This window comes from Thermomonospora catenispora, assembly GCF_006363815.1.
Classification (GTDB): domain Bacteria; phylum Actinomycetota; class Actinomycetes; order Streptosporangiales; family Streptosporangiaceae; genus Thermomonospora; species Thermomonospora catenispora.
In genome coordinates this window covers 1-57,223 of the sequence record NZ_RRYT01000007.1, presented here as the reverse complement: position 1 = coordinate 57,223, position 57,223 = coordinate 1, and the positions used below count along the sequence as shown (strand labels likewise).

General features: G+C 73.3%; 53 protein-coding genes. 20 read left to right on the top strand and 33 right to left on the bottom strand.

Translation table 11 applies throughout. The features are described from left to right. Positions 1–301: 301 nt before the first annotated feature. Together EIO00_RS07900 and EIO00_RS07895 are read right to left on the bottom strand one after the other, a co-directional pair. Complete coding sequence (locus tag EIO00_RS07900; protein WP_140176682.1) at positions 302–991, bottom strand: response regulator; 690 nt, start codon at positions 989–991, stop codon at positions 302–304. Beyond that, positions 988–2,187, bottom strand: coding sequence for a sensor histidine kinase (locus EIO00_RS07895; protein WP_140176680.1), 1,200 nt, complete (start codon positions 2,185–2,187; stop codon positions 988–990). The genes EIO00_RS07900 and EIO00_RS07895 overlap by 4 nt, the downstream gene beginning before the upstream one ends. Before the next feature lie 155 nt (positions 2,188–2,342). Between EIO00_RS07895 and EIO00_RS07890 the strand changes: the two genes are divergently transcribed. Next, positions 2,343–2,945 carry a hypothetical protein gene (locus EIO00_RS07890; protein ID WP_206664072.1) on the top strand — a complete coding sequence of 201 codons (603 nt, stop codon included), beginning with the start codon at positions 2,343–2,345 and terminating at the stop codon, positions 2,943–2,945. Between the two features lie 64 nt (positions 2,946–3,009). Here EIO00_RS07890 and EIO00_RS07885 read toward each other — a convergent pair whose 3' ends face one another. From EIO00_RS07885 to EIO00_RS07850, 8 genes are read right to left on the bottom strand one after another with little or no spacing between them, the layout of a single operon-like run. Next, on the bottom strand, positions 3,010–3,399 hold the full coding sequence (locus EIO00_RS07885; protein ID WP_140176678.1) for a metal-sulfur cluster assembly factor: 390 nt from the start codon (positions 3,397–3,399) through the stop codon (positions 3,010–3,012). After that, positions 3,396–3,851, bottom strand: coding sequence for a Fe-S cluster assembly sulfur transfer protein SufU (gene sufU, locus EIO00_RS07880; RefSeq protein WP_140176676.1), 456 nt, complete (start codon positions 3,849–3,851; stop codon positions 3,396–3,398). The genes EIO00_RS07885 and sufU overlap by 4 nt, the downstream gene beginning before the upstream one ends. A 51-nt stretch (positions 3,852–3,902) precedes the next feature. Further along, on the bottom strand, positions 3,903–5,165 hold the full coding sequence (locus EIO00_RS07875) for a cysteine desulfurase (RefSeq protein WP_140176674.1): 1,263 nt from the start codon (positions 5,163–5,165) through the stop codon (positions 3,903–3,905). Then, complete coding sequence (sufC, locus tag EIO00_RS07870; protein WP_140176673.1) at positions 5,162–5,929, bottom strand: Fe-S cluster assembly ATPase SufC; 768 nt, start codon at positions 5,927–5,929, stop codon at positions 5,162–5,164. Before sufC ends, EIO00_RS07875 begins: the two co-directional genes overlap by 4 nt. Positions 5,930–5,961: 32 nt before the next feature. Further along, complete coding sequence (locus EIO00_RS07865) at positions 5,962–6,297, bottom strand: non-heme iron oxygenase ferredoxin subunit (RefSeq protein ID WP_140176672.1); 336 nt, start codon at positions 6,295–6,297, stop codon at positions 5,962–5,964. Beyond that, positions 6,294–7,427, bottom strand: coding sequence for a Fe-S cluster assembly protein SufD (sufD, locus tag EIO00_RS07860; RefSeq protein WP_140176671.1), 1,134 nt, complete (start codon positions 7,425–7,427; stop codon positions 6,294–6,296). Before sufD ends, EIO00_RS07865 begins: the two co-directional genes overlap by 4 nt. Further along, positions 7,427–8,839, bottom strand: a complete 1,413-nt coding sequence (sufB, locus tag EIO00_RS07855) for a Fe-S cluster assembly protein SufB (RefSeq protein ID WP_140176670.1) — start codon at positions 8,837–8,839, stop codon at positions 7,427–7,429. The genes sufD and sufB overlap by 1 nt, the downstream gene beginning before the upstream one ends. After that, on the bottom strand, positions 8,836–9,579 hold the full coding sequence (locus EIO00_RS07850) for a helix-turn-helix transcriptional regulator (RefSeq protein ID WP_241661207.1): 744 nt from the start codon (positions 9,577–9,579) through the stop codon (positions 8,836–8,838). Before EIO00_RS07850 ends, sufB begins: the two co-directional genes overlap by 4 nt. Before the next feature lie 287 nt (positions 9,580–9,866). Here EIO00_RS07850 and EIO00_RS07845 point away from each other — a divergent pair, with 287 nt between their 5' ends. From EIO00_RS07845 to EIO00_RS07835, 3 genes are read left to right on the top strand one after another with little or no spacing between them, the layout of a single operon-like run. Then, positions 9,867–10,793 (top strand): ABC transporter ATP-binding protein, encoded by a 927-nt coding sequence (locus EIO00_RS07845; protein WP_140176668.1) that lies wholly within the window; start codon positions 9,867–9,869, stop codon positions 10,791–10,793. A 50-nt stretch (positions 10,794–10,843) separates the two neighbouring features. Further along, positions 10,844–11,569 (top strand): ABC transporter permease, encoded by a 726-nt coding sequence (locus tag EIO00_RS07840; protein ID WP_140176909.1) that lies wholly within the window; start codon positions 10,844–10,846, stop codon positions 11,567–11,569. Next, positions 11,566–12,495 carry an EamA family transporter gene (locus tag EIO00_RS07835; protein WP_140176667.1) on the top strand — a complete coding sequence of 310 codons (930 nt, stop codon included), beginning with the start codon at positions 11,566–11,568 and terminating at the stop codon, positions 12,493–12,495. Before EIO00_RS07840 ends, EIO00_RS07835 begins: the two co-directional genes overlap by 4 nt. A 33-nt stretch (positions 12,496–12,528) precedes the next feature. Here the strand turns inward: EIO00_RS07835 and EIO00_RS07830 are convergent, their stop codons facing one another. The 3 genes from EIO00_RS07830 to EIO00_RS07820 form a co-directional block, all read right to left on the bottom strand. Then, complete coding sequence (locus EIO00_RS07830; protein WP_140176666.1) at positions 12,529–13,527, bottom strand: COX15/CtaA family protein; 999 nt, start codon at positions 13,525–13,527, stop codon at positions 12,529–12,531. Positions 13,528–13,569: 42 nt separating this feature from the next. After that, complete coding sequence (locus tag EIO00_RS07825) at positions 13,570–14,754, bottom strand: PrsW family intramembrane metalloprotease (protein WP_140176665.1); 1,185 nt, start codon at positions 14,752–14,754, stop codon at positions 13,570–13,572. 147 nt (positions 14,755–14,901) lie between these two features. Then, complete coding sequence (locus tag EIO00_RS07820) at positions 14,902–15,822, bottom strand: heme o synthase (protein WP_241661222.1); 921 nt, start codon at positions 15,820–15,822, stop codon at positions 14,902–14,904. 561 nt (positions 15,823–16,383) lie between these two features. On the opposite strand from EIO00_RS07820, the gene tkt reads away from it, so the two are divergent. From tkt to pgl, 7 genes are all read left to right on the top strand, one after another. Then, on the top strand, positions 16,384–18,510 hold the full coding sequence (tkt, locus tag EIO00_RS07815; protein ID WP_140176663.1) for a transketolase: 2,127 nt from the start codon (positions 16,384–16,386) through the stop codon (positions 18,508–18,510). A 27-nt stretch (positions 18,511–18,537) separates the two neighbouring features. After that, positions 18,538–19,653 (top strand): transaldolase, encoded by a 1,116-nt coding sequence (gene tal, locus EIO00_RS07810; RefSeq protein WP_140176661.1) that lies wholly within the window; start codon positions 18,538–18,540, stop codon positions 19,651–19,653. Between the two features lie 35 nt (positions 19,654–19,688). Then, complete coding sequence (locus EIO00_RS07805; RefSeq protein WP_140176907.1) at positions 19,689–21,299, top strand: glucose-6-phosphate isomerase; 1,611 nt, start codon at positions 19,689–19,691, stop codon at positions 21,297–21,299. Between the two features lie 124 nt (positions 21,300–21,423). Next, positions 21,424–23,079: a phosphoheptose isomerase gene (locus EIO00_RS07800; protein WP_140176659.1), complete on the top strand. Its 1,656-nt coding sequence runs from the start codon at positions 21,424–21,426 to the stop codon at positions 23,077–23,079. A 136-nt stretch (positions 23,080–23,215) separates the two neighbouring features. Next, positions 23,216–24,742 carry a glucose-6-phosphate dehydrogenase gene (zwf, locus tag EIO00_RS07795; RefSeq protein ID WP_140176658.1) on the top strand — a complete coding sequence of 509 codons (1,527 nt, stop codon included), beginning with the start codon at positions 23,216–23,218 and terminating at the stop codon, positions 24,740–24,742. A gap of 19 nt (positions 24,743–24,761) precedes the next feature. Further along, positions 24,762–25,688: a glucose-6-phosphate dehydrogenase assembly protein OpcA gene (gene opcA / locus EIO00_RS07790; RefSeq protein WP_140176656.1), complete on the top strand. Its 927-nt coding sequence runs from the start codon at positions 24,762–24,764 to the stop codon at positions 25,686–25,688. Next, positions 25,685–26,464: a 6-phosphogluconolactonase gene (gene pgl, locus EIO00_RS07785; protein WP_140176654.1), complete on the top strand. Its 780-nt coding sequence runs from the start codon at positions 25,685–25,687 to the stop codon at positions 26,462–26,464. Before opcA ends, pgl begins: the two co-directional genes overlap by 4 nt. 22 nt (positions 26,465–26,486) lie before the next feature. Here the strand turns inward: pgl and EIO00_RS07780 are convergent, their stop codons facing one another. From EIO00_RS07780 to EIO00_RS07755, 6 genes are read right to left on the bottom strand one after another with little or no spacing between them, the layout of a single operon-like run. Then, entirely contained in the window at positions 26,487–28,070 is a 1,584-nt protein-coding gene (locus EIO00_RS07780; RefSeq protein WP_140176652.1) for a fused response regulator/phosphatase, read from the bottom strand. Beyond that, positions 28,070–29,347 carry a sensor histidine kinase gene (locus EIO00_RS07775; RefSeq protein ID WP_140176650.1) on the bottom strand — a complete coding sequence of 426 codons (1,278 nt, stop codon included), beginning with the start codon at positions 29,345–29,347 and terminating at the stop codon, positions 28,070–28,072. The genes EIO00_RS07780 and EIO00_RS07775 overlap by 1 nt, the downstream gene beginning before the upstream one ends. 4 nt (positions 29,348–29,351) lie before the next feature. Beyond that, entirely contained in the window at positions 29,352–30,395 is a 1,044-nt protein-coding gene (locus EIO00_RS07770) for an anti-sigma regulatory factor (RefSeq protein WP_241661206.1), read from the bottom strand. Then, positions 30,383–30,799 (bottom strand): ATP-binding protein, encoded by a 417-nt coding sequence (locus EIO00_RS07765; RefSeq protein ID WP_140176648.1) that lies wholly within the window; start codon positions 30,797–30,799, stop codon positions 30,383–30,385. Before EIO00_RS07765 ends, EIO00_RS07770 begins: the two co-directional genes overlap by 13 nt. After that, a complete protein-coding gene (locus tag EIO00_RS07760) occupies positions 30,796–31,185 on the bottom strand; it encodes an STAS domain-containing protein (protein WP_175596155.1) in 390 nt (129 codons plus the stop codon). Before EIO00_RS07760 ends, EIO00_RS07765 begins: the two co-directional genes overlap by 4 nt. Further along, a complete protein-coding gene (locus tag EIO00_RS07755) occupies positions 31,185–32,033 on the bottom strand; it encodes an STAS domain-containing protein (RefSeq protein ID WP_140176646.1) in 849 nt (282 codons plus the stop codon). The genes EIO00_RS07760 and EIO00_RS07755 overlap by 1 nt, the downstream gene beginning before the upstream one ends. A 237-nt stretch (positions 32,034–32,270) precedes the next feature. Between EIO00_RS07755 and EIO00_RS07750 the strand changes: the two genes are divergently transcribed. Continuing rightward, positions 32,271–33,371: a GNAT family N-acetyltransferase gene (locus tag EIO00_RS07750; RefSeq protein ID WP_140176644.1), complete on the top strand. Its 1,101-nt coding sequence runs from the start codon at positions 32,271–32,273 to the stop codon at positions 33,369–33,371. Between the two features lie 28 nt (positions 33,372–33,399). Further along, positions 33,400–34,230: a class I SAM-dependent methyltransferase gene (locus tag EIO00_RS07745; protein ID WP_241661205.1), complete on the top strand. Its 831-nt coding sequence runs from the start codon at positions 33,400–33,402 to the stop codon at positions 34,228–34,230. On the opposite strand, the gene EIO00_RS07740 is transcribed toward EIO00_RS07745, so the two are convergent. Beyond that, the gene (locus EIO00_RS07740) at positions 34,227–36,041 is read right to left on the bottom strand and encodes a SpoIIE family protein phosphatase (protein ID WP_161602676.1); all 1,815 of its coding nucleotides are present in this window, start codon (positions 36,039–36,041) and stop codon (positions 34,227–34,229) included. The two genes, EIO00_RS07745 and EIO00_RS07740, sit on opposite strands and share 4 nt — an antisense overlap. Before the next feature lie 236 nt (positions 36,042–36,277). Between EIO00_RS07740 and EIO00_RS07735 the strand changes: the two genes are divergently transcribed. The 3 genes from EIO00_RS07735 to EIO00_RS07725 all read left to right on the top strand — a co-directional run bounded on the left by EIO00_RS07735 (position 36,278) and on the right by EIO00_RS07725 (position 38,995). Further along, positions 36,278–37,123 (top strand): M23 family metallopeptidase, encoded by an 846-nt coding sequence (locus EIO00_RS07735; protein ID WP_140176639.1) that lies wholly within the window; start codon positions 36,278–36,280, stop codon positions 37,121–37,123. After that, positions 37,120–37,644 (top strand): helix-turn-helix domain-containing protein, encoded by a 525-nt coding sequence (locus tag EIO00_RS07730; RefSeq protein ID WP_140176637.1) that lies wholly within the window; start codon positions 37,120–37,122, stop codon positions 37,642–37,644. The genes EIO00_RS07735 and EIO00_RS07730 overlap by 4 nt, the downstream gene beginning before the upstream one ends. Positions 37,645–37,708: 64 nt before the next feature. After that, positions 37,709–38,995 carry an acyltransferase family protein gene (locus tag EIO00_RS07725; protein WP_140176635.1) on the top strand — a complete coding sequence of 429 codons (1,287 nt, stop codon included), beginning with the start codon at positions 37,709–37,711 and terminating at the stop codon, positions 38,993–38,995. A 61-nt stretch (positions 38,996–39,056) separates the two neighbouring features. Here the strand turns inward: EIO00_RS07725 and EIO00_RS07720 are convergent, their stop codons facing one another. The 13 genes from EIO00_RS07720 to EIO00_RS07660 all read right to left on the bottom strand — a co-directional run bounded on the left by EIO00_RS07720 (position 39,057) and on the right by EIO00_RS07660 (position 53,648). Then, on the bottom strand, positions 39,057–39,434 hold the full coding sequence (locus EIO00_RS07720; RefSeq protein ID WP_140176633.1) for an RNA polymerase-binding protein RbpA: 378 nt from the start codon (positions 39,432–39,434) through the stop codon (positions 39,057–39,059). A 78-nt stretch (positions 39,435–39,512) separates the two neighbouring features. Then, positions 39,513–39,755, bottom strand: a complete 243-nt coding sequence (gene secG, locus EIO00_RS07715) for a preprotein translocase subunit SecG (RefSeq protein WP_140176631.1) — start codon at positions 39,753–39,755, stop codon at positions 39,513–39,515. Positions 39,756–39,926: 171 nt separating this feature from the next. After that, positions 39,927–40,724 (bottom strand): triose-phosphate isomerase, encoded by a 798-nt coding sequence (gene tpiA, locus EIO00_RS07710; RefSeq protein WP_140176629.1) that lies wholly within the window; start codon positions 40,722–40,724, stop codon positions 39,927–39,929. Between the two features lie 6 nt (positions 40,725–40,730). Continuing rightward, a complete protein-coding gene (locus tag EIO00_RS07705) occupies positions 40,731–41,918 on the bottom strand; it encodes a phosphoglycerate kinase (RefSeq protein WP_140176627.1) in 1,188 nt (395 codons plus the stop codon). Positions 41,919–42,029: 111 nt separating this feature from the next. Continuing rightward, positions 42,030–43,034, bottom strand: a complete 1,005-nt coding sequence (gene gap, locus EIO00_RS07700) for a type I glyceraldehyde-3-phosphate dehydrogenase (protein ID WP_140176625.1) — start codon at positions 43,032–43,034, stop codon at positions 42,030–42,032. Between the two features lie 216 nt (positions 43,035–43,250). After that, positions 43,251–44,231, bottom strand: a complete 981-nt coding sequence (gene whiA, locus EIO00_RS07695; RefSeq protein WP_140176623.1) for a DNA-binding protein WhiA — start codon at positions 44,229–44,231, stop codon at positions 43,251–43,253. 62 nt (positions 44,232–44,293) lie between these two features. After that, a complete protein-coding gene (locus tag EIO00_RS07690; protein WP_241661203.1) occupies positions 44,294–45,274 on the bottom strand; it encodes a gluconeogenesis factor YvcK family protein in 981 nt (326 codons plus the stop codon). Positions 45,275–45,543: 269 nt separating this feature from the next. Then, a complete protein-coding gene (gene rapZ, locus EIO00_RS07685) occupies positions 45,544–46,428 on the bottom strand; it encodes an RNase adapter RapZ (RefSeq protein ID WP_140176621.1) in 885 nt (294 codons plus the stop codon). Beyond that, the gene (uvrC, locus tag EIO00_RS07680) at positions 46,425–48,488 is read right to left on the bottom strand and encodes an excinuclease ABC subunit UvrC (protein WP_140176619.1); all 2,064 of its coding nucleotides are present in this window, start codon (positions 48,486–48,488) and stop codon (positions 46,425–46,427) included. The genes rapZ and uvrC overlap by 4 nt, the downstream gene beginning before the upstream one ends. Positions 48,489–48,638: 150 nt before the next feature. Continuing rightward, positions 48,639–49,115, bottom strand: coding sequence for a Rieske (2Fe-2S) protein (locus tag EIO00_RS07675; protein ID WP_140176617.1), 477 nt, complete (start codon positions 49,113–49,115; stop codon positions 48,639–48,641). A gap of 174 nt (positions 49,116–49,289) precedes the next feature. Further along, entirely contained in the window at positions 49,290–49,721 is a 432-nt protein-coding gene (locus EIO00_RS07670; RefSeq protein WP_140176616.1) for a Rieske (2Fe-2S) protein, read from the bottom strand. Between the two features lie 65 nt (positions 49,722–49,786). Continuing rightward, positions 49,787–52,627 (bottom strand): excinuclease ABC subunit UvrA, encoded by a 2,841-nt coding sequence (gene uvrA, locus EIO00_RS07665; protein WP_140176614.1) that lies wholly within the window; start codon positions 52,625–52,627, stop codon positions 49,787–49,789. A gap of 601 nt (positions 52,628–53,228) precedes the next feature. After that, complete coding sequence (locus EIO00_RS07660; protein ID WP_140176612.1) at positions 53,229–53,648, bottom strand: hypothetical protein; 420 nt, start codon at positions 53,646–53,648, stop codon at positions 53,229–53,231. A gap of 204 nt (positions 53,649–53,852) precedes the next feature. On the opposite strand from EIO00_RS07660, the gene EIO00_RS07655 reads away from it, so the two are divergent. The 4 genes from EIO00_RS07655 to EIO00_RS07640 all read left to right on the top strand — a co-directional run. Further along, a complete protein-coding gene (locus EIO00_RS07655; RefSeq protein ID WP_140176610.1) occupies positions 53,853–54,518 on the top strand; it encodes an MBL fold metallo-hydrolase in 666 nt (221 codons plus the stop codon). 331 nt (positions 54,519–54,849) lie between these two features. Beyond that, positions 54,850–55,584, top strand: a complete 735-nt coding sequence (locus EIO00_RS07650) for an AAA family ATPase (protein ID WP_241661202.1) — start codon at positions 54,850–54,852, stop codon at positions 55,582–55,584. Further along, positions 55,581–56,369: a hypothetical protein gene (locus tag EIO00_RS07645; protein WP_241661201.1), complete on the top strand. Its 789-nt coding sequence runs from the start codon at positions 55,581–55,583 to the stop codon at positions 56,367–56,369. The genes EIO00_RS07650 and EIO00_RS07645 overlap by 4 nt, the downstream gene beginning before the upstream one ends. A gap of 204 nt (positions 56,370–56,573) precedes the next feature. After that, a partial coding sequence (locus EIO00_RS07640; protein ID WP_241661221.1) for a DUF2637 domain-containing protein occupies positions 56,574–57,223 on the top strand: 650 nt, incomplete at its 3' end.

Sequence of the window (57,223 nt, the reverse complement as noted above, 5' to 3'; positions counted from 1 at the left end):
ATCCGAATCCTGCGCGGACTTCCGCTCGCCGCGCCCGCCGGGCGGGCGCGGCGAGCGGGTACGGCGGCGGATGCCGCCGCGCCCCTCCCGGATGTCCTGCGTCAAGCGTCCGCGGTGCGGGCCGCCCCGCCCGAGCCGCACAGAGCGGGACGTCTGATCGGGGCGGCCGGAGCGGGCGTCGCCCGCGTCCCGCCGGATCCGCCGGCCGACGGGCCGGTGCCCGGGCATCGTGCGGGTCGGCGACCCGATGGCCTGATCCGCAGCCTGTCCCCCTGAACCCCCTGAACGCCCCCGCGCCCCCTCAGGCGGGTCCCGCGGCGTCCCGGGCCTCCCACCGCCCGTCCTCCCCCAGGGCCAGTTCCTGGGCGAGGATCGCCGCCTGGACGCGGCTGCGCAGCCCCAGCTTGGCCAGGATCCGGCTGACATGGGTCTTGGCGGTGGTCTCGGCCATGTTCAGCCGGGCGGCGATCTGGCCGTTGGACAGGCCCTCGCCCAGGCAGCCCAGCACCTGCCGCTCGCGCGGCGTCAGCTCCGACAGCCCCGGCGGAGCGGCCGCGGGGGCGGAGGGCCGTCCCGGCCCCGCGGCGAACTCCCGGATCAGCCTGCGGGTGACGGCGGGCGCCAGGATCCCCTCTCCCGCCGCCACCGTGCGCACCGCCTCGATCAGACGGTCGGCGTCGATGTCCTTGAGCAGGAACCCGGCCGCGCCCGCGCGCAACGCGCCGAAGACGTACTCGTCCACATCGAAGGTGGTCAGCACCAGCACGTCCACGCCCAGCCCGGTCAGCTCCCGGGTCGCGGAGATGCCGTCCAGGCGGGGCATGCGCACGTCCATCAGCACCACGTCGGGCCGCAGCCGGCGGGCCAGCTCCACCGCCTCCCGCCCGTCGGCGGCCTCCCCGACCACCTCGACGCCCGGGGCCGACCGCAGGATCAGCACCAGTCCCGCGCGCACCGCCGCCTGGTCGTCGGCCACCAGCACCCTGATCACCGTCGCCGTCCTCCCTCCGGTTCGTCGTCGGACGGGGCGGTCGGCAGCTCGGCCCGCACCCGCCAGCGGGCGCCGTCGGGGCCGGCGTCGAACGTCCCGCCCAGGATCGAGGCGCGCTCGCGCATCCCGATCAGGCCGCTGCCGGCGCCGGGCAGCTCGGTCGGCTCCGCGCCCAGCGGGCTCTCCACGGTGATGCTCAGCCGGCCGGGGCGATGTTCCAGGAGCACCTCGACGCGACCGGGGCCGGCGTGCTTGAGCGCGTTGGTCAGCGACTCCTGGACGATCCGGTAGGCGGCCAGCTCGACGGCGGCGGGCAGTTCCCCCGCCGTTCCGGTCACCTTCAGCCCCACCGACAGGTCGGGCCGGGCGGCGCGTTCGGCCAGCCGCTCCAGATCGGCCAGGCGGGGCGCGGCGGGCGGATCGGCCTCCTCCTCGCGGCCCTCGCGCAACAGACCGATCATGCGGCGCATCTCCGCCAGCCCCTGCACGCTGTTCTCCCTGATCACGGTCATGGCCCGGCGGACGCCGTCGCGGTCCATGTCGGGCATCCGCAGCACCGCCGCCGAATGCAGGGCCACCGCGCTGAGATGCCCGGCGACCACGTCGTGCAGCTCGCGGGCCATCCGGGCGCGTTCGGCCGTCACCGCGTTGCGCCGGTCCAGCTCCGCCAGGCGGGCCAGCTGCTCGGCCCGCTGCCGCTCCAGCTCGGCCCGATCGCGGTGGCCGCGCACCACCATCGCGGTCAGCACCGGGCTGACGAAGGTCATCCCGGCGACTCCGCCGACGATGACCGCCGCACGCCAGTCGGCGGCCAGCGGCAGGACCGCGCCGGCCAACAGCGCGGTGACGACCGCCGTGGCGGCCAGCAGCCGCCCGGCCGCGCGGCGCGGCCCGTACAGGGCGGCGGCGTACAGCGCGTCGGTGTAGATCAGCATGGTGCCCAGGCTGGGGCCGAGCACGATGTCGACGGCGGCCGCGGGGGTGGCGACGGCCAGGTCGAGCAGCGGCGAGGTGCGCCGGAACAGCATGGCCGCGCACACCCCCAGCAGCGGCGGCACCCGCCAGCCGATCCCCGGGCCGGAGCCGTCGGGGCTCCAGTGGCTGTATCCGTGGGCGCTGAGCACCAGCAGCCCCCCTGCCAGCGCCGCGACGGCCAGCAGCAGGTCATGACGGGTGGTGAGGCCGGTGGAACGCACCCGTCCATCTCACCATCTCCATGGCGGAGGCGCTCTTCTCCCCCGTCTCCTCCCCGACGCGGAGCCTTCCCCCGCACCCGTACATCCTTCGGAGGACCCGGCATTTCGGCGGGCAAGCGGAGGATCCGGCGTCCTCTCGCCGGGAGGATCGGAGCATGGACGACAACGGTGGGAACGCGCTGCTGCTCGGCGTCATCGTCGGCTGCGAGATCGGCTTCTGGGTCCTGCTGCTGGCCGGGCTGGCCGCCCGCTATCTGCTGCGGATGCGGCGCACCGGCGCGGTGCTGCTGGTGAGCGTGCCCCTGGTGGATCTGGTGCTGCTGGCGGCCACGGTGATCGATCTGCGCGGCGGGGCCACGGCCCACTTCACCCATGGACTGGCCGCGGCCTACATCGGGTTCTCGGTGGCGTTCGGGCACAGCATGATCCGCTGGGCGGACGCGCGGTTCGCCCACCGCTTCGCCGACGGTCCCCCGCCGCCCAAGCCGCCCAAGTACGGGATGGCGCGGGCCCGCTACGAGTGGCGCGAGTTCGGCAAGGCCACGGTGGCCTGGGCGGTCAGCTGCGCCCTGCTGCTCGGCGCGGTCGCCCTGGTGGGCGATGCCGAGCGCACCCGGGAGCTGCTGGCGTGGACGGGCCGGCTGACGATGGTGCTGGGGATCTGGTCGCTGTGGCCGATCACCTACACTCTGTGGCCCGCCAAGCCCAAGGGGGACGACGCCCGTCGCTCCGAGGAGAGGCGAGGAGCGTCGGTGTGAACGCCGGATCGGGCGTCCCGGCGAAGACCGCGGACGCCCGATCGGCGACCGGAGAGCGTCCGGCTCAGACGTTGAAGCCGAGGGCGCGCAGCTGTTCGCGCCCCTCCTCGGTGATCTTGTCCGGGCCCCACGGCGGCAGCCAGACCCAGTTGATCTTCACGTCCTTGACCAGGCCGTCCAGGGCGCTGGCGGCCTGATCCTCGATCACATCGGTGAGCGGGCAGGCCGCGCTGGTCAGCGTCATGTCCACGACGGCCACGCCGTCGACCACGTCGATGCCGTAGACCAGGCCCAGATCGACCACGTTGATGCCGAGCTCGGGGTCCACGACGTCCTTGAGGGCCTCGAGGATCTCCTCGTGCTCGGGTGCGATCTCGCCGACGGCCCGCTCGGCCCCGGCGGTCTCCTGGGCGCCGGTGGTCTCCTGGGCGCCGGTGGTCTCGGTCTCGCTCATGATGCCTCTCCCAGGGCTCGGGCGGTCGCGTCCTTCCACGCCATCCAGGCGAGCAGGGCGCACTTCACACGGGCGGGGTACTTGGAGACCCCGGCGAAGGCGACGGCGTCCTCCAGCACGTCCTCGTCGGGCTCGCCCTGGCCGCGCGACTGCATCAGCTCCAGGAACTCGTCCTGGATGACCATCGCCTCCTTGACCGACTTGCCGATCACCAGGTCGCTCATCACCGACGCGCTGGCCTGGCTGATGGAGCAGCCCATCGCGTCGTAGGAGACGTCGGCGATCACGGCGTCGTCCCCCACGCCCTCCAGGTGCACGCGCAGCGTCACCTCGTCGCCGCAGGTCGGGTTGACATGGTGCACCTCGGCCTCGTACGGCTCCCGCAGCCCTTTGTGGTGGGGGTTGCGGTAATGGTCCAGGATGATCTCCTGGTACATGGACTCGAGCTGCATGACGTCCTTCCTGCGACGACCTGTCCTGCTGGGTGGAACAGCCCGGGGGGGTCAGACTGTTCCGAAGAACTTCTGGGCGTGCCGGACCCCCTCGGCGAGGGCGTCCACGTCCGCGAGCGTGTTGTAGACGTAGAACGACGCCCGGGTGGTGGCCGGGATGCCGTACCGCCGGCAGATCGGCCAGGCGCAGTGGTGCCCCACCCGCACGGCCACGCCCAGCTCGTCCAGGACCTGTCCCACGTCGTGGGGGTGCAGGTCGTCCACCACGAACGAGACGGCACCGCCGCGCGCCTCGGTGGTGGTCGGGCCGATGATGCGCACGCCGGGGATGTCGCCGAGCCGCTCCAGCGCGTAGGCGGTCAGCGCCTCCTCGTGCGCGTGCACCTTGTCCATGCCCAGCTCGGTGAGGTAGTCGCAGGCCGCGGCCAGCCCGACCGCCTGGGCGGTCATGGGGACGCCGGCCTCGAAGCGCTGCGGCGGCGGCAGGAAGGTCGAGCCCTCCATCCGCACCACCTCGATCATCGACCCGCCGGTGAGGAACGGAGGCATGGCCTCCAGCAGCTCACGGCGGCCCCACAGCACGCCGACCCCGGACGGTCCGAGCATCTTGTGGCCGGAGAACGCCAGAAAGTCCACGTCCAGCGCCGTCACGTCCACCGGCTGGTGCGGCACCGACTGGGCGGCGTCCAGCAGCACCAGAGCACCGACCTGCCGGGCCCGGGCGGCGATCGGCTCGATCGGCGGGATCGTTCCCAGCACGTTGGACTGGTGGGTGAGGGCGACCAGCCTGGTCCGCTCGTTCACCAGCTCGTCCAGGTCGTCCAGGTCCAGGCGGCCGTCGTCGGTGAGGCCGAACCAGCGCAGCGTGGCCCCGGTGCGCCGGCACAGCTGCTGCCAGGGCACCAGGTTGGCGTGGTGCTCCATCTCCGACACCACGATCTCGTCGCCGGGGCCGACCTTGAACCGCTCCGCCTCCGGGCCCGCGGTGGCGGCGTTGCTCAGCGAGTAGGCCACCAGGTTGATCGCCTCGGTGGCGTTCTTGGTGAACACGATCTCGCCGGGCGCCGCCCCGATGAAGGAGGCGACGGTGGAGCGCGCCGACTCGAAGGCGTCGGTGGCCTCCTCGGCGAGCAGGTGCGCCCCCCGGTGGACCGCGGCGTTGTGCCGCTCGTAGAACTCCCGCTCGGCGTCCAGCACCCGAACGGGCTTCTGCGAGGTCGCGCCCGAGTCGAGGTAGACCAGCGGACGCCCGCCGCGCACCGTCCTGGACAGCAGCGGGAAGTCCTTCTTGATCTCCTCGGGCAGCAGGGTCATGAGACGGCCCCCGCCTTCGCGTACTTCTCGTAGCCCTCGTTCTCCAGCACCTCGGCCAGCTCGGGACCGCCCTCCTCGACGATCCGGCCGCCGGCGAACACGTGCACGAAGTCGGGCTTGACGTACCGCAGGATCCGGGTGTAGTGGGTGATCAGCAGCACTCCGGTGTCGCCGGCGGCGCTGAAACGGTTGATGCCCTCGGAGACCACCTTGAGCGCGTCCACGTCCAGCCCGGAGTCGGTCTCGTCCAGCACGGCGATCTTCGGCTTGAGCATCTCCAGCTGCAGGATCTCGTGCCGCTTCTTCTCACCGCCGGAGAAGCCCTCGTTCAGCGAGCGCTGAGCGAAGGCCGGGTCGATGGACAGCGCCTCCATCGCCTCCTTCATCTCCTTGGTGAACACCCGCAGCTTGGGGGCCTCGCCGCGCACCGCGGTCACCGCGGCGCGCAGGAAGTTCGACACCGACACGCCCGGGACCTCGACCGGGTACTGCATGGCCAGGAACAGGCCGGCGCGGGCGCGCTCGTCCACGCCCATCGCCAGCACGTCCTCGCCGTCCAGCGTGACCGAGCCGGCGGTGACCTCGTACTTGGGATGCCCGGCGATCGCGTACGCCAGGGTGGACTTGCCGGAGCCGTTCGGCCCCATGATCGCGTGGGTCTCGCCGGACCGGACGGTCAGGTCGACACCGCGCAGGATCTCCTTGGATCCGCCGGAGCCGTCGCCGACGGAGACGTGGAGGTCGCGGATCTCTAGCGTGGCCATATCTGTCTCGAAACCTTCGTGTGGATGTGGTCTTAGTCGTCCTGGGAGCCGGACCGCAGCGAGACGAGCACATCGTCCCCGTCGAGCCGGACACGGTAGGTCGGCACCGGCGCGCTGGCCGGCGGGTTGGTGGGCTTGCCGGTGCGCAGGTCGAAGCACGAGCCGTGCAGCCAGCACTCGATCGTGCCGTCGTAGACCTCGCCCTCCGACAGCGCCACCTCGGCGTGCGAGCACACGTCGCGCAGCGCGAACACCTCGCCGCCGGTGCGCACCAGCACCACCGGGGTGTCGTCGATCTCCACCGGCAGCGCCCCGTCCTCGGGGATCTCCGCCAGGCGGCAGACCTTCACGAACTCCTCGTCGCTCACCGCTCGAACTCCCGGTCCAGCTCCGCCTCGATCGCCTCCTGCACCTTCTGGCGCACCTCGGGGACCTCGATCTTGTCGACCAGCTCCCCCAGGTAGCCGCGCACCACCATGCGCCGCGCCTCGTCCCGCGGGATGCCGCGGGCCTGCAGGTAGAACAGGTGCTCGTCGTCGAGCCGGCCGCTGGCGCTGGCGTGCCCGGCGCCGACCACCTCGCCGGTGAGGATCTCCAGGTTGGGCACCGAGTCGACCCGGGTGCCGTCGGTGAGCACCAGGTTGCGGTTGAGCTCGTAGGTGTCGGTGCCCTCGCCCTCGGCGCGGATGATCACGTCGCCGATCCAGACGGCGTGCGCGTCCTGCCCCTGCAGGGCGCCCCGGTAGTCGACCCGGCTGCGGCAGTGCGGCACCGCGTGGTCGACCAGCAGCCGGTGCTCGATGTGCTGGCCGGCGTCGACGAAGTAGACGCCGTACAGCTCGGCGTCGCCGCCGGGCGCCTGGTAGGACACCGAGGGGGCGATCCGCACCAGGTCCCCGCCCAGCGAGACGACGAACCCGGTGAAGCGGGCGTCGCGGCCGAGCCGGGCGTGCTGGTGGGACAGATGGACGGCGTCGTCCTCCCAGTCCTGGAGGCTGATCACCGTGAGCTTGGCGCCGTCGCCGACGGCGAACTCCACGTTGTCGGCGTAGGTCGCCGACCCGTGATACGCCAGCACCACGGTGGCCTGCGCGAACGGCTCCACGATCACGGTGGTGTGGCCGTAGGCGGCCCGGGCCGCGTCCTCGCCGTCGAACCGCAGCACGGTCGGCCGGGAGGCGACCGCCTCCTTGGGCACGGTGACGACGGTGGCCTCGGTGAACGAGGCGTAGGCCTGAGCGCTCACCCGGTCGCCGGGCACGTACGTCCCGCCCGGCCGGGGGTCGTCGCGCCCCACCCGCTCGACCTTCACCTCGGGGGCCGCCTCGATCTCGAGGCGGATCTCGCCGCGCCCCTCGGCGCCCTTGTGCAGGTCCCGCAGGCGACGCAGCGGGGTGAACCGCCACTCCTCCTCACGACCGGTGGGCACCGGGAAGTCCGCCACGTCGTAGGAGGACTTCTTGTGCAGGGTCGACAGAGGCCTGGTCTCCAGCCCCATCAGCCGACGGCTCCTTCCATCTGCAGCTCGATCAGGCGGTTCAGCTCGAGGGCGTACTCCATGGGCAGCTCGCGCGCGATGGGCTCGACGAACCCGCGCACGATCATCGCCATCGCCTCGTCCTCGCTCAGACCGCGGCTCATCAGGTAGAACAGCTGGTCCTCGGACACCTTGGAGACGGTGGCCTCGTGCCCCATCTCCACGTCGTCCTCGCGGACGTCCACGTACGGGTAGGTGTCGGAACGGCTGATGGTGTCGACCAGCAGCGCGTCGCACTTGACCGTGGACTTGGAGTGCTCGGCGCCCTCCTGCACCTGGACCAGGCCGCGGTAGGAGGTGCGGCCTCCGCCGCGCGCCACCGACTTGGAGACGATGGTGCTGGAGGTGTGGGGGGCGGCGTGCACCATCTTGGCGCCGGCGTCCTGGTGCTGGCCCTCACCGGCGAAGGCGATCGACAGGGTCTCGCCCTTGGCGTGCTCGCCCAGCAGGTAGACCGCCGGGTACTTCATGGTGACCTTGGAGCCGATGTTGCCGTCGACCCACTCCATGGTGGCGCCCTCGTAGGCGACGGCGCGCTTGGTCACCAGGTTGTAGACGTTGTTGGACCAGTTCTGGATGGTCGTGTAGCGGCAGCGGGCGTCCTTCTTGACGATGATCTCCACGACCGCCGCATGCAGCGAGTCCGACGAGTAGATCGGCGCGGTGCACCCCTCGACGTAGTGCACGTAGGCGCCCTCGTCGACGATGATCAGGGTCCGCTCGAACTGGCCCATGTTCTCGGTGTTGATCCGGAAGTAGGCCTGCAGCGGGATCTCCACGTGCACGCCCGGCGGCACGTAGATGAACGAGCCGCCCGACCACACCGCGGTGTTGAGCGCGGCGAACTTGTTGTCGCCGGGCGGGATGACCGTGCCGAAGTACTCCTGGAAGAACTCCGGGTGCTCGCGCAGCCCGGTGTCGGTGTCGACGAAGATGACGCCCTTGCGCTCCAGGTCGTCGCGGATCTTGTGGTAGACGACCTCGGACTCGTACTGCGCCGCCACCCCGGCGACCAGGCGCTTCTTCTCGGCCTCGGGGATGCCGAGCTTGTCGTAGGTGTTCTTGATGTCCTCGGGGAGCTCGTCCCAGCTGGCGGCCTGCTTCTCGGTGGAGCGGACGAAGTACTTGATGTTGTCGAAGTCGATGCCCGACAGGTCCGAGCCCCAGGTGGGCAGCGGCTTCTTCTCGAACAGCCGCAGGCCCTTCAAGCGCAGCTCGAGCATCCACTCCGGCTCGTTCTTCTTGGCGGAGATGTCACGGACGACCTCTTCGCTCAGGCCGCGCTTGGCGGAGGCGCCCGCGGTGTCCGGGTCGGCCCAGCCGAACTTGTACTTGTCGAACCCTTCCAGCTCGGGGTGGGTTTCGATAGTCATAGGGAGGCCCTCCCGGACTCCTCGTCGTCGTTGTCTCGTCTCGCCTGGGATGCGCCGTCGGTCCCGGCGCTCAGGTCGCGCGGGCTGACGTGGGTGGTGCAGATCCCGTCGCCGTGCGCGATGGTGGCCAGCCGCTGCACGGGGGTGTCCAGCAGCCGGCTGAACGCCTCGGTCTCGGCCTCGCACAGCTGCGGGAACTCCGCGGCCACGTGCGCGACGGGGCAGTGGTGCTGGCACAGCTGCTGCCCGCCGGCGCGGGGGGCGCTGACGGCGGCCGCGGCATAACCGTCGGCCGACAGCGCCTCGGCCAGCACGCGGACCCGCTGGTGCGGCGGAGCCGCGCGGACCACCGGACGGTAGCGCCGTTCCAGATCGGCGATCTGGCGCCGGGCGAACTCCGACACCGCGGCGCCGCCGGCCTTCTCGGCCAGGAACCGCAGCGCGGCGGTCGCCAGGTCGTCGTAGGCGTGCACGAACGCGCTGCGCCCGGCGTCGGTGATGGCGAACCACTTGGCCGGCCGGCCGCGCCCGCGGCGGGCCTGCGGACGCACCCGCCTGACCTCGATCATGCCCTCGGCCAGCAGCGCGTCCAGATGCCGCCGGACGGCGGCGGGGGTGAGGCCGACCCGCTCGCCCAGCGCCGACGCGGTGATCGGGCCGTGCTCGAGGATGAGCCGCGCCACGCGGGCACGCGTGCTCCGCTCGCCGTGGCCGTCGGCCGTCCCGGCGAGCGAAGGCACGCTGGTCCTCCCGCCCACGTTTTTCACAACATCAGTGTGGCGTAATTCCTTCCCCCGCCACAAACGCCGCCGGATGCAGTACCTCACGCAGGTAAGCCTTACCTAAGCTGCGAAAACGCGGCGGCGCGGAGCCGGGGCGGTGCCCGGCGCCGGCCCGCTCCAGGCCGGGACGGACGGCGGGGAGGACGGGCCGACGGGCCGCCCGGACGCCCCGGGGAGCACCCCCTCCCCTCCCGTCACCGGGGGCGCTCGCGGGAGGGCCCGGAGACCGACCTAGACTCAGGGTCATGGTTCCCCCCGGCGAGTGCGCGGTCGAGCTGGAGGCGCTGGTCAAGCGCTACGGCTCGATCACCGCCGTGGACGGCATCGACCTGCGCGCCGAGCACGGCGCGATCACCGCGCTGCTCGGGCCCAACGGCGCGGGCAAGACCACCACGATCGAGATCTGCGAAGGCTACCGGCGGGCCGATTCGGGAACGGTCCGGGTGCTGGGCCTGGACCCCGTCCGCGACGCCCGCGAGCTGCGCCCCAGGATCGGGGTGATGCTGCAGTCCGGCGGGATCCCGGGCACCGCCCGCGCCGGAGAGTGGCTGCGCCTGATCGCCTCGTTCCACGCCCGGCCGCTGGATCCGGCCGCGCTGCTGGACCGGCTGGGCCTGGCGGCGCAGGCGCGCACCCCGTTCCGCCGGCTGTCGGGAGGCCAGCAGCAACGGCTGTCGCTGGCCGCGGCCGTGGTGGGGCGGCCGGAGCTGGTGTTCCTGGACGAGCCCACCGCCGGGCTGGACCCGCAGGCCCGGCACGCCACCTGGGAGCTGGTGACCGGCCTGCGCGACGCGGGGGCGAGCGTCATCGTGACCACCCACCACATGGACGAGGCCGAACGGCTGGCCGACCAGGTGGTCATCGTGGACCGGGGCCGGGTGGTGGCGCGCGGCACCCCGGCCGAGCTGACCGGGGCCGAGCGGCAGCTGCGGTTCCGCGCCCGACCCGGGCTGGGGCTGGAGGAGCTGCTGGCGGCGCTGCCGCCCGGCAGTGTCGCCAAGGAGTCCCCGGCCGGGCACTACCTGATCGAGGGGGACGTGCAGCCGGAGCTGCTGGCCACCGTGACCGCCTGGTGCGCCTCGCACGGGGTGACCACCGAGGATCTGCGCATCGAGCGGCGCACTCTGGAGGACGTGTTCCTGGAGCTGACCGGACGGGAGCTGCGCTCGTGAGCGGCACGCTGGACCTGACGCCCGCCCCGGCCGCCGCGCCGCTGCGCGCGATGGTGGCCGCGCAGGCGTCGTTCGAGCTGCGCACCCTGCTGCGCAACGGGGAGCAGCTGCTGCTCACCATGGTCATCCCGGTGCTGCTGCTGGTGCTGTTCTCCACGACCGGCCTGCTGGACCTGGGGCCCGGGGAGCGGGTGGACTTCCTGACGCCGGGCGTGCTGGCGCTGGCGGTGATGTCGACGGCGTTCACCGGACAGGCCATCGCCACCGGGTTCGAGCGCCGGTACGGGGCGCTCAAGCGGCTGGGGGCCACCCCGCTGCCGCGCGGCGGGCTGATCGCCGCCAAGACCCTCGCGGTGCTGGCGGTCGAGCTGATGCAGACGGCGCTGATCTGCGCGGTCGCCCTGGCGCTGGGCTGGAGCCCGCACGGCGGGATCGGCGGCGCGCTGTCGGCGGTCGCGCTGGTGCTGGCGGGCACGGCGGCGTTCAGCGGGTTCGGGCTGCTGATGGCCGGGACGCTGCGCGCGGAGGCGACGCTGGCCGCCGCCAACCTGGTCTACCTGCTGCTGTTGGCGCTGGGCGGCGTGGTGTTCCCGCTGGACCGCTTCCCCGCCGGGATGGCCGCCGCGCTGGAGCTGCTGCCGATCGCGGCCCTGTCGGACGGGCTGCGCCAGGTGCTGCAGCAGGGCGTCGCGCTGCCGGCGGGCGCGCTGGCGACCCTGCTGGCGTGGGCGGTGGTCGGACCGGTCCTGGCGGCCCTGTTCTTCAAGTGGGAATGACGGCCTCGGCCGAGGCGGACGGCTCGCATCGGCGCCCGAGCCGGCGGATCCGGGTCCCGCGCCGGCTGTCCATGGAGGCGATCCCGCCGCCCGCGCTGGTCCTGCTGGGCGTGGTGTCGGTGCAGGCCGGCGCGGGCGTCGCCAAGCACCTGTTCGCGGTGCTGCCGCCGTCGGCGGTGGTGCTGCTGCGGCTGGCGACCTCGGCGGCGGTGCTGGGGTTCCTCAGCCGCCGGGCGCTGCGGACCCTGCCGCGCGACCACACCCGCGGCGACCTGGCCGTGGCGATCGCGTTCGGGCTGACGCTGGCGGTGATGAACGCCTCCATCTACCAGGCGTTCGCCCGGATCCCGCTGGGGGTGGCGGTCACCATCGAGTTCCTCGGGCCGCTGGCGGTGGCCATCGCCTCCTCGCGCCGGGCGCTGGACCTGGTGTGGGCGGCGCTGGCGTTCCTGGGGGTGGCGTCGCTGGCCCGGGGCGACGGCGCCGTCGATCCGGCGGGGGTGGGCTTCGCGTTGCTGGCGGGCGCGGCGTGGGCGGGGTACATCCTGCTCAGCGCGGCCACCGGCAGGCGGTTCGCCGGCTCCTCGGGTCTGGCGGTGGCCAGCATCGCGGCGGCGGCGGCGATGCTGCCGCTGGGCGCCGCCGCGGGCGGGACGGCGCTGCTGAACCCGGTGCCGCTGCTGCTCGGGCTGTGCGTGGGCCTGCTGTCGTCGGTGATCCCGTACTCGCTGGAGCTGGAGGCGCTGCGGCGGATGCCGGCCCGGGTCTTCGGGATCCTGATGAGCCTGGAGCCGGCGGTGGCGGCCCTGATCGGCCTGGTGGTGCTGCAGGAGGTGCTGTCGCCGGTGGAGTGGGCCGCCATCGGGTGCGTCATGGTCGCCTGCATCGGCGCCACCCGGGGCGCGCCCGAGGCGCCCGAGGCCTGAAAACCCGAGCCGGGCCGCCCCGGCGGGGGGACCTCAGGCGGGCTGGGGGACGGGGCCCCCGGCCGGGGCGGGCGCCCCGCCGGGGACGACGAGGGGACCGCGCGTGCGGGTGGCGAAGCAGACCCGCAGCACGGCGATCCACAGCACCGCCGCGCCGAGCATGTGCAGCGCCACCAGGATCTCGGGCACGCCGAGGAAGTACTGCACGTACCCGATCGCGCCCTGGGCGAGCTCCAGCGCCAGCGCCTCCAGGGCGCGCCGCCGCACCGCGGCGGGCGCGCCGGTCCGCCACAGCGCGACCACGAGCGTCGCGGTGAGCGCCACGGTCAGCCAGGCCAGCAGGCTGTGCACGCGTGTGACCTGCACGATCTCGAAGGAGAACCGTTCGGCGCGGTCGTCGCCGGCGTGCGGGCCGGTGCCGGTGACGACGGTGCCCGCCACCATCAGCGCCGCCGTCGCGGCCACCAGGGCCAGCGTCAGCGCGCGCACCCGCTCCCCCACCAGACGGCGGGCCGGCTCGTCGCCCTCCCCGGCCCGCACCCACAGGGCCACCGCCGGGACCAGCACGACCGGGGACAGCATGAAGTGCCCGGCCACCACCGCCGGGTGCAGGTCGCTGAGCACGGTCAGGCCGCCCCAGAGGGCCTGCGCCACCACCCCCGCCGGCTGCAGCGCGGCCAGCAGCACCAGGTCGCGCCGCCGCGGCGCCGAGCGCCACGTCGCCGTCAGCACCGCGACCGCCGCGCCCAGCACCAGGAAGGTCAGCGTCCGGTTGCCGAACTCGATGGCCATGTGCACCGGCGAGTGGTCCGGCGAGGACGTCGGGATCATGCTCTCGGGGGTGCACTTGGGCCAGGTCGAGCAGCCCAGTCCGGACTTGGTGAGCCGGACCGCACCGCCGGTGACGATGATTCCGGCGTTGACGATCACTGAGAACAGCGCCAGTGCGCGCACCGACCCGGGGGTCGGGCGCCAGATCGCGTCACGGAGTCTGACCAGGGGATTGCGGGTGCGGTCGGTCACGGCACTCATGGTATGGCCGCACCCCCGAGGTCCCGTCCGGGCCCCCGCGGCTCATGCCCCGGGCGGCGGCCCGGGCGGGTCCGCCCAGGGCTCGGGCGCCGGTCGCAGCCCGGGAACGGACAGGAACGCCCGGCGGGCCGCCGCCATCAGCTCCAGCAGCGCGTCGCGCCGCTGGACGAGCCAGGCCGGGTCGGCGGTCCCCCGTTCGGCGCGCTTGTGCAGCAGCGCCAGTTCGGTGGCCGCCAGCTGGTAGTCGCTCATGGCCCGCGCCGCCGCCGGGCCGCCGACGGAGCGGGCCCACCGGCGGGCGGCCCGGCGGGTCGCCATGCTTCCCAGCATCCGCACGTCCTGCGGCGTGACCAGCCCGGTCGGCTGGTAGGCGGGCAGATAGCGGGCGATCCGGTGGACGGTGTCGCGTCGTTCCACCGCCACCACGACGATCAGCGCCAGCAGCAGGAGGAAGTCCATCACATAGACGACGACCAGGCCGAACGCGCCGAACGCGGTGGCGCCGTTCCACAGGCCGTGCAGCACCATCGCCGCCAGCAGCCCCAGCGCCGGCGCCACGACCCGGCCGGTGCGATGGGTGGCCGACCAGGCGACGCCCAGCCCGAGCATCGAGGTGAACAGCGGATGGCTGAGCGGGGCGATGATCCCGCGCAGCACGAACACCGCGGTGAGCTGCTGGGCGCCGCCCTCCTCCAGGGCCCGGATGTAGTAGGTGACGTTCTCCATCATCGCGAAGCCCAGGCCGACCATCGCGGCGTAGAGGATCCCGTCGGCGAACCCGTCGATCTCGCTGCGGTGGAACCACAGCAGCCCGAACAGCACCGCGCCCTTGAGGGTCTCCTCCACCAGCGGGGCGCCGAGGGTGGCGCTGATGAAGTGCCCCTCGGCCTCCCCGAACGTCGGCACCGTGAGATAGATCATGCCGGCGGTGTTGAGGATCAGCGCGCCCAGCACCGCCACCCCGGCGCCCCACATGAACGACAGCAGCACCGTGCGGGGCGGTTCGGGCTCCATCCGGTCCAGCGCCAGCACCAGCGCGGTCAGCAGCGGCACCGGAAGGATCGCCAGCAGCAGCGCCGCCACGAACCCGACCCCGCCGAACCAGGCGTACAGGCCGAGCATGATCAGCGCGCACAACGAGGAGACGACAAGGCCGATGATCAGGCCGATGGGCGGCCGTCCGGGGACCCGTCCCTCCAGCACCGCCTTGGAATCCACGCGCACCATGCGGCGAGCGTAATCGACCGGCGACCGCTCTCCGCAGGTCACGGACCCGCCCCGCGGTCCGCCGGGAGCGGTCCGCGGGACCGCGCGCGGGGCCGGGGCGCCGCCCGCGCCGGTGGGCCGGGGGCGGCGGGATCGCGGCCGGCGGGGTCAGAACAGCAGCGGGTCGAAGGCGACCGCCGCGAACAGCAGCGCCAGGTAGGCGTTGGAGAGGTGGAAGAAGCGCATCGGCCGCAGCTTCACGCCGGTCAGCCCGGAGCGGACCCGGTGCAGCAGCCGATGCCCCTCGGCCAGCAGCACCGCGCCGAGGACGAGGGCGACCGCCCCGTAGACGACGCTCATCCCGGCGACCGGCCACAGCACCAGGGAGCACAGCACGGTGGCCCAGGTGTAGGCGAGGCTCTCCAGCACGACCCGCCGCTCGCCGGCCACCACCGGCAGCATCGGCACCTTGGCCACCGCGTAGTCCTCGCGGTACCGCATCGCCAGCGTCCAGGTGTGCGGCGGGGTCCACAGGAACACCACCATGAACAGCACGAAGGGGGGCCAGTCCAGCGAGCCGGTGACGGCGGCCCAGCCGATCAGCGCCGGCATGCAGCCGGCGATCCCGCCCCACACCACGTTCTGCGGGGTGCGCCGTTTGAGCAGCAGGGAGTACCCGAACACGTAGTAGACGATGGCGCCCGCCGACAGCGCCGCGGCCAGCGCGTTCACCGTCAGCGCGAACCCGACGGTCGACGCGGCGGCCAGCACGATCCCGAAGGTCAGCGCCTCGGTGGGGGTGACCTGGGCGCGGGCCAGGGGGCGCCGCCGGGTGCGCCGCATCTTGGCGTCGATGTCCCGGTCGATGTAGCAGTTGATCGCGTTGGCCGCGCCCGCGGACATGGTGCCGAACACCAACGTGGCCAGCGCGGTCTCCAGCGGCGGCAGTCCTCCGGCCGCCAGGAACATCGCCGGCAGCGTCGTGATCAGCAGCAGCTCGATGACCCGCGGCTTGGTCAACGCCACATAGGCGCGCAGCAGGGCGCCGAACGGGCGGCGGGCCGCGTGCGCCGGCACGGCGGCGTCCACCGCGCCGACCGTGGCCGTGCCCGCGATCTCGGTCCCGGGCTTGTTGATGAGCACCGTCACAGCTGATCCATGTCCATGTACGTCCCGGAGGTCCCCGACCCCCGTCGGTGCCCCCGAGACCGGGCCGCACCTCGTCTGTGGAATGTGAACAAAGCGGCCTGTCGTCAACCGCGCAATCACTGTAGTGCGGCGCCCCCGAGGTCCTTGCACCGGGGCACCGAACGGGGGACGCCCGGGGGGCCGCCGGACGCCCCGCCGGGTGAGCGCGAGACCACCCCGGCGTTCCCCCCGACGGGTGGTTAGGGGCGCGGGGGTCGGGGCAAGGGTGGGACGGGCATGCCGGTGCGCCGCGGCACGCCCGCCGAGGCCCCGCGGGACGATCAGGCCGGATGCTTCTTGGATAGGCTCGGAGCCGCGGTGCGCAGGCGGTCCCGGTCCTGACGAATGGAGCGACGAGCGGTGGCGTGATCCGGACGACGGTCCGGGCCGCACGGCGGAGTGAGCAGTGCGTCCGCCTGTGGGAGGCGGACGCGGACCCTGGAGAGGAAACTGAGCGTTCCGGTGACTACGGACAGCAGCACGATCGAGTGGTCCGATCTGGACCGGCGGGCCGTGGACGTGATCCGCGCCCTGGCGATGGACGCGGTCGAGGAGGCGGGCTCGGGGCACCCGGGAACCGCGATGAGCCTGGCCCCGGCCGCCTACCTGCTCTTCCAGCGCTTCCTGCGGCACGATCCGACCGACCCGGCCTGGCCGGGCCGGGACCGGTTCGTGCTGTCGGCGGGGCACTCCAGCCTCACCCTCTACATCCAGCTGTACCTGTCGGGGTACGGGCTGGACATCACCGATCTCAAGCAGTTGCGCAAGTGGGGCAGCCTCACCCCCGGCCACCCCGAGCACGGGCACACCGCGGGCGTGGAGACCACCACCGGTCCGCTGGGACAGGGCCTGGCCAACGCGGTCGGCATGGCGATGGCGGCGCGCCGGGAGCGCGGGCTGTTCGACCCCGACGCCGATCCGGGCACCAGCCCCTTCGACCACCGCATCTGGGTGATCTGCTCCGACGGCGACATCGAGGAGGGCATCAGCCACGAGGCCTCGGCCCTGGCCGGTCACCAGAAGCTGGGCAATCTGATCGTCCTCTACGACGACAACCACATCTCCATCGAGGACGACACCGCGATCGCGATGTCGGAGGACGTGCTCAAGCGGTACGAGGCCTACGGCTGGCACGTGCAGCGGGTCGACTGGACCGCCGGCGGCGAGTACCGCGAGGACGTGGGCGCGCTGGCGCGGGCGCTGGAGGAGGCCGAGGCGGTCACCGACCGGCCGTCGTTCATCGCGCTGCGCACCATCATCGGCTGGCCCGCCCCCAACAAGAAGAACACCGGCAAGATCCACGGGGCGGCGCTGGGCCCCGAGGAGGTGGCCGCCACCAAGCGGATCATGGGCATGGACCCCGAGCAGACGTTCGTGGTGCCGCCCGAGGTGCTCACGCACGCCCGCAAGGTGATCGATCGGGGCCGCGAGCTGCACGCCGAGTGGACCGAGGCGTACAAGGCGTGGCGGTCGGCGCACCCCAAGCGGGCCGCCGAGTACGACCGGATCTCCGAACGGCGGCTGCCGGCGGGCTGGACCGACGCGCTGCCGACGTTCCCGGCGGGCAAGGAGATCGCCACCCGCGCCGCGTCCGGGGAGATCCTGACCGCGCTGGCGCCGGTGCTGCCGGAGCTGTGGGGCGGGTCGGCGGACCTGGCCGAGAGCAACAACACCACGATGAAGGGCGAGCCGTCCTTCATCCCCGAGGAGTTCCAGACCAAGGCGTTCCCCGGCAACCGGTACGGCCGCACCCTGCACTTCGGGGTCCGCGAGCACGCGATGGGGGCGATCTGCAACGGCATCGCCCTGCACGGGGGCACCCGGCCGTACGGGGGCACGTTCCTGGTGTTCAGCGACTACATGCGGCCGGCGGTGCGGCTGGCGGCGCTGATGAAGCTGCCGGTGACGTTCGTGTGGACGCACGACTCGATCGGGCTGGGCGAGGACGGGCCGACCCACCAGCCGGTGGAGCACCTGTGGTCGCTGCGCGCGATCCCGGGCCTGGACGTGGTGCGCCCGGCCGACGCCAACGAGACCGTGGTGGCGTGGCGGACGATCCTGGAGCACACCGACCGGCCCGCCGGGCTGGCGCTGACCAGGCAGAAGGTGCCGACCTTCGAGCGGAACGGGGAGCTGGCGTCCGCCGAGGGCGTCGCCAAGGGCGGCTACATCCTGGCCGACGCCTCCAACGGCCGCCCGGACGTGATCCTCATCGCCACCGGCAGCGAGGTGTCGATCGCGCTCGAGGCGCGGCGGATCCTGGAGTCCGAGGGCACCCCGACGCGGGTGGTGTCGATGCCGTGCGTGGAGTGGTTCGAGGCGCAGGAGGAGTCGTACCGCTACCACGTGCTGCCGCACTCGGTGCGCGCCCGGGTCGCGATCGAGGCCGGGGCCGGGCTGGGCTGGCGGACCTACGTCGGCGACGCCGGCGAGATCGTCAGCCTGGAGCACTTCGGCGCCTCGGCCGACTACAAGACGTTGTTCCAGCAGTTCGGCTTCACCCCGGACCGGGTGGTCGCCGCCGCGCACGCCAGCCTGATCAAGGCCGGTGTGGAGGGCCAGGGCCGCGGCGAGACGACCGGGAACTGACACACCCGTCACAGCGAGGAGACACCGGTGAGCGAGACACTGCACAAGCTCTCGAGCGAGGGCGTGGCGATCTGGCTGGACGACATCAGCCGGGACCGGCTGCGCACCGGCAACCTGGAGGACCTGATCCGCGACCGGCAGGTGGTCGGGGTCACCTCCAACCCCACCATCTTCGCCAAGGCGCTGAGCAAGGGCCGGGCCTACGACGAGCAGCTGCGCGACCTGGCGGTGCGCGGCGTGGACGTCGAGGAGGCCGTCCGGATGATCACCACCTACGACATCCGGTGGAGCTGTGACGTGCTGCGGCCGGTGTACGAGCGCAGCGACCACGTCGACGGCCGCGTGTCCATCGAGGTGGATCCGCGGCTGGCCCGGGACGCCGAGAGGACCGTGGCCGAGGCGCGGGCGCTGTGGTGGCTGGTGGACCGGCCCAACCTGTTCATCAAGATCCCGGCGACCCGGGAGGGGCTGCCCGCGATCACCCAGGCGATCAGCGAGGGCATCAGCGTGAACGTGACGCTGATCTTCTCGCTGGAGCGGTACGGCCAGGTCATCGACGCCTACTTCGAGGGCCTGGAGAAGGCGCGCGCGGCGGGCCGGGACATCTCCCAGATCGCCTCGGTGGCCTCGTTCTTCGTCAGCCGGGTGGACACCGAGATCGACAAGCGGCTGGACAAGATCGGTTCGGCGGAGGCCAAGTCCCTCAAGGGCAAGGCGGGGGTCGCCAACGCGCGGCTGGCCTACGCGCTGTACGAGGAGAAGATCGCCTCCGACCGGTGGAAGGCCCTCAAGGACGCCGGGGCCCGGCCGCAGCGTCCGCTGTGGGCCTCGACCGGGGTGAAGGACCCCTCCCTGCCCGACACCCTCTACGTGGAGGAGCTGGTGGCGCCCGGCACGGTGAACACCATGCCGGAGGCGACGCTGGAGGCGGTGGCCGACCACGGGCGGATCCGCGGCGACTCGGTCCGCGGCGCCTACGACGAGGCCCGCGCCCACATGGCCGCCCTGCAGGAGGCCGGCGTGGACTACGACGACGTCGTGCGGGTGCTGGAGGAGGAGGGCGTGGACAAGTTCGAGGCGTCCTGGCAGGAGCTGCTGGGCACGGTCGAACGCGAGCTGGCCGACAAGGGGGGCGCCCGGTGACGTCGGTGGTCACTGCGGGCGGCGTGTCGGTGACGATGCGCGGCCCGGTGATCGACGAGGCCGAGGCGGTGCTGGACCGGCTGGTCACCGACGGGGTCCCGGCCTCGCTGATGGCCAAGAACGCCCAGCTGTGGGGACCGGCGGCGGTCGAGGAGGCGAGCAGGCGGCTGGGCTGGCTGGACCTGCCGCAGACCTCGCGGTCGCTGCTGCCGGAGCTGGCCGCGCTCGCCGAACGCGTCCGCGGCGACGGCCTGGACCGGGTGGTGCTGGCCGGGATGGGCGGCTCGTCGCTGGCCCCGGAGGTGATCGCCCGCACCGCCGGGGCGGAGCTGACGGTGCTGGACACCACCGATCCCCAGCAGGTCGCGTCGGTGGCGGCGGACCGGCTGGACCGCACCGTGGTGGTGGTCTCCAGCAAGAGCGGCGGCACCATCGAGACCGACAGCCACCGGCGGGTGCTGGAGCAGGCGTTCCGCGACGCCGGGATCACCGGCGCGGAGCTGGCCAGCCGGTTCGTGGTGGTCACCGACCCCGGCTCCCCGCTGGAGAAGATCGCCCGCGAGGCCGGCTACACGGTGGTGCTGGCCGATCCGAACGTGGGCGGTCGCTACAGCGCGCTGTCGGCGTTCGGGCTGGTGCCCAGCGCGCTGGCGGGCGTGGAGGTGGCCGCCCTGCTGGACGAGGCGGCGGCACTGGTCCCGGCGCTGCACCAGCCGTACGACAACCCCGGCCTGACGCTGGGGGCGGCGCTGGGCGCCTCGGCGCTCGGCGGGCGCGACAAGCTGGCGATCGCCGATCAGGGGTCGGGGATCGGCGGGTTCGGCGACTGGGCCGAGCAGCTGATCGCCGAGTCCACCGGCAAGGAGGGCAAGGGGATCCTGCCGGTGGTGGTCGAGGGCCCCGACGCCCCCGGGTTCGCCGAGACCGAGGACACGCGGCGAGTGCTGCTGGGGGCCCGGCCGGAGGATTCCGGGCTGGGCGTGTCCGGGCCGCTGGGCGCGCAGTTCCTGGCGTGGGAGTACGCCACCGCGGTCGCCGGGCGGGTGCTGGGCATCAACCCGTTCGACCAGCCGAACGTGCAGGAGTCCAAGGACAACACCGCGGCGCTGCTGCGCGGGGCGGCCGAGGGCGAGGCCCCGACGGTGGTGGCGGGCGCGCCCGCGCTGGTGGTCGACGCGGTGGAGGTGCACGCCCCCGCCGAGCTGCTCAAGGGCGCCGCCGATCTGACGGGGGCGCTGGAGGCGCTGGTGACGGCGATCCCCGAGCGCGGTTATCTGGCGGTGATGGCCTATCTGGACCGGTCCGCCGACGCGGGCGCCGAGCGGTTGCGGCCGCTGCTGGCGCGGGCCGCCGAGCGGCTGCGCAAGACGCCGGCGGCGGTCACGTTCGGGTGGGGCCCCCGGTTCCTGCACTCGACCGGCCAGTACCACAAGGGCGGTCCGCAGAACGGGGTGTTCCTGCAGATCACCGGGGAGTCCGCGCAGGACGTGCCGGTGCCGGGCAAGCCGTACACGCTGCGGACGCTGCAGCTGGCGCAGGCCTTCGGGGACCTGCGGGCGCTGCGCTCGCGGGGCCGTCCGGCGGTCCGGATCCATCTGCGCGATCGCGCGGCCGGGCTGGAGCAGCTGCTGTCCGCGTTGAACTGACCAGCGTCATTCGCCCGGATTTCGCCCGGATCTTGTGTCGATGAGTCAGATCGACACGAGATCCGGGCGTTTTCCGCTGCGCGGCGGGGCCCGGTCCTGAAACGATGGACCGGGAGGGAGGATCGTGGCGGCCTTCGATGTGATCACCGGCGGCGGTGTGCTCGACGCGGTGCTGCGGGCACGGGAACGGCTGGCGGGCTCCGGGCTGACACAGGCGCTGGCGGACCGGGATCCGCGGCCGTGGGGCCGCCGCGGCGCCGACCGCGCCCGGCTCGGCTGGCTGAACCTGCCGAAGACCTCCCGAACGCTGGTGGACCGGCTCGCCGTCGTGGCCGCCGAGGCCCGCCGGGGCGGCCTGGACCATGTGGCGCTGCTCGCGGTGGGCCCGGAGGGGCTGGCCGCGCGCGCCGTCGCCGAGGCCGGCGGGACCGCCGCGGACGCGCTGACGGTGCTGGACGGCGGGGACCCCACGGCCCTGGAGCGCACGCTGCGGCGGCTGGACCGCACGATGGTGGTGCTGTCCAGCAAGGCCGGGGTGTCCCTCGAGGGCGACGCCCATCGGCGCATCCTGATGGCGGCGTTCCGGGAGCTGGGGATGGGCGACGCCGAGATCGCCGCGCGGTTCCTGGTGATCACCGACCACGGCAGCCCCCTGCACGGGTTCGCCAACGGGTGCGGCCACCGGGTCGGGCTGACCGATCCGGGGCTGCCCGGCCATTTCGGGGCACTGTCGGCGTACGGGCTGGCGCCGGCGCTGCTGGCCGGCGCGGACGTGCCCGCGCTGCTGGACCAGGCCGCGGCGGCGCTGCCCGCGCTTGGCCCGGGCGAGGACAATCCGGGGCTGCTGCTCGGCGCGGTGCTGGGCGGCTGTGCCCGCCCGGGACCTGAGGCCCCGGCCCGCGACAAGGTGGTGCTGCACGGCCCCGACGGTCTGGTCGGCTGGCTGACCCAGCTGGTGGCGACCGGCACCGGCCGGCGGGGCCGCGGGATCCTGCCGGTGGGGGCCGCCGGCCGCCCGGCCCCCGACGGCGCGCCCGACGCGCACACGGTCGCGCTGGACGCCGCGGCGGGCGGCGCCGCCGACACCGCGGTGTGGGGGCCGCCGGGCGCGCAGTTCCTGGTGTGGGAGTACGCCACCGCGGTGGCCGCGTGGCTGCTGCAGGTCGACCCGTTCGAGGAGGGGACGGCCCGGGCGCGACGGGTCGAGGAGGACGCGGCGGCCCTGCTGCGGGCCGGGGGGAGGCCGGCCGGCGACCCGGACTTCGTGGACGGCGACATCGAGGTCCGCGGCGACGCGACGGCGGGCGGCTGGTTCGGGCGTCCGACCGTGCGGAGCGCGCTGGAGGCCCTGCTGGCCGACGTCCCGCCCGCCGGCTATCTGACCGTGGTGGGCCACCTGACCGGCGCGGAGCCGGTGCGGCGGGTGGCGGCGGCGCTGGCGCGGCGCAGCGGCCGTCCGGTCGGCTGCGGGACGGGGCCGGGACATCTGCACTGCACCGGCTCGTTCCACCTGGACGGGCCGCGCACCGGGGCGTTCGTCGTCCTCACCGGGGAGGAGGCCGGCGACCGGCCGGTCCCGGGACGTCCTTACACGCTGGGCGGCCTGCGGGCGGCGCGGGCGCTGGCGGACGTGCGGGCGCTGCGCCGCCACGGGCTGCCGGTGCTGTGGCTGCACCTGCGCGATCCGGTGACGGGCGCGGCGCGGCTGGTCGAGACGATCGGCGGCGGTGATCCTCCCGCTTGGCACCGAACGACCGGGGAAAGAGGGACGTATATCTGATGTTGACCGCATATGTCCGGTTCGACAGACCGGACGTGCGGGCCGCACGCGGCGCGCCGGCCGGGCGCCGAGAACGCCGCGACGGCCCGATACCACTGATAGGAACGGTCCAGGAAGCCGGCAGGGGGACCCAGAGGTGACCTTCAGATCCAATCCGTTGCGGGATCCACGCGACAAGCGGCTGCCCCGGGTGGCGGAGCCCAGCGTGCTGGTGCTGTTCGGAGTGACCGGCGACCTGTCCCGGAAGAAGCTGCTCCCGGCCATCTACGACCTGGCCAACCGGGGACTGCTGCCACCGGGCTTCTCCCTGATCGGGTTCGCCCGCCGCGAGTGGGCGCACCAGGACTTCCGCCAGGTGGCCTACGAGGCGATCAAGGAGCACGCCCGCACCCCGTTCCGCGAGGACGTCTGGACGCACCTGTCCCAGGGGATGCACTTCGTGCCGGGCGAGTTCAGCGACCCGGGGGCGTTCGACGCGCTGGCCATGGCGGTCAAGGAGCTGGACGCCACCCGCGGCACCGGCGGCAACTACGCGTTCTACCTGTCGATCCCGCCGAAGTTCTTCCCGCAGGTGGTCGAACAGCTGCAACGGGCGGGGCTGGCCGAGGCCGCACCGGGCTCGTGGCGGCGGGTGGTGATCGAGAAGCCGTTCGGGCACGACCTGGCCAGCGCCCAGGAGCTGAACCGCACCGTGCACCGGGTGTTCCCGGAGGAGTCGATCTTCCGGATCGACCACTACCTGGGCAAGGAGACGGTGCAGAACATCTTGGCGATGCGGTTCGCCAACACGCTGTATGAGCCGATCTGGAACCGCTCCTACATCGACCACGTGCAGATCACCATGGCCGAGGACATCGGCATCGGGGGGCGGGCCGGCTACTACGACGGCATCGGCGCGGCCCGGGACGTGATCCAGAACCACCTGCTGCAGCTGCTGGCGCTGACCGCGATGGAGGAGCCGACCTCCTTCAGCGCCGAGGCGATCCGCGCCGAGAAGGCCAAGGTGCTCTCCTCGGTGCGGGTGCCGTCCGACCTGTCGCGGGCCACCGCGCGCGGCCAGTACGCGGCCGGCTGGCAGGGCGGCGAGCAGGTGCGCGGCTACCTGGAGGAGGACGGGATCCCGCCCGACTCGCGCACCGAGACCTACGCGGCGATCAAACTGGAGATCGAGTCCCGGCGGTGGGCCGGGGTGCCGTTCTACCTGCGCACCGGCAAGCGGCTGAGCCGCCGGGTGACCGAGGTGGCGCTGATCTTCCAGCGCGCTCCGCACCTGCCGTTCTCCGAGACCGACACCGAGGAGCTGGGCCAGAACGCGCTGGTGATGCGGGTGCAGCCGGACGAGGGCATCACGGTGCGGTTCGGCTCCAAGGTGCCCGGCACGGCCATGGAGATCCGCGACGTGAACATGGACTTCGCCTACGGGGAGTCGTTCACCGAGCACTCCCCCGAGGCGTACGAGCGGCTGCTGCTGGACGTGCTGATCGGCGATCCGCCGCTGTTCCCGCGGCAGGAGGAGGTGGAGCTGTCGTGGCGGATCCTGGATCCGATCACCGAGTACTGGGCCGAGCACGGCAAGCCCGAGCAGTACAAGGCCGGCGGCTACGGGCCCGAGTCGGCCGACCTGCTGATGGCCCGCGACGGGCGCGCCTGGCGGCGGCTGTGACGAGCGGGGGGACGGAGCGTTGAACATCGACCTCACCGACACCACGACCCGGCGGATCCAAAGCTCGCTGCGGCAGGCCCGGCACCTGATGGGCGGCCCGGCGGTGGGCATGGTGCTCACGCTGGTGATCGTCACCGACGAGTCGGCGCAGTACGACGCGGTGCGGGCGGCCAACGAGGCCGCCCGGGAGAACCCCTGCCGGGTGCTGACGGTGATCTCGCGGGAGTCGCGGGGCCGTTCCTCGCGGCTGGACGCCGAGATCCGGATGGGCGAGACCGGGCCGGGCGAGACCGTGCTGCTGCGGATGTACGGGCCGCTGGCCGAGCACGCCGACTCGGTGGTGGTGCCGCTGCTGGTGCCCGACACGCCGGTGGTGACCTGGTGGCCGGGCGGCCGGCCGCCGTCGCGGCCCGGCTCGGACCCGCTGGGGGCGCTGGCGCAGCGGCGGATCACCGACGCCTACGCCGCTCAGGACCGGCTGGGCACGCTGGCCCGGCTGGCCGAGGGCTACCAGCCGGGCGACACCGACTTCACCTGGACCCGGCTGACGCCGTGGCGGACGCTGCTGGCCTCGGCGCTGGACCTGGAGCACGCCGAGATCACCGGCGGCCTGGTGCAGGGCGAGCCGGACAGCCCGAGCGCCGAGCTGCTGGCCGCCTGGTTGTCGATCCGGCTGGGCGTCCCGATCCGGCGGGAGATCTCCGAGGGGCCGGGGCTGACCGCGGTGCGGCTGCACACCCTGGACGGCGACATCGCGATCACCCGGCCGGACGGCCGGGTGGCGACGCTGTCGCGGCCGGGACAGCCGGACCGGCAGGTGTCGCTGCAGCGGCGGCCGATGTCGGAGCTGCTGGCCGAGGAGCTGCGCCGGCTGGACCCCGACGAGGTGTACCACGAGGCGGCGACCCGCTACCTGAAGGACCTGGGCATGGGGGGCGCCTCATGACCACCCCCACGGTGCTGGTGCACCGCGACCAGACCCTGCTGGCCAGGGCCGCGGCGGCGCGGCTGGTGACCCGGCTCGTGGACGTGCAGGCCGCCCGGGGCACCGCGTCGATCGTGCTGACCGGCGGCGGGGTGGGCACCGCGGTGCTGGCCGAGCTGAACGCCACCGGCGCCCGCGACGCCATCGACTGGGGCCGGCTGGACATCTGGTGGGGCGACGAGCGCTTCCTGCCCTCCGGCCATCCCGAGCGCAACGAGACCGGGGCGCGCGCCGCGCTGTTGGACCACGTCCCGGTCGATCCGGAGCGGGTGCGGGCGATGCCGCCCAGCGACGGCCCGGACGGCCCCGACCCCGAGGCGGCGGCCGCGCGGTACGCCTCCTGGCTGCGGGCCGCCGCCCGGCCGGAGGACCACGGCCCGGTGCCGTCGTTCGACGTGCTGCTGTTGGGCGTGGGGCCGGACGCGCACGTGGCGTCGCTGTTCCCGGAGATGCCGGCGCTGTACGACGAGCGGCCGGTGGTGGCGGTGCGGGGCGCGCCCAAGCCGCCGCCGACCCGGATCACCCTGACGCTGCCGGCGATCCGGGCGGCCCGAGAGGTGTGGGTGCTGGCGGCCGGGGAGGCCAAGGCGGACGCGGTGCGGCTGGGCCTGTCGGGGGCGGGGCCGGTGCAGGTCCCGGTGGCCGGGGCGCGCGGCCGGCAGCGGACGCTGTTCCTGCTGGACCGGGCGGCGGCGGCCAAGCTGCCGCCCGGGTTGGAGCGGATCGCCTCGCCCTGAGGCGGCGGGGCGGGGGCGGCGCTCAGCCGGGGTCGCGGCGGAGCACGATCATCGCCACGTCGTCCTCACGGCGCCCGAACGCGGCCAGCACCCGGTCGCTGAACGCCTCCAGGTCGGGGTCGGCGTTCTCGGCCAGGCCGCGGAGCCGTTCCAGGTTGTCGGTGATCGGCACGTGACGATCCTCCACCAGGCCGTCGGTGTAGAGCAGGATCAGCCCGCCGGGCGGAACCTGCACCTTCTCCACGCCGATGTCCTCGGCGGGGAAGCCCAGGAGCAGACCGCCGCCCGCCCCGAACCGGGCCCGCCCGCCGACGGCGAACAACGGGGGCATGTGCCCGGCGCTGGCGACCTGGACGGCGCCCTCGTCGGGGTCGAGGGTGAGCAGGCAGATGGTGGCGGTCTGGTCCTCGTGGTAGCGGCGCAGCATCCGGTTGAGCCCGTCCAGGACCCGTACCGCGTCATGCCCCTCCACCGCGAACGCCCGCAGCGCGTGCCGCAGTTCGGCCATCACGGTGGCGGCGTGCAGCGAGTGGCCCTGCACGTCCCCGATCGCCACCAGCACCCGGTCGCCGATCGGCAGCACCTCGTAGAAGTCGCCGCCGACCTCGGCCTCCCGGCTGGCCGGCGCATAGCGGAGGGCGAACGCCCACCCCGGCACATGGGGCAGCGCGGCGGGCAGCAGGCTGCGCTGGAGGGTCTCGGAGATGGAGCGCTCCTCGGTGTAGCTGCGCAGCGCCTCCACCGCGATCGCCACGGTCTGGCCGAGCTGGCGCAGCATGTTGAAGCCGTCCTCGTCGCCCGCCCCTTCCGCCTCGACCGCCAGGCACACCGGCGGACGTCCGACCTTGGTGCGCGACATCACCATGGACACGTCGCCGATGAGGAGGGCGTCCGGCAGCACCTCCCGCCAGCGCTCGCCGGAGACGGTGGCCACCGCCGTCCCGGTGCCCTGGCCGAGGGCGACGAACCGGCCAAGCCGCTCCAGCATGTCGGGGCGGGCGCTGCGGGGCCGGAGCTCCATGGCGGGCGGCAGGCAGGCGATCCGCCGCAGCCGCCCGCCCACCGGCAGGATCATCGCCACCGACCGGACCCCGAAGACCTCGGCGGCCCCGCGCGCCGCCGCGGCGGCGAGCCGGTCGAAGGTGTCGGCGGCGTTGATGGCCAGCGAGGCGCGGGTGAGCGCGGCGAGCCGCTCGGCGAGCCGCTCGGCGATGCGGCGGGCCCGGTAGTAGCGCAGCACCGCCTGGACGGTGGCCAGGAACTCGTCTGGATCGATGGGATCGGTCAGGTAGGCGTCGGCGCCGCTGCGCAGCCCGCGGGCGCGGTCGGCGACCTCGACCGCCGCCCCGGAGATGTGGATGACCGGCAGCGAGGCGGTGTCGGGATCGGACTTGATCTGCTCGCAGACCTCGATCCCGCTGGCGTCGGGCAACCGCACGTCCAGCACCACCAGATCGGGCCGGCGCTCGGCCAGCCGCTCCCAGGCCTCGGCGGCCGAGGCGGCCTCGATGACGGTGTGCCCGGCGCGGCGCAGCCAGCTGCCGATGATGTAGCGCTTGGTCGCGGCATCGTCCACCACCAAGGTGGTCAGCGACGCGGCGTCCATCACCGCCGCCCCCGGCCGGACCCGTCGTCGTCCCGCGACGGCGGACGCAGCGGGATCCGCACCGTCACGGTGGTGCCGGAGCCCACGGCGCTGTCCAGCTCCAGCCCGCCGCCCATCGCCTCGGCCAGCCGCCGGGCGTACGGCAGGCCCAGCCCGGTGCCGCCGCCCCGGGTGCCGAGCACCTGGTAGAACTCCTCGAACACGCGTTCACGCTCGGCCTCGGGAATGCCGGCCCCCGTGTCGGACACCGTGAAGACCATGTGGTCGCCCTCGGCGCGGGCGCTCAGCCGCACCGCTCCCGCACGGGTGAAGTTCACCCCGTTGGCCAGCAGGTTGCGCAGCACGCGGGTGAGCAGAGTCTCGTCGGCGAGCGGCTGAACGTCGGCGGTCTCGGCGTCCACCTCCAGCCGCAGGCCGGCCTCCTCGGCCATCGGCTCCATCAGCGAGCGCAGCCGCTCCAGCATCAGCGGCACGTCCACCGGGGCGTTGCGCAGGACCAGCCGGCCCTCCTCGGCCTTGGCCATCTCCAGCAGTTCGTCCACCAGCGCCAAGATGGTCTGCCCGGAGTGCGCGATCAGCTCCACCTGGTGCCGCTGCTCGTCGCTGAGCGGGTCGCCGCGGCTGTCCAGCAGCAGCCGGGCCAGGCCGATCATGGAGTTGATCGGGGTGCGCAGCTCGTGGCTGATGTTGGCCCAGAACCGGTTCTTGACCTCCCCCGTCCTCCGCAGCTGGGCGGATTTGTCCTCCAGCTCGGCGTGCAGGGCCTGCAGCTCCTCGTGCTGGCGCTGAACGTTCTCCAGCGCCTCGATCAGCTCCCGGTTCTGCCGCTCCAGCTCGGTCGGCGCCGAGGTGGGCACCAGGCGGGCCAGCCGCTCGCGCACCCGGCGCACCCGATCGTCGGAGGGCGGCGGAGCGCTCGGCGGCAGGTCCTTGGACACCCGGACCACCGTGCGGCCCTCCTCCTCGTCGCTCTCGATCCGGTCGACCAGGCGGGCGGCGACCGTCATCGCCTCCCGAGGCAGCGGCCGCCCGGTCCGGCGGACGACGCCCATCTCCACCACCAGCGCCGGACGGCCGACCCGCCGGATCCGGAACACCGCCTCCACCGGCCCGTGCGCGGCGTACAGCTCCCGACCGATCTCGCTGATCGCGGCCGCCATCCGGGTCAGCTCGGAGCCGGCCAGCCCGACCGCGTCGCCGGCCTCCCGCCCGGCCTGACGGAACGCGAACAGGGCGGCCTGGTCGCGGATGCGCAGGCGCAGCAGTTCGCGGATCACCGGCTCACCTCGCCTCCGGCGGCCCCACCACCAGGACCGCCTGATCGTCGTGGTGCACCCCGGCGTCCCGCAGCAGCGTGGCGGCGATCACCAGCGGCGGGCAGCCGAACAGGCGGGGGTAGTCGCCCGGCCCCCACCGGCCGGTGAGCCCGTCGGAGTGCATCACCACCACCCCGTCGGGAGGAAGCTCATAGACGTGCTCGCGCAGGCCCTGGGCCCGATGGCCGGCGATGCCGGGAGTGGAGACCATGCCGTGCCGGCGCTCGCCCGTCACGACCCACCCGGCCACGTTGCCCAGCCCGGCGAACGTGACCAGGCCCGCCGCGGCGTCCACGGCGGCGACGGCGACCGCTCCGCCCCGAGTGTGGGCGATTCCGCGGTGGATGCGTTCCACCAGCTCGGCGGGGCGGCCCGGGAGCGGCCCCGCGCGCAGGACGCGGATCGCCTCGGCGGCGGCGCGGGCGGCCAGCGCGCCATGGCCCAGGCCGTCGCACAGCATCGCGTACACCACGTCCCCGGCTTGGCATGCGGCGTAGGCGTCGCCGCACTCCTCTTCCTCGGCGATGGGGCGGAACAGCCCGCCGCAGCGGGGCACGGAGGTCGGCGAGCCGGAGGCCTGGAAGCGGGCGGTGAGCACGGTGCCGCGTCCCGGCAGGGAGTACAGCCCGGTGTGATCGGCCATCCGGACGATCGAGCCGAGCCCGACGCCGAGGGTGCCGGCCGAGGACCGCCCGTCGACCATCATGCCGGGCACATCGGCGATGCCCGGCCCGCAGTCCACGCACACCATCTCCAACGCGGCGACCGGCCCGTCGCGGCTCACCCGCAGCAGCATCTCCCCCTGCCGGGCGTGCTTGTGCAGGTTGGCCGCGCCCTCGGTGACGGCGAGCTGGACCTGGGCGGTCCGGTCGGCGTCGAACCCGAGCCGCGGCGCCCAGCCGTCGATCACGCGGCGCAGCCGGGCGGCGACGCTGCCGTCCTCCACCCGGGTCCACAGGTACTCGTCCCGGGCCGGGAGGTCGCTCCACTCGACGATCATCGGGTCCATTTGGTCACCGTCACTCGAGTGCCTTCACCGACGACTGTCTGCAGGTCGAACTCGTCCACCAGCCGCCGCGCGCCCGGCAGGCCGAGTCCCAGGCCCTGTCCGGTGGACCAGCCGTCGGTCAGGGCCAGCCTCACGTCGGGGATGCCCGGGCCGGCGTCCTCGAACACCATCCGCACCCCGGACACGCCGGACGGACTGATCAGCCGTTCGATCCGGACCGTTCCGCCGCCGCCGTGCCCGATGACGTTGCGGGCCAGCTCGCTGGCCGCGGTGACCAGCTTGGTCCGGTCCACCAGGGACATCCGGGCGGCGCAGGCGACGGTGCGGACCGCTCTGCGGATCCGCACGATGTCGTCGCCGGTCGCGATCCGGATCTCGTGCCGGATCTCGTGCGCATCGGTCATCTGCGGTCCTGGGCCTCCGAAGGGCCGCCGTCGAGGGGGCCCGCCCCCAGCAGCCGCAGCCCCGTCTCCAGGTCCAGCGCGGTCTGCACCCCGCCCAGCGACAGCCCCAGCTCGACCAAGGTGATCGCCACCGCGGGGCGCATGCCGACCACCACGGTGCGGGCGTCCAGCAGCTGGGACATCGCGGCGATCCCGGCGAGCATCTGGCCGATGAAGGAGTCGACGATCTCCACCGCGGTGATGTCGATGACCACCCCGCGCGCCCCGGTCCGCACGATCCGCTCGGCCAGGTCCTCCCGCAGCGCCATCACGGTGCGGTCCTCCAGATCCGTCTGGATGGACACCAGCAGCACGTCCCCGGCCTTGAGGATGGGCACCCGGTCCATCAGCCGGCCTCCTCGCGCACGATCCGCACCCCGCTGCGCGCCAGCAGGTACTCCAGCGCGTCGGCGAGGCTGGCCTTGCTGACGATGTCGCCGAACTCGATGCCCAGCGCCACCATGGTCTGGGCGATCTGCGGCCGGATCCCGGAGATCACGCACTCGGCGCCCATCAGCCGGGCGGCCTTGATGGTCTTCATCAGGTGCTGGGCGACCTCGGTGTCCACCGCGGCGACCCCGGTGATGTCGATCACGGCGTACAGCGAGCCGGTGTCCACCAGCGTCTGCAGCAGGGTCTCCATCACCACCTGGGTGCGGGCCGAGTCGAGGGTGCCGACCAGCGGGACCGCCACGATCCCCTCCCACAGCTTCACCACCGGGGTGGACAGCTCCAGCAGCTGCTCGGCCTGGTCGGAGATGACCTGCTCGCGGGTGGCCGCATAGGTTTCGAACGTCAGCAGGCCCAGCTCGTCGACGGTGTGCGAGAAGGCCATCAGCTCCTCGGTCAGCCGCGGCCGGTTCGAACCGCTCTCGGTGACCAGCTCGTACACCACCTGTTTGAGGGCGAACACCCCGAAAGCGGTCTCGGTGGGAGTGAACGCCTGCCGGGCGCGGCGCCGCGACATCTCCGACAATGCCGCGGTCAGCTCATCGTGGGCGGCCTCGGCGTCCGGGCCGTCCAGCGCGCGCAGCATGAGCGAGAGCAGATCGTCCAGCTCGCCGCGCAGCTCGCCCCGGCTCAACCGACCGCGCAGCTCGGCCCCCGCCAGCTCCGTCCAGCGGTCGAGCGCCGTCTCTCGTCGTGAGCGCAGCAGTTCCACGATGTGCGTCTGCTCGCCGGGCTGCGTCGTCATCCCCACCGCTCCCCGCGTTCGTCGTGCCCGTCCACGCGCCGGAGGCCGCCGCCGCGGCCGCCCGACCCGGGCCATGGGGTGAGGGCGCCCCCCAAGCCCGCTGGCCAGGACATACCCAGGTCAAGGAAACGAACCGGGCGGGGCCGGGCGTCGAAACGGGCTCCTCACGGGTGTGCAACGGCCCCGTAACAGCCGCGCGGCACAGTGAGGGGGTCGCACGGGAGGGGGGACGTTCCGATGCCCTTGCTGCGCATCCGCACCCGGATCGAGGACAGGCCCGGCCGTCTGGCCGAGCTGACCGCGGCGCTGGCCGCGCACGGCGCCAACATCCTCGACCTGTCGGTCCAGGTGGACGCCGACGGCGTGGTCGACGAGTTCGTGGTGGACGTGCGTCGAGGCGGGGCGTGGCCGCGAGAGCTGACCGCCGCGATCGAGGCGGCCGGCGGACGCGACACCGTGGTGGTGCCGGCCCGCCCGCGCGAGCTGATCGACGAGACGACCCGGGCGCTGCGGCTGGCCGACCGGCTGCGGGCCGAACCGCGTTCGCTGCCGACGGTGCTGGCCGCTCTGCTGCGCGCCGACTCGGCGGAGTGGGTGACCGGGGCCGCCGCGCTGGACGAGCCGCAGACGGTGCGTCCGTCGCAGACCGCGCAGCCGTCGTTCGAGCTGATGGTGCCGGTCGGGCCGTTGCGGGCGGTGCGGCTGCGCCGGACGGGGCTGCCGTTCACCGTGACCGAGGCGGCGCGGGCGGACGCGATGGTGCGGGCCCTGCTGCCGTCCGACGGGCGGTGGCCCACCTCGCGACGGGTGCTGCTGCGCGACGGCACCGAGGTGGTGGTCCGGCCGCTGGAACGACGGGACCACGCCGAGGTGCAGGCCATGCACGAGCGGTGCTCGGCGGCCGCCCGCCGGGCCCGGTACTTCTCCCCCAAGCCGACGCTGCCGCGGCGGGCGCTGGACCTGTTCTGCGAGCCGGCGTACGGGCTCACGCTGGTGGCGGAGGGCCCGGACGGCTCCGTCCTGGCGCTGGCGCACCTGATGCACACGCTGGAGCCGGGGGTGGCGGAGCTGGCGCTCCTGGTCGAGGACGCCTGGCAGGGCCGCGGGCTGGGCCGCGAGCTGACCGATCTGATGCTGATGCTGGGCCGTGATCGAGGGCTGGTGGAGCTGCGCGCCACCGTGCTGGCCGACAACGTCCGGATGCGGCGGCTGCTGACCACGGCCGGCGCCCGGGTCCGGTCCGGCGCGGACCCGGCGGTGGTGGAGCTGCGGATCCGGCTGGACGGGCGCGCCGCGGCCCGCCCGGCGGCGAACGGGCCGTTGCGGACGAGGCGGTAGCCGGCCGATCGGTGGCAGGATGGACGGCGTGTCCCGCCGCACCGTCCATGCCTCCCAGACGGCAGCCAACCCGATCTACGACAACCCGTGGGCCTATGACCTGGCCTGCGCGTTCCGGAACGTGCGGGCCGAGGTCGACGCGCTGCTGGGGTGGTGGCCCGGGCCGGGGGCGCCGGGGTCGGTGCTGGAACTGGCGGCGGGCCCGGCCGAGCACGCCCGCGAGTTCGCCCGGCGGGGCGTCGCGGCGACCGCGCTGGACCTGAGTCCGGCGATGTGCGCGTACGCGGCGGAACGCGCCGCGGCCGAGGGGGTGCCGCTGGAGGTCGTCCGGGCCGACATGACGGACTTCTCGCTGGGCCGCCGGTTCGACCTGGTGGTGACGATGCTGGACTCCACCGCGCATCTGATGACGCTGGAGGCGTTCGTGGCGCATCTGGAGCGGGTGGCCGGGCATCTGACCGAGGACGGCCGTTACGTGCTGGAGATGAGCCATCCGGCCGACCGGCTCACCGACGAGCCGTCCACCGGCAACGCCTGGTCGGTGGAGCGCGACGGGGTGCGGGCCGACGTGCGGTGGGGCGCACCGGGTGATCGGCTCGACCCGATCACCCAGGTGGTGCTCGAGCACGTGACGATCACGGTGACCCGCCCGGACCGCACCGAGGTGATCCAGGGCGTGGTGCCCTATCGGTTCTGGACGGCGACCGAGCTGGACGCGGCGGTGCGGCTGGCGGGATCGCTGGAGATCGACGCCCAGTACGGCGACTTCACCGGGATCGGCCCGGCCGATCCGGGCGCCTGGCGGCTGATCACGGTGCTGCGCCCGGCGACCCGGCGGACCGGCCGTGGACCGTCCTAGCGGACCACGGCGGCCAGCAGGCACACGTCGTCCTCCATCTGATCGGCGCCGGTCTCCTTGATGATGCGGTCGAGCCGGTCCGTCGGCGGGCCGTCGGCGCCGGCGGCGGCCGACAGCAGCCGGGCGGTGGCGGCGTCGGGGTCCATGTCGCGGCGATCGATGATCCCGTCGGTGTAGAACAGCAACAGGTCGCCGGTCTCCAGCGCGGTGACCGCCACCGGGTAGCGCGGCTCGTCCAGCACCCCCAGCATCGGGCCCGCCTCGCCCTCCAGCAGCCGAGCCCGGCCGCGGCGGACCAGGACCGGCGGCGGGTGTCCGGCGCGGCTCCAGCGCAGGGTCCGGTCCTCGGGCAGGAAATGGCCCAGGACCGCGGTCCCGGTGCCGGCCTCTCCGCCTCCGGGCTCGGCGCGCACCAGCTCGTTCAGCCAGGTCATCAGCTCCCCCGGTTCGGCGCCGGTGTAGGCCAGGCCCGCCAGGCCGGAGCGCATCTGCACCATCTGGGTGGCGGCCGACAGCCCGTGCCCCATCGCGTCGCCGATCGCCAGCAGCACCCGTCCGCTCGGCAGCTGGGTGGCCTTGTGCCAGTCGCCGCCGATCCGCTCGGTGGTGTGGTAGCGGACGGCGATGTCCATTCCGGAGACGGTGGGGGAGGGGTCCTGCTGGGCGAGGATCACCTGCCGCAGCCGCACGGCGAACCGGCGTTCCTCTTCGGCGCGCCGGTTCTCCTCCAACAGCCGCTGATGGGTGGCCGCCAGCACCCGCTCCTGGCGGCGGCGGTCGGTGACGTCCTGAGCCAGGAAGCGCACCGCCACCGGCCGGGCGTCGGAGTCCAGCACGGGCTCCAGCATCATGTTCACGTGCCGGATGCCGCTGCGCTGCCGGATCCGGAACTCGGTGTCCACCGCCTCCCGGTACTCGAACAGCGTCCGGAAGGCCTCCTCCATGGCCGGCAGGTCCTCCGGGAGCAGCAGGCCGGGCATCTCCTCGACCCGGACGGGCCCTTCGCCGGGGTCCCGGCCGAAGATGTCGTACATCCGGCGGGTCCACTCGACCCGGTTGGTGAACAGGTTCCATTCGCCCCAGCCCAGCCCGGCCAGCCGTTCGCTCTGCTCCCAGCGCGCCCGCAGCCGTTCCTCTTCGGTCGTGTACTTCCAGCTGAGCAACAGCCCCGGCCCGGCGCGGGCGGCCCGCACGGTGACCACGACCGACTCCGTGCCGTGGGGGCCGACGATCATCTGCTCGAACGGCCCCCGGGCGAACGGCCGTCCCGTCTCGAAGGCCCGGATGTACTGCTCGATCAGCCCGCCGGACAGCACGTGCGGGTTGGTGTCCCGGATCCGCTGGCCGATCGCCTTCCGGGCCAGTTCGCCGAGCTCGGACTCGGCGGCCTCGGTGATCCGGACGATGACGAAATCGGTGATCCGGCCGTCGTCGTACAGCGGCATGGCGTAGAGGGCGTTGCCGAGGATGCCGGAGAACACCTCGTCGACCCACTCGGGCGGCTCGGGCGGGTCGGGGACCGGCTCGGCGCGGCCCGTCTCCGCCATGGGCGGCTCGTATGAAGGGCGCAGGTATCTGGTCGGGTCGAGGAATGCGGAATCGGACCGCCGGTTGAAGGAGGTCAGCGGACGATCGCCCAGCAGCGCCTCGGCGGCCTCGCTCATGGAGATGCCGAACTCCCTGGCGAGTGCGCCCAGGTGCCGGTAGGCCTCGGCCAACGTGACCTGGAATCGGGCGGCGATCGCATAGGCGCCCTGCTCGACGAGCGCACGCTCGTGCATCTCGTCGGCGTCACCGCGGTGGGCGGCCAAGCCTCTCCCTTTCGCCTCGCCCCGCATCGCCACGGTGTGCGGGTTCCCGCTGGTGACAGCGGTAAACGAAGTCTCGGCGCGTCCGCGGGGGGCGCGATCGCCGGCCCGGGGCCGGACGGGCGGATCCACTCCGTGGTGGGGGGCAGATCCACCTGATGCCCATCACCCGGGCCCATGATTGCAGAAATTACGTAAGTCCATAATAGTGGAGGGAGGCGCACACCGCAGGAGGCACCATGACCGGCTCGTTCCCCCGGCATCTCGCCCGGATCCGGATGCCGCTGCTGATCGCCGGACTCGCCCTGGCGTTCGGCGCGCCGGCCCACGGCTCCGATCCGCTCGGCGGGATCGGGGTGATCATGGTGCTGGGCGCACTGGTGCTGTCCTTCACACCGCTCGGACGGATCCGCCGCGAGCCCGTCGAGGTGCGTCCGCCGGTGGCGGGCAGATGGATGGCGATCAACAGCCCGGCCGACAGGGTCCCCAGCCACGGCACCCATGAATTCGGCCAGACCTACGCCGTCGACCTGGTGCACCGGCCCGACGACGGCGCCGCGTGGACGGCGGTCGAAGGGTTCTGGCCCCCGGCGCGGCGGCCGGAGTCCTTCCCCTCGTTCGGCCGCCCGATCCTGGCCCCCGCCGACGCGGTGGTGGTGCGGGCCGTGGACGGGCAGCGCGACCACCGGAGCCGCAACTCCTGGCCGGGCGTGGTCTACCTGTTCCTCGTCGAGGGCCTCGTGCGCGGCCTCGCCGCCGCCCTCAGCCCGCGCTTCGTGCTCGGCAACCACGTCGTCCTGGACCTCGGCGACGGGGTGTACGCGGTCCTGGCGCATCTGCGGCGCGGTTCGGTGCGGGTCCGTCCCGGGCAGCGGGTCACGGCCGGCGAGCCGATCGCCGAATGCGGCAATTCCGGCAACTCCTCCGAGCCGCACCTGCATTTCCAGCTCATGGACTCCCCCAGGGCGGCGACCGCCCTGGGACTGCCGTTCGCCTTCGCGTTCCGCGCCGACGGCGCCGAGCAGTGCGGCGTGCCGAGGAACCGGCAGGTGTTCACCGCCGCGGGCCTGAAGGAGCGGAGGTGACCGAGTCCTCGAGCGACGAGGCCCCCTCGCTCGCCGAACGGGTGGCCCGGCTGGAGGCCCGCGTCGCCGCGCTGGAGGGCGCCCGCCCCGACGCGGGCCGCCCCGCCCCGCGGTCCGAGGCGTTCTGGGCCCTGGAAGGGCTGAGGGAACGCGCCGACGAGCCCGGCGGCCGAGTGCTGTTCGCCGGCTCGGTGACCCTGCCCGGCGGGGAGCGCTGCGAGTGGCAGCAGGAGTTCACCGCCGAGCATCTGCTGGAGCGGGACTGGAGTGAGAACGCCGCGGCGGTGGCCGCTTTGGGCCATCCGATCCGGCTGCTGCTGCTGCGGGAGATCCTGCACGGCGCGCGGAGCGTCGCCGAGCTCGGCGCGCACGAGCGGCTCGGCACGTCCGGGCAGCTCTACCACCATCTTCGGCAGCTGGTCGCGGCCGGCTGGCTGCGCACCACGGCCCGCGGGCACTACGCCGTGCCCCCGGAACGCGTCGTCCCCCTCCTGGTGATCCTGGCCGCCGCGCAGGGCTGAACGCCCCTCTCCCACCGGCTCCGGGGGCGCATCCGGTCGGGAACGGCCTATAGGGTCGCTTGGGATGGAAGCGGCGCACGCGAACGAGACCACCGCGCGTCTGGCATGGTTGGACGCACTGCGCGGACTGGCCGCCATGGCGGTGGCCTTCCACCACGCCACCTACCACTACACTCCGCAGCTGCGCGCCCGGCTGACCGCCTGGTTCGACCCCGGCATGTACGGGGTCCTGGTGTTCTTCCTGGTCAGCGGGTACATCATCCCGGCCTCACTGGAACGGTCGGGCTCACTGCCGCGGTTCTGGGTGGGCCGGGCCTTCCGGATCTACCCGCTGCTGCTGTTCGCGCTGGCGGCGATCACGGCGATCGCCGCCGTCGGGCTGTGGCCGCTGCGCGACGGGCTGCAGGAGATGAGCGGCTGGGTGGCGACCCTCGCCCATCTGACCATGCTGCAAGACCTGCTGGCGGTGCCCAATGCCCTGAACGTGCTGTGGACGCTGTCGTACGAGATGGTGTTCTACCTGATGGTGGCGGCGCTGTTCGCGGTGGGCCTGCACCGTCGTTCGGCGGGCGTGGCGGGGGGACTGGCCGTCGCCGCCGCAGCGGCCGTGCCGCTCAGCGGGCTGCTGCCGGCCAGTGCGCTGGTCGCCGCCGCCGGGCTCGCCCCGGTCGTCGCGGTGGCCGCCGCGGTGCTGGCGGTCGCGATCGGTTGCACGTTCTCCGAGCGTCCCGCGGTGCGGACCACGGGAGCCGTGCTGGGCGGGGTGCTCGCCGCCGTGCTGCTGACCGCCAACACCCGGGTGCCGCTGTGGGAGAGCCTGATCATCCTGGCGGTGATGTTCGCCGGCACCGCGATCCACCGCGCCGAGCACGGGCAGATCACCGTCCGGGGCGCGGCGATCGGCGGCGCGCTGGTGCTGACGATCGCCGTGGCCGCCGGAGTCTGGCACGCCGGCGGCTGGAACCTGCCCGACGACCGGGTGCTGGCACTGCGACGCTCGTGGACGGCCGCGGTGCTGCTGGCGGCCGCCACGTTCGCGGCGGGGATGGCGCTGCGGCGCCGCCGGATCCCCCGATGGCTCACCGGCCTGGGCGTGATCAGCTACTCGATCTACCTGATGCACCCGGTGCTGCTGGTGACCGCGGACGCGACGTTCGGCAGACCGGGCTCCGACGCGCCGTGGTGGCTGGCGGTCTTCCTGGCCGTGCTCATCCCGGTCAGCCTGCTCACCTACCGGACGGTGGAGGAACCGGCCCGTCGTCTCGGCCGCACGGTGGCCCGCCGGCTGCCGCCCGGGGCCCGCCGGGCCGACGCGTCCGCCAGGCCCCGGCAGCCCGCCGACCGTCGCTGATCCGGAACGGCGTGCGGCCCGGCCCTCTCCGTTCGGGAGGGCCGGGCCGTGCACCGGTCGTTCACTTCCGGTTGTTGGCCGACTCCATCGCGGCCTTCACTGCGGCGCGCCTCTCCCGCAGCTTGGCCAGCGCTTCCTCGAGGATGGCCCGTCCGTCTTCCTCGCTGCGCCGCTCCTTGACGTAGGCCAGATGCGTCTTGTACGGCTCGGTCTTGGGCGGGGCCGGCGGGTTGTCGGGGTCCTTGCCCGCCGGGAAACCGCAACGGGGGCAGTCCCACGTGTCGGGGATCGCCACGTCGGTGGCGAAGCTGGGTCGGGTCTCGTGTCGGTTGGCGCAGTAGTAGCTGACCCAGACCCGGGGCGCGGCCTCTCCACGCTCGGCCTCTCCCATCGGACCGGCCCCGACTCGGCTACCCCGGATGGCGTTGCCACTACCCACGGACTACTCCTCGATTCATCGGCCGCCGACCTTGAGCGGGAAGCGGCGGCTGTGCGACTACCTGGGGGGCGACCCGGCTCAGCCGGCGCCGTTGGACTTCAGCAGCAGCCCCAGCACGACGATCGACGCGAACCAGATGATCCCGACGCCGATCGTCAAACGGTCGAGGTTCCGCTCGACCACGGAGGAGCCGCCCAGAGACGAGGAGATGCCACCGCCGAACATGTCGGACAGACCCCCGCCCTTGCCCTTGTGCATCAGGACGAGCAGGACCATCAGCAGGCTGGCGATGATCAGGACGATCGAGGTTCCAAGGATCACGGTTGTTCAGCGCCTTCTCTGGCCGGCCCCGCGGTGCGGGGCGCTGGTCGACAACGGCTGACGGAGCCGGGCGGTTTACCCGTTAGACATCGAGGGTACGACGAAGTGACGGCTCCTTCAGCAAGAACCCTGCCTTGCATCGGCGTGTCACCCCGTTTTCGTGCAGCCCGGTCAGACCGGTAGGTCCCGGTATCGGCAGATTTTGACGAATTCTCCGGCGTCCAGGCTGGCGCCGCCCACCAGCGCGCCGTCCACGTCCGGCTGGGCCATGATCCCGGCGATGTTGCCGCTCTTGACCGACCCGCCGTACTGGATGCGGACCCCGGCCGCCAGCTCCGGGTCGTACAGCTCGGCCAGCCGGCCGCGGATCGCCGCGCAGACCTCCTGCGCGTCGGCCGGGGTGGCGACCTCGCCGGTGCCGATCGCCCACACCGGCTCATAGGCGATCACGATGGACCGGGCCTGCTCGGCGGGGATCTTCTCCAGCGCCCCGTCGACCTGCGCCAGGGTGTGCTCGACGTGCCGCCCGGCCTTGCGGACCTCCAGGCCCTCCCCCACGCACAGGATGGGAGTGATCTCGTTGGCGAACGCCGCCTTGATCTTGGCGTTGACCAGGGCGTCGTCCTCGTGGTGGTACTGGCGCCGCTCGGAGTGCCCGACCACCACGTAGCTGCAGCCCAGCTTGCTCAGCATCGCGCCGGAGACCTCGCCGGTGTAGGCGCCGGAGGCGTGCGCGGAGACGTCCTGGGCGCCGTAGCGGATCTCCAGCTTGTCGGCGTCCACCAGCGTCTGCACCGAGCGGAGCGCGGTGAACGGCGGCAGCACCACCACCTCGACGGCCTGGTAGTCGGCCTCCTTGAGCGCGAACGCCAGCTTCTGCACCAGCGTCATCGCCTCGTAGTGGGTGTTGTTCATCTTCCAGTTGCCGGCGATGATCGGCTTACGGGAAGGGGTCTTGGCGGAAGCCATGCTCGTTCAGTCCTCCAATGCCGACAGGCCGGGCAGCGTCTTGCCCTCCAGGTACTCCAGGCTCGCCCCGCCGCCGGTCGAGATGTGCGAGAAGGCGGCCTCGTCGAAGCCGAGGGTGCGCACCGCCGCGGCCGAGTCGCCGCCGCCGACCACGGTGAACGCCCCGGAGTCGATCAGCCCCTGGGCGATGGCGCGGGTGCCGTGCGCGAACGGCTCCATCTCGAACACGCCCATCGGGCCGTTCCAGAACACCGTCTTCGTCCCGGCCAGCCGCTCGGCGAACAGCCGCCCGGAGGCGGGGCCGATGTCCAGGCCCATCCGGTCGGCGGGGATCGCGTCGGCCGGGACCACCTCGTGGTCGGCGTCGGCGGCGAACGCGGTGGCCGCCACGATGTCGACCGGCAGCACGAACTCCACCCCGGCCTTCTCGGCGCGGGCCAGGTACTCGCGGACGGTGTCGATCTGGTCCCTCTCCAGCAGGCTCTTGCCGACCTGGTGGCCCTGGGCCGCCAGGAAGGTGTAGACCATGCCGCCGCCGACGAGGATGCGATCGGCCTTGTCCAGCAGGTTGTCGATGACGCCGAGCTTGTCGGAGACCTTCGAGCCGCCGAGCACCACCGCGTACGGCCGCTCCACGTTCTCGGTGAGCCGCTTGAGCACGCCGACCTCGGCGACGATCAGGCCGCCGGCGGCGTGCGGGAGACGCCGCGGGACGTCGTAGACGCTGGCGTGCTTGCGGTGCACCGCGCCGAACCCGTCGCCCACGTACAGCTCGGCCAGAGCGGCGAGCCGGTCGGCGAACGCCCCGCGCTCGGCGTCGTCCTTGCTGGTCTCGCCCGGTTCGAAGCGCAGGTTCTCCAGCAGCGCGACCTGGCCGTCGCCCAGTCCCGCGGCGACCGCCCTCGCGGACTCGCCGACCACGTCGGAGGCGAACGCGATCTCGGCGCCGAGCAGCTCGCCGAGCCGCCGGGCGACCGGGGCGAGGGAGAACTCCGGCTTCACCTCGCCCTTGGGGCGGCCCAGGTGGGCGCAGACGATGACCTTGGCGCCGCGTTCGCGCAACGCGTTGATCGTCGGCAGGCTGGCCCGGATCCGGCCGTCGTCGGTGATCCGGTCGCCGTCGAGCGGCACGTTCAGGTCGGCGCGGACCAGCACCCGCTTCCCGCGTACGTCGAGGTCGTCAATGGTGCGCAATCGATGTCCTTCCACTCGTGGCGGCCTCGGCCCCGGGCGGGCGGCGGGCCGCCCGGCAGACAAGGACCGCCGTGGCCGCGCCGGCCGGCGCGGCCACGGCGGCGGAGGGTCTCAGAGCTGGGAACCGACGAACTTGACCAGGTCCACCAGGCGGTTGGAGTAGCCCCACTCGTTGTCGTACCAGCCGACGACCTTGACCTGGTCGCCGATCACCTTGGTGAGGCCGGCGTCGAAGATGCAGGAGGCCGGGTCGGTGACGATGTCGGCCGACACGACCGGGTCCTCGGTGTAGGTGAGGATGCCGCGCAGCGCGCCCTCGGCGGCCTGCTTGACGGCCGCGTTGACCTCCTCGACGGTGGCCTGGCGGGACAGCGTGACGGTCAGGTCGGTGGCCGAGCCGGTGGGGATCGGCACCCGCAGCGCGTACCCGTCCAGCTTGCCCTTCAGCTCCGGCAGCACCAGGCCGATGGCCTTGGCGGCGCCGGTGGAGGTGGGGACGATGTTCAGCGCGGCGGCGCGGGCGCGGCGCAGGTCCTTGTGCGGGCCGTCCTGCAGGTTCTGGTCCTGCGTGTAGGCGTGGACGGTGGTCATCAGGCCGCGCTCGATGCCGAACGCATCGTGCAGCACCTTGGCCATCGGCGCCAGGCAGTTGGTGGTGCAGGACGCGTTGGAGATGATGGTGTGCTTGGCGGGGTCGTAGATCTCGTGGTTGACCCCCATCACCACGGTGACGTCCTCGTTCTTGGCCGGGGCCGAGATGATGACCTTCTTGGCGCCGTTGTCGGCGTGCACCCTGGCCTTGGTGGCGTCGGTGAACAGCCCGGTGGACTCCACCACCACGTCCACCCCGAGGTCGCCCCACTTGAGGTTGTTCGGGTCGCGCTCGGCGAACGCCTTGATGGTCCGGCCGCCGACCACGATCTCGTCCGCGGTCGCCTTCACCTCCTCGTTCAGCCGACCGAGGATGCTGTCGTACTTCAGCAGGTGGGCGAGAGTGGCATTGTCGGTCAGGTCGTTCACCGCCACGACCTCGACGTCGGCCCCGCCGGCCAGCAGGGCGCGGAAGAAGTTCCGGCCGATCCGGCCGAACCCGTTGATGCCTACGCGGATGGTCACCGAACCGCTCTCCTCGTACCTCGTCCCGCCCGGTGTCGTCCGGGCCTGGCAGCACTACCTCTCTGCGGGCGGATCACCGAAGAACCCGCCTCCTGCGACCCTATCCAATGCGCCCGCTCAGCCCCGACACCGCCCACGGTGAAGCGGAGGGTGAGTCGCCCTCACCCGGCGGAGGGAGCCTTCGCCGGCGCGCACCGGACGCCGCCGCGGCGGACGTCAGGGCGCCAGCATGTCGGCGGTCAGATTGGCCTCGGTGCCGGGGATGCCGGCCTCGCTGGCGCGCTTGTCGGCCATGGCCAGCAGGCGGCGGATGCGGCCGGCGATGGCGTCCTTGGTCAGCGGGGGGTCGGCGAGCTGGCCGAGCTCCTCCAGGGAGGCCTGCTTGTGCTCCAGACGGAGCTTGCCCGCGGCCACCAGGTGCGGCGGGGCGTCGTCGCCGAGGATCTCCAGGGCGCGGGCGACGCGGGCGCCGGCGGCGACCGCGGCGCGGGCGGACCTGCGCAGGTTGGCGTCGTCGAAGTTGGCCAGCCGGTTGGCGGTGGCCCGGACCTCGCGCCGCATCCGGCGCTCCTCCCAGGCCAGCACGCTGTCGTGGGCGCCGAGGCGGGTGAGCAGGGCGCTGATGGCGTCGCCGTCGCGGACCACCACCCGGTCCACGCCGCGCACCTCGCGGGCCTTGGCCGGGACCTTGAGCCGGCGGGCGGCGCCGACCAGCGCCAGCGCGGCCTCCGGGCCGGGGCAGGTGACCTCCAGTGACATGGAGCGACCGGGTTCGGTGAGGGAGCCGTGCGCCAGGAACGCCCCCCGCCAGGCCGACTCGGCGTCGCAGGCCGCGCCCGCCACCACGTGCCGCGGCAGCCCCCGCACCGGGCGGCCGTGGTTGTCGATCAGGCCGGTCTGGCGCGCCAGCGACTCGCCCTCGCGGAACACCCGCACCACGTACCGGTTGCCCTTGCGCAGGCCGCTGGGAGCGAGCACCACCACCTCGGAGGTGTGCCCGAACACCTCCGCGATGTCCTTGCGCAGCCGACGGGCGGCGGCGCCGGTGTCGAGCTCGGCCTCGATCACGATGCGGCCGCTCACCAGGTGCAGGCCGCCGGCGAACCGCAGCAGCGTCGACACCTCGGCCTTGCGGCAGCAGGGCTTCATGATCGTCAGCCTGCTCAGCTCGTCCTTCACCACGCCGGTCATCGCCATAGACGAAACCTCCCCCTTGTGAACCCGTCCAGCAGTCTCGCCGATTCCCGGCGGGCAGTGCCTCAGTCAGTGAATATCTGTGCGAAAGCTTGGGCCAGCCGAGCCGGATCGTGCCGCGGAGTGCCGTCGCCGGCGGCCACATCGGCGAGCATCAGCCGCCCCCCCAGCATCCGCACCGCCTTGTCGAGCGCGTCGGGGTCCTCGACCACGCCCTGATCGGCCAGCACCACGTCCACCCGCAGGTCGGGCGCGTGCGCCTGGAGCACCTCCAGATGGGCCTGCGGGGAGAAGCCGTCGGTCTCCCCCGGCTGCGGCGCCAGATTGAGCGCGACGATCCGCCGCGCCCGGGTGTTGATCAGCGCCTCGGCCAGCTCGGGAACCTTCAGGTGCACCAGCACGCTGGTGAACCAGGAGCCGGGGCCGAACACCACCCAGTCGGCCTCCTCGATCGCGGCCAGCGCCTCGGGGCAGGCCGGCGGGTCGGGCGGCACCAGGGAGACCCCCAGCACCTTGCCGGGCGTCTTGGCGCACGCCACCTGCCCGCGGACCTGGACGACCTCGTCGGGCCGGGCGGGGTCGGCGCCCTGCACGTCGGCGACGATGTCCAGCGGGACGGACGCCATCGGCAGCACCCGGCCCTGCGCGCCCAACAGCCGGCCCACCCAGTCCAGGCCGGCCACCGTGGCCTCCGGCCGGGTCGCGCCGGCCTCGCCCTCCCCCAGCAGCTCCCACAGCGCCACGATCAGCAGATTGCCGACCGCGTGCTCGTGCAGCTCCCCCTGGCTGCGGAACCGGTGCTGCACCACCCGGCTCCAGGTCCGGCCCCACTCGTCGTCGCCGCACAACGCGGCCAACGCCATCCGCAGATCGCCGGGCGGCAGCACCCCCAGCTCGCGGCGCAGCCTGCCGCTGGACCCCCCGTCGTCGGCCACCGTCACCACGGCGGTGAGCCGCCGGGTGACCCGTCGCAGCGCCGACAGCGACGCATACAGCCCGTGCCCTCCGCCGAGCGCCACCACCCTGTGGTCACCGCGTTCGATCACGGCATCGCCCCGCCCTCACCGGCCCGGCCGGCCGTCCGTTCCGCTCGCACTACCGACTCGCCTCCCCGTCCGCGACCGACGCCCGCCCGTGAGGGCGAACGAACGGCACTATCTTCCGCCATCGCGGACATGTCGGCGACCCGCGGCCCGGCGCGCGCGCCGGGCCTCCGGTGGCCGGGGTTGTTGCCCGTGGGGCGCGGATCAATCCCGGACCGATCCCGGATCGGCTCCGGATCGAGCCCCGATCGGCCCGTGCGCCGGCCCGGCGCTCACTCCCGTCCCAGGTCGCGATGGGCGACCTGGACCTCGATGCCGATGTCGCGCAGCCGGGCGGCCAGCTGCTCGGCCATCGCCACGCTGCGGTGCTTGCCGCCGGTGCAGCCCACGGCGAGGGTCACATAGTGCTTGCCCTCGCGCTCGTACCCCTCGGCCAGCAGCCGCAGCACCTCGGTGTAGGAGTCCAGGAACTCCTTGGCCCCGCGCCGGCCGAGCACGTAGTCGCGGACCGGGGCGTCCCGGCCGCTCATCGGCCGCAGCTCGGGCACCCAGTGCGGGTTGGGCAGGAACCGGCAGTCCACCACCAGGTCGGCGTCCACCGGCAGGCCGTACTTGTAGCCGAAGGAGACCACGGTGGCGCGCAGGCTGGGCGCTCCGCTGTCGGCGCCGAAGAAGCCGACGATCTTGGCGCGCAGCTCGTGCACGTTCAACCCGGTGGTGTCGATCACCAGGTCGGCCTCGGCGCGCACCGTGCGCAGCAGCTCCCGCTCCCGGGCGATGCCGTCGACCAGCCGCCCGTCCCCCTGCAGCGGATGCGGCCGGCGCACCGCCTCGAACCTGCGCACCAGCTCCTCGTCGGCGGCCTCCAGGAACACCACCCGGGGGTGCACTCCGCGCGCCTCCAGCTCGGCGATCGCCGAGTACAGGTCGCTGGTGAACGCGCGGCTGCGCACGTCCACCACCATCGCGATCCGCGGCACCGCGTCCCTGACCCGGCCGCCCAGGTCGGCCATGGTCGCCAGCAGTCCCGGCGGCAGGTTGTCCACCACGAACCAGTCGAGGTCCTCCAGCGCCTTGGCGGCCGTGCTGCGGCCGGCCCCGGACATGCCGGTGACGATGACGATGTCCGGAATGCATGTATGGCCGTTGGTGGTCATGTGCCTCCCCCATCAGCAGTGCGGTGTGCCGCGGCCGGACCCCCCGGCCCGCCGGCCGGGTCCCCCGTGCCGTCCGCGCCCCGCAGCGCGGCGGCGATCTGCTCGGCGGTGCGCCTCCCGATGCCCGGGACCTCGGCGATCTGGTCGGGCGTGGCCTCGCGCAGCCGCTTGAGCGAGCCGAAGTGCTTGAGCAGGGCGGTGCGCCGGGCCGGGCCCAGGCCGGGCACGCCGTCCAACTCACTGGCCGTCATCGCCTTGGAACGACGCTTGCGGTGGAAGGCGACCGCGAAGCGGTGCGCCTCGTCCCGCAGGTGCTGCATCAGATACAGGCCCTGGCTGCCGCGCGGCAGGATCACCGGGTCCTCGTCGCCGGGCAGCCAGATCTCCTCCATCCGCTTGGCCAGCCCGCACACCGCGATCTCCGACAGCCCCAGCTCGTCCAGGGCGCGCTGGGCCGCGGCGACCTGCGGCGGGCCGCCGTCCACCACCACCAGATTGGGCGGATAGGCGAACTTGCGAGGCTTGCCGGTGTTCGGGTCGATCGGGCCGCCGGCCGCGCCCTCGGCGGGGTCCGCGGAGCCGGCGTCCTGGAAGCCGTAGGAGGCCAGCACCTCGCCGGCGGCCCCGGTGTCGCGCTCGCCGCCCGCCGCGGCCTCGGCGGCCCTGTCCCGCTCGGCCAGGTAGCGCCGGAACCGGCGGGTGATCACCTCGTGGATGGAGCGGACGTCGTCCTGGCCCTGGACGGTCTTGATGGTGAACCGCCGGTACTCGCTCTTGCGGGGCAGCCCGTCCTCGAACACCACCATCGAGGCGACCACATGGGTGCCCTGCAGGTTGGACACGTCGTAGCACTCGATCCGCAGCGGGGCCTCGTCCAGCTCGAGGGCCTCCTGGATCTCCCGCAGCGCCTGGCTGCGGGTGGTCAGGTCACCGGCGCGGCGGGTCTTGTGCTGTTTGAGGGCCTCGACGGCGTTGCGGGCGACGGTCTCCAGGAGGGCCTTCTTGTCGCCGCGCCGCGGCACCCGGATCCGCACCGGGCCGCCCCGCCGCCCGGCCAGCAGCTCGGTCATCGCCGCCACGTCCGGCGGCTCGACCGGGACCAGCACCTCGCGCGGGACCGCGTCGCTCTCCCCGTAGATCTGGGTGAGGAAGTGCTCGACCAGGTCGGCGGTGGTCAGATCCTCGACCTTGTCGACCACCCAGCCGCGCTGCCCGCGGATCCGGCCGCCCCGCACGTAGAACACCTGGACGGCGGCCTCCAGCGGATCCTCGGCGAGCGCGATCACATCGCAGTCGGTGTTCTCCCCCAGCACCACCGCCTGCTTCTCCAGGGCCCGCTGCAGCGCCCGCATGTCGTCGCGCAGCCGGGCGGCCCGCTCGAACTCCTCGGCCTCGGCCGCGGCGTACATCTCCCGTTCGACGCGCTTGATGAACCGGCCGGTGTCGCCGGCCATGAACGCGCAGAAGTCCTCGGCGAGACGCCGGTGCCCCTCGGCGTCCACCCGCCCCACGCACGGCGCCGAGCACTTGTCGATGTAGCCCAGCAGGCAGGGCCGGCCGATCTGCCGGGCGCGCTTGAAGACGCCGGGCTTGCAGGTCCGCACCGGGAACACGCGCAGCAGCAGATCGACCGTCTCGCGGATCGCCCAGGCGTGCGAGTACGGCCCGAAGTAGCGGACGCCCTTGCGCCGGGCGCCGCGCATCACCATCACGCGCGGGTACTCCTCGTCGAGGGTCACCGCAAGATAGGGGTAGGACTTGTCGTCCCGGTAACGGACGTTGAACCGGGGGTCGAACTCCTTGATCCAGGAGTACTCCAGCTGCAGCGCCTCGACCTCGGTGCCGACCACCGTCCAGTCGACCCCGACCGCGGTCTTCAGCATGGTCTGGGTCCGGGGGTGCAGTCCCGCGAAGTCGGTGAAGTAGGAGTTCAGCCGGGAGCGCAGGCTCTTGGCCTTGCCCACGTAGATCACCCGGCCGTGCTCGTCGCGGAATCGGTAGACCCCCGGCGAGTCCGGCACGGATCCGGGGGCGGGGCGATAGGTCGCGGGGTCTGCCACGTCGGAAAGCCTAGTCCGCCGCTCCGACGGCGCGCCGTGACGAAGGCGCGACGCGCCGTCGGAGCGGCGGCCGTCGAACGCCCGGCCGGCCCGTGCGCCGGTCGCGCCCCGGCCGGGCGGGCGTCCGGACCGACTTCTCGGGCCGACTCCTCAGACCAGCTTGATCGACGTCCCCTCGACCACGATCCGCTTGGCGGCCAGGGGACGCTCGGCGGGGCCGCCCTGCGGGGAGCCGTCGGCGATGCCGAAGGTGCTGCGGTGGCAGGGGCAGACGATGACGCCGTCCTTCACCGAGTCGACCGAGCAGCCCCGGTGGGTGCAGGTGGCGTCGAACGCCTTGAACTCGCCCCGGACGGGCTGGGTGATGACCACTCGGTGCTCTTTGAAGACCTTGCCGCCGCCGACCGGGACCTCGCCGGTCTGGGCGAGCACCCCGCCCGGGGGGCCGTCCCCGGGCCGGCCGGCGGCCCCTGGCCCGGCGCCCGGGCCCTCCTCGCCCCCGTCCCCGCCGCAGGCGGCCGCCGCACCGGCCACCCCCATCAGTCCGGCGCCCACCAGGATCGTCCGCCGGGTCTCGCGCCGGACCGCCGTGGAGGCGGCGGGCCGTGGTCCGGTCTCCTGCCCCATCGTCGTCGTCTCCTCTCGCCTGTGGGCCGCGCCCGTGCGCATCCGCGTCCCGCGGTCCCGCGGGTCCGCCGCTCCGCGATGTCCCCGCTGAGCAGCCGCTTCACGCGTGCGCGGGCGATTCGTCCGAATCGGCGATCACGGGGCGGGCCCACCGGGCGGACGTCGCCCGGCAGGTCAGACGACGACCACCCCGTCGCCTCTGACCTGCGCAGGGTACTCCAGCAGGGCGCGGGAGGCCGGGCCTTTGACCACCGTGCCGTCGGTGATCCGGAATTCGCTGCCGTGGCAGGGGCAGTAGACGGCGCCCTCGCGGATCCGGTCCACCGGGCAGCCCGCATGGGTGCACCGGGCGTCGAACACCTTGAAGGTCCCCTCGGCGGGCTGGGTGACCACGACCTTGTGCCGGGAGACCACGACGCCGCCGCCGACCGGCACGTCGGCGACCTTGGCGACCTCTTTGCCCTTCAGGTCCGCCGACGGCTCCACCCGCCGGGAGCCGCCGCCGCAGGCGGCCGCTCCCCCGGCCAGCCCCAGCAGGCCCATGCCGCACAGCACCGCGCGCCGCCGGGGAGCGGCGGCCGACTCCCCCGTCCTGTCGTCGCTCATGTCCCCTATGTTCTCGGGCGCCCCGGTCGCCCTCGGCACCCACCCCCGTCCGGCGGGTCCGCCGGTCACCGGTTCAGGAGCTTCGCCAGGAACGCCCCGGTGTGGCTGCCCTCGGCCTGCGCCACCTCCTCGGGGGTGCCGGCGGCGACCACGGTGCCGCCGCGCGAGCCGCCTTCGGGCCCCATGTCGATGATCCAGTCCGCGGTCTTGATCACATCGAGGTTGTGCTCGATGACCACCACCGTGTTGCCCTTGTCGACCAGGCCGTTCAGCACGCGCAGCAGCCGGCGGATGTCCTCGAAGTGCAGTCCGGTGGTGGGCTCGTCCAGCACGTAGATGGTCCGGCCGGTGGAGCGGCGCTGCAGCTCGGCGGCCAGCTTGACGCGCTGGGCCTCGCCGCCGGACAGGGTGGTGGCGGGCTGCCCGAGCCGCACGTAGCCCAGGCCCACGTCGTTGAGGGTGGACAGGTGCCGGTGGATCGCGGTGATCGGCTCGAAGAAGCGGGCAGCCTCCTCGATCGGCATGTCCAGCACGTCGGCGATGGTCTTGCCCTTGTAATGGACCTCCAGCGTCTCCCGGTTGTAGCGGGCGCCGTGGCAGACCTCGCACGGGACGTAGACGTCCGGCAGGAAGTTCATCTCGATCTTGATCGTGCCGTCGCCGGCGCAGTTCTCGCAGCGTCCGCCCTTGACGTTGAACGAGAACCGGCCCGGCTGGTAGCCGCGCACCTTGGCCTCGGTGGTGGCCGCGAACAGCTTGCGGATGTGGTCGAACACCCCGGTGTAGGTGGCCGGGTTGGACCGCGGGGTGCGGCCGATCGGCGACTGATCGACGTGCACGACCTTGTCGACGTGCTCCAGGCCGGTGATGCGGCGGTGCTTGCCGGGGACGGTCTTGGCCCCGTGCAGCTCCTTGGCCAGCGCGTTGTAGAGGATGTCGTTGACCAGGGTGGACTTGCCCGACCCCGACACGCCGGTGACGGCGGTGAACACGCCGAGGGGGAAGGCCACGTCGATGTTCTTGAGGTTGTTCTGCTGGGCGCCCTTGACCACGATCTCCCGGCCCTTGGTGCGAGGTCGCCGGACCCGGGGCACCTCGATCTGGCGGCGGCCCGACAGATAGGCCCCGGTGAGCGACTTCTCCGAGGCCTTCAGGTCGGCGACGGTGCCGGAGACCACGATCTGGCCGCCGTGCTCGCCGGCGCCGGGGCCGATGTCGACCACCCAGTCGGCGGCGTTGATGGTGTCCTCGTCGTGCTCCACGACGATGAGCGTGTTGCCCATGTCGCGCAGCCGGATCATGGTCTCCAGCAGCCGATGGTTGTCGCGCTGGTGCAGGCCGATGGACGGCTCGTCCAGCACGTACAGCACGCCGACCAGGCCGGAGCCGATCTGGGTGGCCAGCCGGATCCGCTGCGCCTCGCCGCCGGCCAGCGTGGCGGCCGGGCGGTCCAGGGTGAGGTAGTCCAGCCCGACGTCCAGCAGGAAGCCGAGCCGGGCGTTGACCTCCTTGAGCACGCGGGCGGCGATCTGGGCCTCGCGCTCGTTGAGCTCGAGGTCGCGCAGGAACTCGGCGCACTCGCTGATCGGCATCGCGGCGACCTCGGCGATGGACTTGCCGCCCATGGTGACCGCCAGGACGGAGGGCTTGAGCCGCGCGCCCCCGCAGGCCGGGCACGGCACCTGGCGCATGTAGCCCTCGAAGCGCTCGCGGGTGGCGTCGCTCTCGGCCTCGGCGTGCCGACGCTGGATGTAGGGGATGACGCCCTCGTAGGCGGTGTGGTACGAGCGGAGCCGGCCGTAGCGGTTGCGGTAGCTGACGTGCACCTGGGTGTCGTGGCCGTGCAGGATCGCCCTGCGGGCCTTGGCGGGCAGCTTCTCCCACGGGGTGTTGAGATCGAAGCCCATGGCGTCGCCCAGACCCGACAGCAGCCGCAGGAAGTACTCGCTCACGTGGCCGTTCGACCACGGCTGGATCGCGCCCTCCCCGAGGGTCTTGCCGGGGTCGGGGACGACCAGCTCGGGGTCGACCTCCATCCGGGTGCCCAGACCGGTGCACTCCGGGCACGCCCCGTAGGGGGAGTTGAACGAGAACGACCGCGGCTCCAGCTCCTCGAACGACAGGTCGTCGTACGGGCAGTACAGATGCTCGGAGAACATCCGGGTGCGCCGTTCGTCGTCCTCGGGCAGGTCCACGAAGTCCAGCACGATGGTGCCGCCGGCCAGTCCGAGCGCGGTCTCCACCGAGTCGGCCAGCCGCTGTCGGGCGCTCTCCTTGACCGACAGCCGGTCCACCACGACGGCGATGTCGTGCTTTTCCTGCTTCTTGAGCTTCGGCGGGTCGTCCAGCCGGATCAGCTCGCCGTCCACCAGCGCCCGCGAGTAGCCCTTGGCCTGCAGCTCGCGGAACAGCTCGACGTACTCGCCCTTGCGGCCGCGCACCACGGGGGCCAGCACCTGGAACCGGGTGCCGGGCTCCAGCTCCAGCACCCGGTCGACGATCTGCTGCGGGGACTGCCGGCTGATCGGCCGCCTGCACTCGGGGCAGTGCGGACGCCCGATCCGGGCGTACAGCAGCCGCAGATAGTCGTAGACCTCGGTGATGGTGCCGACGGTGGAGCGGGGGTTCTTGGAGGTGGACTTCTGGTCGATGGACACCGCCGGGGACAGCCCTTCGATGAAGTCCACATCCGGCTTGTCCATCTGGCCGAGGAACTGGCGGGCGTAGGCCGACAGCGACTCCACGTACCGGCGCTGCCCCTCGGCGAAGATCGTGTCGAACGCCAGGCTGGACTTGCCGGAACCGGACAGCCCGGTGAACACGATCAGGGAGTCCCGCGGCAGGTCCAGCGAGACGTCCTTCAGGTTGTGCTCGCGCGCTCCACGCACGATGAGTCGGTCATGCACGGCGTTCTTCCGGTTCCTTGTCTGGGCGCGAGGGCGAGGCACGACGGCCTCAGGGTATCCGGAGGCCGCGACGGCTCCCCGGGGACGTGACGCGGCATCGAGCCGCCGCATTCGTGCCGGTCTCGGCCCGCTTTCGTTTGTGATCCGCGCCCGCCCCGTCTGCCGGGCGCACCATCGAACCGTACACGTGTTCGAAGATCTGCCGCCACCGGAACCGCGCCCGCGCCTCCGCGCCGCTTCCGCACAGGTGTCCGCACAGGTGTCCGCACGGGGCCGCCGCATGCGCTCCGCACCGTCCGGGCCAACGTTTCTCGGGCGCGGGGCCGCAGTCCGTCGAACACGATCGCCAGCGCGCGGCGGCGCAGGTCGCCGTCCCGCGCCCCGTGCAGCGCGCCCCGGCAGGCGGCGGTGAGGACCGCCATGACCTGATCGAGGCGCTCTCCGGCCGGTCCTCCGGCCGGTCCTGCGGCCGGTCGTCGTCCGGGCAGCGGTCGGAGACCGCCGGGCGGCCGCCTTCTCGCCGCCGGCGGGGCGCGTCCGCGGGGTCCGGCGGGCGGGCCGCGGGACGGCGATCGGGCATCTGGGCCCGCCCGCTGGCGACTCAGATCAGCAGCCAGACCACCAGCACGACGACCGAGACGAACGCCCAGGCCAGGGCGTTCGACGACAGGTCGTGGCAACGGTAGGCGGCGCCGATCAGGCGACGGAACTCGCGGTTCAGCAGCCGCTCGGGCAGCGCGGCGTCCGAGCCGACGGGCGGCCACGGCACCCCGGGATGGAGGGGGGCGCCGAGGCGGGCGCGGACCTCCCCGAGCGCCCGCAGGACGGTCAATCGGGCGCGGACGGCGTACGACGCCGAGGTCGACGACGTGGCGACGAGGGCGACCAGGACGGGCAGGCCGAGCGGTTCGACGGGTCCGGCCAGGAGCCGGGCCAGGACTCCGACCAGGACCAGCGTCACGATCCCCCCGGCGATCGCGGCCTCCTGCCCGCCGGCGCGCAGCAGCTCGACGGGCGGCACCGAAGACGGTTCCCCGGCGTCGGGTCTCGGTCCGGTGAGCAACGCATCACCTCCCACGATCCCAGCAGATACCGCCGGACCTGGGAATTCGGTGACCGGTGCCGCAAAGCGGGAAGATCGCGGGACACAGTCGGGCGAAACGGACCGCATCCGCCCTGCGGCGCGTCCCGTGCATGCGCCAGGATGAGGCATGAGGGAGGTCGCATGAGCTACACCGGAGACGTCCGGGTCGGCGGGCCGCCCGCGGTGCGGGAGCTGCCCGGGCTCACCATCACCAAGGTGGCGGTGGGACCGTACGACAACAACGCCTACCTGCTGCGCTGCACCGCCACCGGGGAACAGCTGCTGATCGACGCGGCCAACGAGCCCGACCGGCTGCTGGAACTGATCGGCGACGGGCCGCTGGTCCGGATCGTGACCACTCACCGTCACCAGGACCACTGGGAGGCGCTGAGCGCGGTGGTCAAGGCGACGGGGGCGGCGGTGACGGCGCATCCGCTGGACGCCCCCTGCCTGCCGGAGCCGGTGACCGAGCCGGTGGAGCACGGGGACCGGATCCGGGTCGGGCGGGCCGAGCTGGAGGTCATCCACCTGCGCGGGCACACCCCGGGGTCGATCGCGCTGCTGTACGAGGCGGGCGGGCGGCTGGCCGACTCGCCGCACCTGTTCACCGGGGACAGCCTGTTCCCCGGCGGAGTGGGCAACACCTGGGGCGATCCGGCGCTGTTCCGCCGGCTGCTGACGGACGTGGAGGAGCGGGTCTTCGACCGGCTGCCGGACGCGACGTGGTTCTACCCCGGGCACGGCAAGGACTCCACGCTGGGCAAGGAGCGCCCGAGCCTGCCGGAGTGGCGCGAACGGGGCTGGTGACCCTCGGGCCGCCGGGAACGTCCCCGAGACCGGCCGGCCGGCGAGTCCCGGGCCCGACGACCGCACGGCCCGCCGCGGTCCGGCGTCGGGGCGGCGTCCGTCGTCGCCCCGACGCCCGGTCCCCGCACCGCCGGAACCGGCCGGTTCCCGGGGTCCCTTGAGGGCTTCCGGAGTCTTCCGGCGTCGCCGGGCCGGTCCGTCCGGCGGGTGCACGGCCGTCCGCATCGGCGGGGAGGGCCTCGGAACGAGTTCTCCATAAGGGCGCGAGGGGGCTCGGGGAGGTCGGTTCCCCTCCTTGAGCGCATATCGTGGAAACCCCCTCTCTCAAGGAGTGCCGCCCATCCTCGAGCGCGACGAGGTCTCCCCGTCGGCCGCGGAGCCGGCCGCCGAGCCCGCCGGCTCCAGGCTGCGCTTCCCCGCGCGGTCGCTGGTGCTGGTGGCGGGGCTGCCCGGCGCCGGCAAGAGCACTCTGCTGGCGCGGTTGTACGGGATGCGCGGGGACGAGTCCCGGCCGGTGCGCTCCGGGCGGGTGCACGTGATCGACTCCCGGCAGGCCCGCAACCGGTGGGCGCGCCGGCTGCGCCCGCTGCCGCCGCGGGCGCGGATCCCGCTGATCTACACCACCCACCTGCTGTGGATCGTGCGGGCGCTGGCCACGGGGGATCCGGTGGTGGCCCACACCCGGGGCACCTGGACGCTGCTGCTGCACGGGCTGGCCCGGCTGGCCCGCCGGCACGGGGCGAGCCTGCATCTGGTGCTGCTCGACGTGCCGCCGGAGGTCGCGCGGGCCGGGCAGGTGGCCCGCGGGCGGGTGCTCACCACGGCGGCGTTCGCCCGGCACCGCCGCCGCTGGAACCGGCTGATGGCCCGGGCGCGGGCCGGGGCGACGTCTCCGGCGGACACGGTGACGGTGCTGGACCGGGCCGCCGCCGACGCGCTCGCCGGGATCGACTTCGACCCGCCGGTCCGGCCGCCGGCGATCGGATCGCGGCCGGGTGTGGCCCGTCGGGGCGGGAGCGGGCATCCTGGTCCGGGTGCCGTTCGTCGGAGGGATGGCCGGAGTTGATCAACGGGAGGCGGGGCCTGCGGGCGATCGCCGCGATGGCGGCGTGCTGCGCATTGTCGGCCGGGTGCGGGATCTCCTCGGAGGCGTCCTCGGCGACGTCGGTGCCGCCGCCGATCGCTCCTCCGGTGCCGGCGGCGTCCACGCAGCCGGCGCCGGCGCCTCCGCCGACCGGACCCGAGCCGACGATCGGGGCGCGGGCGACGGTCACGACCACTCCCGAGAAGCTGTCCCGGGGGTGGCGGATCACCGTCTACTACACGCCGGTCGAGTCGTTCCACGGCGGACCGCGCGTCCGGGTGAAGGGCTGCCCGGCGCCCGGATGCGCGAAGCCGGAGGCGGACCTGGGCTCCTATCCGAAGTCGTTCGTCGAGGCGGTGCGGACCGAGGGGGCGGGGCGGATCACCAGCGGCCCGCACACCGGGAGGTATCTCGCCTGGTCCCGTCGGGTCGGCCACTTCTGGCTGGACGACATCGCCCGGGACGCCGTGAACCGGCCGCTGCGCCCATGGGTGACGGCCGCCGCCGACCGGACGGTGCTGGAGCGGGGCTCGCGCTTCGTCATCGTCGACTGCGGCACCGGGAACGCCGGCCGGCCGATCCCCGCGGAGGTGTGCGAGCGGTTCCGGCAGGCGTACTGGGAGGTGGTGGACGTGCTCGCGCCGGGGTACGGCGGGGAGCACCACGCCGACGTCTACATCGGCGAGGAGACGGAGCCGGACTTCACCCGCTCGCCGTTCTACACGACGCTCAACGGAGCGGTTCTCGGACTCTACCGAACACCCTAAAAATGGGCATTTTTCGCAAATTGGGCGCCGTTCCGATAACGGTGTGGAGAACGTGACAAGTAAGGCCGCGCGAGACTGGTGCGGAGCGATAGTCTCCGACAGATCTACTCCAGTTCCTTTGCCCGTGGATTACTTGGGAGCGCACGCCACATGACCGCCGCCAACCGTGTCCAGGCCATCGTACGCTGGGTAGCCGTGGCCCTCATGGCCATCGCGGTGCTGACCGCCACGGCGAGCGGCTTCGCCCAGTCCTACGCCGGCCTGTACCACTGGGCCCTGGGCCACGGCCTCACCGGCTGGAAGGCGCAGTCCTTCCCGCTGCTGGTCGACCTGTTCATCATCGTCGGCGAACTCGGGCTGTTCCTGCTGGCGATCGACGCCTACGTGATCCACCGCCGCAACATGATGAGCTGGCTGGACTTCGCCCTGCCGCTGTCCATCGCGGTGGCCGGCTGGACGGCGAGCCTGATCTTCAACGTGGGGCACGTCGGCCGGTCGGAGTTCTCCTACCAGGCCACCGCGGCGGTGCCGCCGATCGTGTCCATGCTGGGCCTGTTCGTGCTGCTGCGGACGCTGCACCGCTACGTCTCCCAGCGGGGGCCCGAGGTCCCGCAGCGCAAGCCGCTGGGCGGGGGCGAGGCGCCGCGCGCCCTCAACGCGCCGGTGACGCTGCAGCAGATCACCTTCATGCCGATGCGGGTGACCGGTCCGATCCCGCAGGTCGGGGCCGGGCGCACGGACAAGGCCATCGAGTCCGGCCCGGCCCCCGCGCGCGCCGCTCAGGCCACCGCCGAGGCCGAGCGGGAGCCCGCCGCCGAGGCGCCCGCCGCCCGGGCGGCCGCTCCGGAGGCCGC

What these genes read in the sequence shown, in the direction of transcription:
- EIO00_RS07780 (WP_140176652.1), bottom strand. Translation starts at nt 28,070, where the DNA reads ATGGACGCCGCGTCGCTGACCACCTTGGTGGTGGACGATGCCGCGACC.
- EIO00_RS07655 (WP_140176610.1), top strand. Translation starts at nt 53,853, where the DNA reads ATGAGCTACACCGGAGACGTCCGGGTCGGCGGGCCGCCCGCGGTGCGG.
- EIO00_RS07765 (WP_140176648.1), bottom strand. Translation starts at nt 30,799, where the DNA reads ATGACCGATGCGCACGAGATCCGGCACGAGATCCGGATCGCGACCGGC.
- EIO00_RS07755 (WP_140176646.1), bottom strand. Translation starts at nt 32,033, where the DNA reads ATGACGACGCAGCCCGGCGAGCAGACGCACATCGTGGAACTGCTGCGC.
- EIO00_RS07890 (WP_206664072.1), top strand. Translation starts at nt 2,343, where the DNA reads ATGGACGACAACGGTGGGAACGCGCTGCTGCTCGGCGTCATCGTCGGC.
- EIO00_RS07840 (WP_140176909.1), top strand. Translation starts at nt 10,844, where the DNA reads ATGGTGGCCGCGCAGGCGTCGTTCGAGCTGCGCACCCTGCTGCGCAAC.
- EIO00_RS07675 (WP_140176617.1), bottom strand. Translation starts at nt 49,115, where the DNA reads ATGGGGCAGGAGACCGGACCACGGCCCGCCGCCTCCACGGCGGTCCGG.
- sufC (WP_140176673.1), bottom strand. Translation starts at nt 5,929, where the DNA reads ATGGCCACGCTAGAGATCCGCGACCTCCACGTCTCCGTCGGCGACGGC.
- sufB (WP_140176670.1), bottom strand. Translation starts at nt 8,839, where the DNA reads ATGACTATCGAAACCCACCCCGAGCTGGAAGGGTTCGACAAGTACAAG.
- EIO00_RS07875 (WP_140176674.1), bottom strand. Translation starts at nt 5,165, where the DNA reads ATGACCCTGCTGCCCGAGGAGATCAAGAAGGACTTCCCGCTGCTGTCC.
- EIO00_RS07825 (WP_140176665.1), bottom strand. Translation starts at nt 14,754, where the DNA reads ATGGTGCGCGTGGATTCCAAGGCGGTGCTGGAGGGACGGGTCCCCGGA.
- tpiA (WP_140176629.1), bottom strand. Translation starts at nt 40,724, where the DNA reads ATGGCTTCCGCCAAGACCCCTTCCCGTAAGCCGATCATCGCCGGCAAC.
- EIO00_RS07805 (WP_140176907.1), top strand. Translation starts at nt 19,689, where the DNA reads ATGCGCGGCCCGGTGATCGACGAGGCCGAGGCGGTGCTGGACCGGCTG.
- EIO00_RS07845 (WP_140176668.1), top strand. Translation starts at nt 9,867, where the DNA reads ATGGTTCCCCCCGGCGAGTGCGCGGTCGAGCTGGAGGCGCTGGTCAAG.
- sufU (WP_140176676.1), bottom strand. Translation starts at nt 3,851, where the DNA reads ATGCAGCTCGAGTCCATGTACCAGGAGATCATCCTGGACCATTACCGC.
- pgl (WP_140176654.1), top strand. Translation starts at nt 25,685, where the DNA reads ATGACCACCCCCACGGTGCTGGTGCACCGCGACCAGACCCTGCTGGCC.
- EIO00_RS07750 (WP_140176644.1), top strand. Translation starts at nt 32,271, where the DNA reads ATGCCCTTGCTGCGCATCCGCACCCGGATCGAGGACAGGCCCGGCCGT.
- EIO00_RS07835 (WP_140176667.1), top strand. Translation starts at nt 11,566, where the DNA reads ATGACGGCCTCGGCCGAGGCGGACGGCTCGCATCGGCGCCCGAGCCGG.
- EIO00_RS07670 (WP_140176616.1), bottom strand. Translation starts at nt 49,721, where the DNA reads ATGAGCGACGACAGGACGGGGGAGTCGGCCGCCGCTCCCCGGCGGCGC.
- whiA (WP_140176623.1), bottom strand. Translation starts at nt 44,231, where the DNA reads ATGGCGATGACCGGCGTGGTGAAGGACGAGCTGAGCAGGCTGACGATC.
- EIO00_RS07725 (WP_140176635.1), top strand. Translation starts at nt 37,709, where the DNA reads ATGGAAGCGGCGCACGCGAACGAGACCACCGCGCGTCTGGCATGGTTG.
- EIO00_RS07830 (WP_140176666.1), bottom strand. Translation starts at nt 13,527, where the DNA reads ATGAGTGCCGTGACCGACCGCACCCGCAATCCCCTGGTCAGACTCCGT.
- EIO00_RS07885 (WP_140176678.1), bottom strand. Translation starts at nt 3,399, where the DNA reads ATGAGCGAGACCGAGACCACCGGCGCCCAGGAGACCACCGGCGCCCAG.
- EIO00_RS07770 (WP_241661206.1), bottom strand. Translation starts at nt 30,395, where the DNA reads ATGGACCCGATGATCGTCGAGTGGAGCGACCTCCCGGCCCGGGACGAG.
- sufD (WP_140176671.1), bottom strand. Translation starts at nt 7,427, where the DNA reads ATGGGGCTGGAGACCAGGCCTCTGTCGACCCTGCACAAGAAGTCCTCC.
- rapZ (WP_140176621.1), bottom strand. Translation starts at nt 46,428, where the DNA reads ATGACCACCAACGGCCATACATGCATTCCGGACATCGTCATCGTCACC.
- EIO00_RS07760 (WP_175596155.1), bottom strand. Translation starts at nt 31,185, where the DNA reads ATGGACCGGGTGCCCATCCTCAAGGCCGGGGACGTGCTGCTGGTGTCC.
- EIO00_RS07735 (WP_140176639.1), top strand. Translation starts at nt 36,278, where the DNA reads ATGACCGGCTCGTTCCCCCGGCATCTCGCCCGGATCCGGATGCCGCTG.